At 33.4% G+C, this 57671-nt stretch carries 59 protein-coding genes (2 of these 59 running past the window's edge); 27 read left to right on the top strand and 32 right to left on the bottom strand.

Annotated features, from left to right (window positions below; translation table 11 throughout):
- Together CSUIS19073_RS01185 and CSUIS19073_RS01180 are read left to right on the top strand one after the other, a co-directional pair.
- Positions 1-1808, top strand: partial view of an ATP-dependent helicase gene (locus CSUIS19073_RS01185; RefSeq protein WP_086242127.1) — the 3' portion only. Its footprint begins 220 nt before the window's first position; 1808 of the gene's 2028 nt are visible here — the last part of the coding sequence; its start codon lies beyond the left edge, outside the window; it ends in the stop codon at positions 1806-1808.
- Positions 1809-1909: 101 nt separating this feature from the next.
- Positions 1910-3439 (top strand): succinate CoA transferase, encoded by a 1530-nt coding sequence (locus tag CSUIS19073_RS01180; RefSeq protein WP_180379356.1) that lies wholly within the window; start codon positions 1910-1912, stop codon positions 3437-3439.
- 107 nt (positions 3440-3546) lie between these two features.
- Here the strand turns inward: CSUIS19073_RS01180 and CSUIS19073_RS01175 are convergent, their stop codons facing one another.
- The 8 genes from CSUIS19073_RS01175 to CSUIS19073_RS01140 all read right to left on the bottom strand — a co-directional run bounded on the left by CSUIS19073_RS01175 (position 3547) and on the right by CSUIS19073_RS01140 (position 11735).
- Positions 3547-4563, bottom strand: coding sequence for a GGDEF domain-containing protein (locus CSUIS19073_RS01175; protein WP_086236745.1), 1017 nt, complete (start codon positions 4561-4563; stop codon positions 3547-3549).
- Positions 4544-5608, bottom strand: a complete 1065-nt coding sequence (locus tag CSUIS19073_RS01170) for a GGDEF domain-containing protein (protein ID WP_086242126.1) — start codon at positions 5606-5608, stop codon at positions 4544-4546. Before CSUIS19073_RS01170 ends, CSUIS19073_RS01175 begins: the two co-directional genes overlap by 20 nt.
- Positions 5605-6336, bottom strand: coding sequence for a 3-deoxy-manno-octulosonate cytidylyltransferase (gene kdsB, locus CSUIS19073_RS01165; RefSeq protein ID WP_086236743.1), 732 nt, complete (start codon positions 6334-6336; stop codon positions 5605-5607). Before kdsB ends, CSUIS19073_RS01170 begins: the two co-directional genes overlap by 4 nt.
- Positions 6333-7814, bottom strand: a complete 1482-nt coding sequence (gene thrC / locus CSUIS19073_RS01160) for a threonine synthase (RefSeq protein WP_236845256.1) — start codon at positions 7812-7814, stop codon at positions 6333-6335. The genes kdsB and thrC overlap by 4 nt, the downstream gene beginning before the upstream one ends.
- Positions 7815-8059: 245 nt before the next feature.
- Positions 8060-8902, bottom strand: coding sequence for an acetylglutamate kinase (argB, locus tag CSUIS19073_RS01155; protein ID WP_086242125.1), 843 nt, complete (start codon positions 8900-8902; stop codon positions 8060-8062).
- The gene (locus tag CSUIS19073_RS01150; protein WP_086242124.1) at positions 8896-9870 is read right to left on the bottom strand and encodes a tetraacyldisaccharide 4'-kinase; all 975 of its coding nucleotides are present in this window, start codon (positions 9868-9870) and stop codon (positions 8896-8898) included. Before CSUIS19073_RS01150 ends, argB begins: the two co-directional genes overlap by 7 nt.
- Positions 9863-10996: a DegT/DnrJ/EryC1/StrS family aminotransferase gene (locus tag CSUIS19073_RS01145; protein ID WP_086242123.1), complete on the bottom strand. Its 1134-nt coding sequence runs from the start codon at positions 10994-10996 to the stop codon at positions 9863-9865. The genes CSUIS19073_RS01150 and CSUIS19073_RS01145 overlap by 8 nt, the downstream gene beginning before the upstream one ends.
- A gap of 13 nt (positions 10997-11009) precedes the next feature.
- Positions 11010-11735, bottom strand: a complete 726-nt coding sequence (locus CSUIS19073_RS01140) for an NAD+ synthase (RefSeq protein WP_086236739.1) — start codon at positions 11733-11735, stop codon at positions 11010-11012.
- Positions 11736-11827: 92 nt separating this feature from the next.
- Here CSUIS19073_RS01140 and CSUIS19073_RS01135 point away from each other — a divergent pair, with 92 nt between their 5' ends.
- Positions 11828-12418, top strand: a complete 591-nt coding sequence (locus tag CSUIS19073_RS01135; protein ID WP_086242122.1) for an MBL fold metallo-hydrolase — start codon at positions 11828-11830, stop codon at positions 12416-12418.
- A 4-nt stretch (positions 12419-12422) separates the two neighbouring features.
- Here the strand turns inward: CSUIS19073_RS01135 and CSUIS19073_RS01130 are convergent, their stop codons facing one another.
- From CSUIS19073_RS01130 to CSUIS19073_RS01120, 3 genes are read right to left on the bottom strand one after another with little or no spacing between them, the layout of a single operon-like run.
- Positions 12423-12905: a thioesterase gene (locus tag CSUIS19073_RS01130; RefSeq protein ID WP_086242121.1), complete on the bottom strand. Its 483-nt coding sequence runs from the start codon at positions 12903-12905 to the stop codon at positions 12423-12425.
- A 9-nt stretch (positions 12906-12914) separates the two neighbouring features.
- Positions 12915-13754 (bottom strand): tRNA 5-methoxyuridine(34)/uridine 5-oxyacetic acid(34) synthase CmoB, encoded by an 840-nt coding sequence (cmoB, locus tag CSUIS19073_RS01125; protein ID WP_086236736.1) that lies wholly within the window; start codon positions 13752-13754, stop codon positions 12915-12917.
- On the bottom strand, positions 13751-13924 hold the full coding sequence (locus CSUIS19073_RS01120; protein WP_180379355.1) for a hypothetical protein: 174 nt from the start codon (positions 13922-13924) through the stop codon (positions 13751-13753). Before CSUIS19073_RS01120 ends, cmoB begins: the two co-directional genes overlap by 4 nt.
- Before the next feature lie 64 nt (positions 13925-13988).
- Here CSUIS19073_RS01120 and CSUIS19073_RS01115 point away from each other — a divergent pair, with 64 nt between their 5' ends.
- Positions 13989-15260, top strand: a complete 1272-nt coding sequence (locus CSUIS19073_RS01115) for a M20/M25/M40 family metallo-hydrolase (protein WP_086242120.1) — start codon at positions 13989-13991, stop codon at positions 15258-15260.
- On the opposite strand, the gene CSUIS19073_RS01110 is transcribed toward CSUIS19073_RS01115, so the two are convergent.
- The 6 genes from CSUIS19073_RS01110 to fliW form a co-directional block, all read right to left on the bottom strand.
- The gene (locus tag CSUIS19073_RS01110; protein WP_086242119.1) at positions 15257-16429 is read right to left on the bottom strand and encodes an N-acetyl sugar amidotransferase; all 1173 of its coding nucleotides are present in this window, start codon (positions 16427-16429) and stop codon (positions 15257-15259) included. The genes CSUIS19073_RS01115 and CSUIS19073_RS01110 overlap by 4 nt on opposite strands.
- An 82-nt stretch (positions 16430-16511) precedes the next feature.
- Positions 16512-17036 carry a ribosome hibernation-promoting factor, HPF/YfiA family gene (gene hpf / locus CSUIS19073_RS01105; protein WP_086236732.1) on the bottom strand — a complete coding sequence of 175 codons (525 nt, stop codon included), beginning with the start codon at positions 17034-17036 and terminating at the stop codon, positions 16512-16514.
- 49 nt (positions 17037-17085) lie between these two features.
- A complete protein-coding gene (locus CSUIS19073_RS01100) occupies positions 17086-17523 on the bottom strand; it encodes a hypothetical protein (RefSeq protein WP_086236731.1) in 438 nt (145 codons plus the stop codon).
- Complete coding sequence (locus CSUIS19073_RS01095) at positions 17520-18302, bottom strand: PilW family protein (protein WP_086242118.1); 783 nt, start codon at positions 18300-18302, stop codon at positions 17520-17522. Before CSUIS19073_RS01095 ends, CSUIS19073_RS01100 begins: the two co-directional genes overlap by 4 nt.
- The gene (locus CSUIS19073_RS01090) at positions 18299-18859 is read right to left on the bottom strand and encodes a hypothetical protein (protein ID WP_086236729.1); all 561 of its coding nucleotides are present in this window, start codon (positions 18857-18859) and stop codon (positions 18299-18301) included. Before CSUIS19073_RS01090 ends, CSUIS19073_RS01095 begins: the two co-directional genes overlap by 4 nt.
- 21 nt (positions 18860-18880) lie before the next feature.
- On the bottom strand, positions 18881-19270 hold the full coding sequence (fliW, locus tag CSUIS19073_RS01085; protein ID WP_086242117.1) for a flagellar assembly protein FliW: 390 nt from the start codon (positions 19268-19270) through the stop codon (positions 18881-18883).
- 161 nt (positions 19271-19431) lie between these two features.
- On the opposite strand from fliW, the gene CSUIS19073_RS01080 reads away from it, so the two are divergent.
- From CSUIS19073_RS01080 to CSUIS19073_RS01060, 5 genes are all read left to right on the top strand, one after another.
- A complete protein-coding gene (locus CSUIS19073_RS01080) occupies positions 19432-20079 on the top strand; it encodes an outer membrane protein assembly factor BamD (protein WP_086242116.1) in 648 nt (215 codons plus the stop codon).
- A gap of 5 nt (positions 20080-20084) precedes the next feature.
- Positions 20085-22457 (top strand): endopeptidase La, encoded by a 2373-nt coding sequence (gene lon, locus CSUIS19073_RS01075; protein ID WP_086242115.1) that lies wholly within the window; start codon positions 20085-20087, stop codon positions 22455-22457.
- Between the two features lie 125 nt (positions 22458-22582).
- Positions 22583-24016, top strand: a complete 1434-nt coding sequence (locus CSUIS19073_RS01070; RefSeq protein WP_086242114.1) for a catalase — start codon at positions 22583-22585, stop codon at positions 24014-24016.
- Positions 24017-24095: 79 nt separating this feature from the next.
- Entirely contained in the window at positions 24096-24578 is a 483-nt protein-coding gene (locus tag CSUIS19073_RS01065) for an ankyrin repeat domain-containing protein (RefSeq protein ID WP_086242113.1), read from the top strand.
- Positions 24579-24626: 48 nt separating this feature from the next.
- On the top strand, positions 24627-25034 hold the full coding sequence (locus tag CSUIS19073_RS01060; RefSeq protein WP_086236723.1) for a hypothetical protein: 408 nt from the start codon (positions 24627-24629) through the stop codon (positions 25032-25034).
- A gap of 39 nt (positions 25035-25073) precedes the next feature.
- Here the strand turns inward: CSUIS19073_RS01060 and cysK are convergent, their stop codons facing one another.
- The 3 genes from cysK to CSUIS19073_RS01045 are packed head-to-tail and all read right to left on the bottom strand — an operon-like array spanning position 25074 to position 27673.
- Positions 25074-25982 (bottom strand): cysteine synthase A, encoded by a 909-nt coding sequence (gene cysK, locus CSUIS19073_RS01055; protein ID WP_086242112.1) that lies wholly within the window; start codon positions 25980-25982, stop codon positions 25074-25076.
- A 9-nt stretch (positions 25983-25991) separates the two neighbouring features.
- The gene (locus tag CSUIS19073_RS01050; RefSeq protein ID WP_086236721.1) at positions 25992-26405 is read right to left on the bottom strand and encodes an RrF2 family transcriptional regulator; all 414 of its coding nucleotides are present in this window, start codon (positions 26403-26405) and stop codon (positions 25992-25994) included.
- Positions 26402-27673: an O-acetylhomoserine aminocarboxypropyltransferase/cysteine synthase family protein gene (locus CSUIS19073_RS01045; protein ID WP_086236720.1), complete on the bottom strand. Its 1272-nt coding sequence runs from the start codon at positions 27671-27673 to the stop codon at positions 26402-26404. Before CSUIS19073_RS01045 ends, CSUIS19073_RS01050 begins: the two co-directional genes overlap by 4 nt.
- Before the next feature lie 255 nt (positions 27674-27928).
- Here CSUIS19073_RS01045 and pseA point away from each other — a divergent pair, with 255 nt between their 5' ends.
- The 16 genes from pseA to CSUIS19073_RS00965 all read left to right on the top strand — a co-directional run bounded on the left by pseA (position 27929) and on the right by CSUIS19073_RS00965 (position 44664).
- The gene (gene pseA / locus CSUIS19073_RS01040; RefSeq protein WP_086242111.1) at positions 27929-29065 is read left to right on the top strand and encodes a pseudaminic acid biosynthesis protein PseA; all 1137 of its coding nucleotides are present in this window, start codon (positions 27929-27931) and stop codon (positions 29063-29065) included.
- 124 nt (positions 29066-29189) lie between these two features.
- Positions 29190-30416 carry an argininosuccinate synthase gene (locus CSUIS19073_RS01035; RefSeq protein ID WP_086242110.1) on the top strand — a complete coding sequence of 409 codons (1227 nt, stop codon included), beginning with the start codon at positions 29190-29192 and terminating at the stop codon, positions 30414-30416.
- Positions 30417-30433: 17 nt separating this feature from the next.
- Positions 30434-31495: a tyrosine-type recombinase/integrase gene (locus CSUIS19073_RS01030; protein WP_086242109.1), complete on the top strand. Its 1062-nt coding sequence runs from the start codon at positions 30434-30436 to the stop codon at positions 31493-31495.
- A gap of 12 nt (positions 31496-31507) precedes the next feature.
- Positions 31508-32695 (top strand): FtsW/RodA/SpoVE family cell cycle protein, encoded by a 1188-nt coding sequence (locus CSUIS19073_RS01025; RefSeq protein WP_086236716.1) that lies wholly within the window; start codon positions 31508-31510, stop codon positions 32693-32695.
- Positions 32692-33696, top strand: a complete 1005-nt coding sequence (gene murG / locus CSUIS19073_RS01020) for an undecaprenyldiphospho-muramoylpentapeptide beta-N-acetylglucosaminyltransferase (protein WP_086242108.1) — start codon at positions 32692-32694, stop codon at positions 33694-33696. The genes CSUIS19073_RS01025 and murG overlap by 4 nt, the downstream gene beginning before the upstream one ends.
- Before the next feature lie 163 nt (positions 33697-33859).
- Positions 33860-34156 (top strand): HU family DNA-binding protein, encoded by a 297-nt coding sequence (locus CSUIS19073_RS01015; RefSeq protein WP_086242107.1) that lies wholly within the window; start codon positions 33860-33862, stop codon positions 34154-34156.
- Between the two features lie 97 nt (positions 34157-34253).
- The gene (locus CSUIS19073_RS01010) at positions 34254-34499 is read left to right on the top strand and encodes an RNA-binding S4 domain-containing protein (protein WP_086242106.1); all 246 of its coding nucleotides are present in this window, start codon (positions 34254-34256) and stop codon (positions 34497-34499) included.
- Entirely contained in the window at positions 34483-34875 is a 393-nt protein-coding gene (gene tsaE / locus CSUIS19073_RS01005) for a tRNA (adenosine(37)-N6)-threonylcarbamoyltransferase complex ATPase subunit type 1 TsaE (RefSeq protein WP_086242105.1), read from the top strand. The genes CSUIS19073_RS01010 and tsaE overlap by 17 nt, the downstream gene beginning before the upstream one ends.
- Positions 34868-35596: an LPS export ABC transporter ATP-binding protein gene (gene lptB / locus CSUIS19073_RS01000; RefSeq protein ID WP_086236711.1), complete on the top strand. Its 729-nt coding sequence runs from the start codon at positions 34868-34870 to the stop codon at positions 35594-35596. The genes tsaE and lptB overlap by 8 nt, the downstream gene beginning before the upstream one ends.
- Positions 35596-36834, top strand: coding sequence for an RNA polymerase factor sigma-54 (locus CSUIS19073_RS00995; protein ID WP_086236710.1), 1239 nt, complete (start codon positions 35596-35598; stop codon positions 36832-36834). The genes lptB and CSUIS19073_RS00995 overlap by 1 nt, the downstream gene beginning before the upstream one ends.
- Positions 36835-36884: 50 nt before the next feature.
- Positions 36885-37919, top strand: a complete 1035-nt coding sequence (aroB, locus tag CSUIS19073_RS00990) for a 3-dehydroquinate synthase (protein ID WP_086236709.1) — start codon at positions 36885-36887, stop codon at positions 37917-37919.
- Positions 37916-39469: a mechanosensitive ion channel domain-containing protein gene (locus CSUIS19073_RS00985; protein WP_086236708.1), complete on the top strand. Its 1554-nt coding sequence runs from the start codon at positions 37916-37918 to the stop codon at positions 39467-39469. The genes aroB and CSUIS19073_RS00985 overlap by 4 nt, the downstream gene beginning before the upstream one ends.
- The gene (mtaB, locus tag CSUIS19073_RS00980; protein ID WP_086236707.1) at positions 39466-40710 is read left to right on the top strand and encodes a tRNA (N(6)-L-threonylcarbamoyladenosine(37)-C(2))-methylthiotransferase MtaB; all 1245 of its coding nucleotides are present in this window, start codon (positions 39466-39468) and stop codon (positions 40708-40710) included. The genes CSUIS19073_RS00985 and mtaB overlap by 4 nt, the downstream gene beginning before the upstream one ends.
- Positions 40697-42361 (top strand): AAA family ATPase, encoded by a 1665-nt coding sequence (locus CSUIS19073_RS00975; RefSeq protein WP_086242104.1) that lies wholly within the window; start codon positions 40697-40699, stop codon positions 42359-42361. Before mtaB ends, CSUIS19073_RS00975 begins: the two co-directional genes overlap by 14 nt.
- Positions 42351-42878, top strand: a complete 528-nt coding sequence (mog, locus tag CSUIS19073_RS00970) for a molybdopterin adenylyltransferase (RefSeq protein WP_086236705.1) — start codon at positions 42351-42353, stop codon at positions 42876-42878. Before CSUIS19073_RS00975 ends, mog begins: the two co-directional genes overlap by 11 nt.
- Positions 42879-42915: 37 nt before the next feature.
- Positions 42916-44664, top strand: coding sequence for a DUF262 domain-containing protein (locus CSUIS19073_RS00965; protein ID WP_086236704.1), 1749 nt, complete (start codon positions 42916-42918; stop codon positions 44662-44664).
- Between the two features lie 119 nt (positions 44665-44783).
- Here CSUIS19073_RS00965 and CSUIS19073_RS00960 read toward each other — a convergent pair whose 3' ends face one another.
- Genes CSUIS19073_RS00960 through CSUIS19073_RS00920 form a run of 9 tightly spaced genes read right to left on the bottom strand, consistent with a single transcriptional unit; the run spans position 44784 to position 52843 of the window.
- Positions 44784-45800 carry a bifunctional 3,4-dihydroxy-2-butanone 4-phosphate synthase/GTP cyclohydrolase II gene (locus CSUIS19073_RS00960; protein ID WP_086236703.1) on the bottom strand — a complete coding sequence of 339 codons (1017 nt, stop codon included), beginning with the start codon at positions 45798-45800 and terminating at the stop codon, positions 44784-44786.
- Positions 45801-46679 carry a GTPase Era gene (gene era, locus CSUIS19073_RS00955; RefSeq protein ID WP_086236702.1) on the bottom strand — a complete coding sequence of 293 codons (879 nt, stop codon included), beginning with the start codon at positions 46677-46679 and terminating at the stop codon, positions 45801-45803. It lies immediately after the preceding gene.
- Positions 46676-47992 (bottom strand): HslU--HslV peptidase ATPase subunit, encoded by a 1317-nt coding sequence (hslU, locus tag CSUIS19073_RS00950; RefSeq protein ID WP_086236701.1) that lies wholly within the window; start codon positions 47990-47992, stop codon positions 46676-46678. Before hslU ends, era begins: the two co-directional genes overlap by 4 nt.
- Before the next feature lie 2 nt (positions 47993-47994).
- Positions 47995-48531, bottom strand: a complete 537-nt coding sequence (gene hslV / locus CSUIS19073_RS00945; RefSeq protein ID WP_086236700.1) for an ATP-dependent protease subunit HslV — start codon at positions 48529-48531, stop codon at positions 47995-47997.
- Positions 48531-48974: a 50S ribosomal protein L9 gene (rplI, locus tag CSUIS19073_RS00940; protein ID WP_086236699.1), complete on the bottom strand. Its 444-nt coding sequence runs from the start codon at positions 48972-48974 to the stop codon at positions 48531-48533. The genes hslV and rplI overlap by 1 nt, the downstream gene beginning before the upstream one ends.
- A gap of 44 nt (positions 48975-49018) precedes the next feature.
- Positions 49019-49759, bottom strand: a complete 741-nt coding sequence (locus CSUIS19073_RS00935; protein ID WP_086236698.1) for a 4-(cytidine 5'-diphospho)-2-C-methyl-D-erythritol kinase — start codon at positions 49757-49759, stop codon at positions 49019-49021.
- Positions 49756-49983 carry a carbon storage regulator CsrA gene (gene csrA / locus CSUIS19073_RS00930; protein WP_086236697.1) on the bottom strand — a complete coding sequence of 76 codons (228 nt, stop codon included), beginning with the start codon at positions 49981-49983 and terminating at the stop codon, positions 49756-49758. Before csrA ends, CSUIS19073_RS00935 begins: the two co-directional genes overlap by 4 nt.
- Positions 49971-50798, bottom strand: a complete 828-nt coding sequence (truB, locus tag CSUIS19073_RS00925; protein ID WP_086236696.1) for a tRNA pseudouridine(55) synthase TruB — start codon at positions 50796-50798, stop codon at positions 49971-49973. The genes csrA and truB overlap by 13 nt, the downstream gene beginning before the upstream one ends.
- On the bottom strand, positions 50795-52843 hold the full coding sequence (locus tag CSUIS19073_RS00920) for an ATP-dependent helicase (protein WP_086236695.1): 2049 nt from the start codon (positions 52841-52843) through the stop codon (positions 50795-50797). The genes truB and CSUIS19073_RS00920 overlap by 4 nt, the downstream gene beginning before the upstream one ends.
- Before the next feature lie 186 nt (positions 52844-53029).
- On the opposite strand from CSUIS19073_RS00920, the gene CSUIS19073_RS00915 reads away from it, so the two are divergent.
- The gene (locus CSUIS19073_RS00915) at positions 53030-53896 is read left to right on the top strand and encodes a LysR family transcriptional regulator (RefSeq protein ID WP_337214372.1); all 867 of its coding nucleotides are present in this window, start codon (positions 53030-53032) and stop codon (positions 53894-53896) included.
- Here the strand turns inward: CSUIS19073_RS00915 and CSUIS19073_RS00910 are convergent.
- Genes CSUIS19073_RS00910 through sstT form a run of 3 tightly spaced genes read right to left on the bottom strand, consistent with a single transcriptional unit; the run spans position 53886 to position 57276 of the window.
- Positions 53886-54329: a hypothetical protein gene (locus tag CSUIS19073_RS00910; protein WP_086236693.1), complete on the bottom strand. Its 444-nt coding sequence runs from the start codon at positions 54327-54329 to the stop codon at positions 53886-53888. The two genes, CSUIS19073_RS00915 and CSUIS19073_RS00910, sit on opposite strands and share 11 nt — an antisense overlap.
- The gene (locus CSUIS19073_RS00905) at positions 54326-56047 is read right to left on the bottom strand and encodes a M3 family oligoendopeptidase (protein ID WP_086242103.1); all 1722 of its coding nucleotides are present in this window, start codon (positions 56045-56047) and stop codon (positions 54326-54328) included. The genes CSUIS19073_RS00910 and CSUIS19073_RS00905 overlap by 4 nt, the downstream gene beginning before the upstream one ends.
- A complete protein-coding gene (sstT, locus tag CSUIS19073_RS00900) occupies positions 56047-57276 on the bottom strand; it encodes a serine/threonine transporter SstT (protein WP_086236691.1) in 1230 nt (409 codons plus the stop codon). The genes CSUIS19073_RS00905 and sstT overlap by 1 nt, the downstream gene beginning before the upstream one ends.
- Before the next feature lie 219 nt (positions 57277-57495).
- On the opposite strand from sstT, the gene metK reads away from it, so the two are divergent.
- Positions 57496-57671 carry the 5' end (the start) of a methionine adenosyltransferase gene (metK, locus tag CSUIS19073_RS00895; protein WP_086236690.1) on the top strand. 1018 nt of this gene lie beyond the right edge of the window, so only the first 176 of its 1194 coding nucleotides appear in the window; its start codon is at positions 57496-57498; its stop codon lies off the right edge, out of view.

Here is a 57671-nt window from a genome sequence, read left to right as displayed (position 1 = left end):
ATAGCTCCACAATATCGCAAATCACAGCTGGGACATTTCATTCAGTTTCAAATTTACTCCTAAAAACTCTTGATAAAGGGGTGATTTTAAAGCAGCCTAGTGAGCTAAAGACGCTATTAAAGAGTATTACAGATAGGAGGCAATTCCACAGAATTAGCGATATTAAGGGCTATAGCGGGGCGTATTTGTATGATATATACTCTTTGTTTTGTAATAGCTGTGTTAATGATGAGAGCTTTGTAGATTGGTTTAGCTTAAACTATCCAGATCAGGCTGAATTTGCTGAAATTTACGATGATATTTTGCGTGAGTTTGAAGAGACTAAGGCAAATTTTAATTATGCTGATTTTAACGATCTATTAATCAAGATGAAAAATGAGCTAAAAAAAGGGGCTAGAATTTATTTTGATGAAATTTTAGTTGATGAGTATCAAGATACAAATTCCCTTCAAGGCTCATTAATAGACGCTTTTAATACTAAAAGTCTATTTTGTGTAGGGGATTTTGACCAAAGCATTTACGCTTTTAATGGGGCAAATATAGGGATTATTGGTAGCTTTAAAGATAGATATTTAGATTCTAATATGTTTTCTTTGAATATAAATTACCGCTCAAGTGCTAAAATCCTAGCCTTAGCAAATAGGGTAATTTCTAACAACCCACGCCTATATCCAAAATCCCTTGAAGTAGGGCGTCAAGGGGAGTTTAAATCCCCAATTTTACTTACTTATGATGAGCTTTTTATCCAGTATAGCTCTGTAGCACAGCTAATCTTAGATAGCAGATATAATAAAAATGATATCGCCATAATCTTTCGTAATAACTCAAGTGCAGATGGCTTAGAGATAGCATTAAAAGAGCTTGGCATAAGCTGCAAAAGAAAGGGCGGGATTAGCTTTTTTGAGTCTCGTGAGATAAAAGCACTCATTGATCTAGTGGCAATTTTAGTAAATCCTAGGGATATTATGGCATTTATCCATATATTAGAGTATGCTAAGGGTGTGGGTAATGCTCACGCTAAAGAGCTTTTTGACATTATAAGCTCAGCAGGTCATGGAAGCATAATAAAAGGTCTTATAAATCCAGATAAAAATAGTGTAAAACTCTCTACTAAAAAGCACAATTACCAGCTTGGATTGTTTGATGATTTTAGTGAATTTATACCTTCAAATAGATTTTGTGATCTTGGATTTGATGATGAATTTATGGCATCTCCTATTTTAAATTACTCAAATTTAAATCAAAATGGTGCAATATTTTTATATGAGCTTAGAAATTTAATCCTTAATCTAGATAAAAATAGTAGCTCAAATGAGATTATAAACACGATAATAAAATCTAAAATTTACAATATAATAGTTGATATTTTAGCTACTAAAAGAGCAACGCTAAAAAGTGGTAATATAGATAATGAGCTAAAACATAACGCAATGGAGCGTATAATATCAAAGGCTAATGTGCTTTTAGAGATTAGCAACCGCCATAATAATATTGATAATTTTTATAATTTTCTAACCTTAGGCAAGAGCGAAATGAGCCAAGGCGAAGGGGTAAATTTACTTACTATTCATGCTAGTAAGGGGCTTGAGTTTAATCTTGTTTTTGTGGTGGATTTAGCTCAAGGTAGATTTCCAAATTCAAAATTAATGAGTGATATAGAAGAGGAAAGAAGGCTATTTTATGTCGCTGTAACAAGGGCAAAAGATGAATTAGTGCTAAGCTATGCTAAGTATGATAAGATAAGAAAAGTTCAGTATCAACCAAGCTGTTTTTTAGCTGAAGCTGGTATGGTAAAGCCTTTAATTTAAATTTTAAATTTTTCTTAAAATAAATTTCTACTATTAATATTATAAGAGAAATTATAGAAATTTTGCTTATAATCAAGCTAAATTTTAATTAAAGGATAAAAATGATTGACAATACTATAAATGATACTAGTCGTATCAAAGACGCTAGATATCTATCTAAGGTTATCAAAGCAGATGAAGCAGCAGCTCTCATCCCGCATAAGGCTCAAATCGGATTTAGTGGATTTGTCGGCGCTGGAAGCCCTCTATATATCCCAATCGCAATTGCCAATAGAGCTCAAAAGCTACATGAAGCTGGCGAGGAATATAAGATTAGTATATATTCTGGTGCTAGTACTGATGTGGATCTAGATGGAGCGCTAGCTAAGGCTAATTGTGTTGAGTTTAGAACTCCATTTAATACAGACCCAAGTATGAGAGGCCGTATTAATGCTGGTGAAACTAGATATTTAGATGTCCATCTATCATCTCTTGCGTGGCAAGTAGAGTGCGGATATTTTGGTGATATGGATTTTGCTGTGATTGAAATTTCAGGTATCACAGAAGATGGCAAATTAATCCCTACCACCTCAGTAGGCAATAACCAAGCTTGGTTAAATGCTGCTAAAAAGGTGATTTTGGAGTTAAATACTCATCAACCAAAAGAGCTAGAGGGATTTCATGATATCTATGTCCAAGCCAAACCACCATTTCGTGAGCCAATTCCACTTAAAACTGCTAGAGATCGCATAGGAACTCCATATATGAGCGTGGATTTTGATAAGGTTGTAGGTGTGGTATTAAGCTCTACTGAAGATAGGCTAAATAGCTTTACTCCACTTGATGAGGTTTCAATAGCCATTGGTGATAATGTGGCTAAATTTTTCGCTGCCGAAGAGGCTGCTGGTAGGTTACCAAAGGGTAAATTGCTACCTCTTCAAAGTGGTATTGGTAATGTGGCTAACGCTGTTTTAGCCGCTCTTAGTAAGGCTGGATATAAAGGACTTGAGTGCTACTCAGAAGTTATCCAAGATGGTATGCTAGACCTTGTTAAAGATGGCACTGTTGATCTAGCCTCAGCTTCAGCTCTCTCACTTAGCCCAACTGCGGTAGAGGAATTTAGAAAAAATGTTGATTTCTATAAAGAGCATATAATTCTTCGCCCACAAGAGATATCAAATAGCCCAGAATTAGTAAGACGCCTTGGGGTTGTAGCTATGAATGGTATGCTAGAAGCCGATATCTATGGCAATATAAACTCAACTAATGTTATGGGTACGCAGATGATGAATGGAATTGGCGGTAGCGGGGATTTTGCTAGAAATGGCTATCTATCTCTGTTTTTAACCCCTTCAGTAGCAAAGGGTGGAGCGATATCAGCTATTGTGCCTTTTGTGAGCCATATAGATCACACTGAGCATGATACTATGGTGGTTGTAACTGAGTATGGATATGCTGATTTAAGAGGTTGTAGTCCAAGACAGAGAGCGCAAAAGATGATAGCTATAGCTCATCCAGATTATAGAGATATGCTACAAGACTACTTCGATAGAGCGTGCGCTCAGCCAAAGCCAGGTCATACTCCACATATTTTAAGCGAAGCTTTAAGCTGGCATGATAGATTTAATAAAACAGGTAGTATGAAAAAGTAGATTAATATTTTTAGAGTTACCATTTTTGGTAACTCAGATCGCCACGACTAAGCTCCTTATAATATTTCAAGTGTGGCGATCTTTGGTATTATTTTATAATTTAAGCTCTATTTGGCAATTATGCAGTTTTTGACACTTCTTTTACCTTTATATAGCCTTTTATCAGCTTGATCTGTAAGTTTGTTTGGATCTGTCCCGCTATCTGAAATTCCAAATGTTACTGTAAAGTGAATGGATTTATTATTAGAGATTTTAACTGGAGTTTGATTGATTATAAATCTAATATTTTGAATTTGGTTTATAAAATTTATTCTACTAGTATTGGTTGCTACGATGACAAACTCCTCTCCGCCCCAGCGACAGACTATATCAGACTTATTTGTATTTTCGGTAAATATCTTAGCTAGAGTTTTTAATACTTCATCGCCAACATTATGTCCAAATTTATCATTTATACTCTTAAAGTTATCTATATCGCACATAGCTATGGTGATTGTTTTATTGGATTTTTTAGCTAGTATTATATTTAGTGCTCGTTTATTTATAAGACCTGTTAGGTGATCTGTCTGAGAGGCAGTTTTTAGCTCATGTCTATATCTGTGAAGGTCTTTGATATTTATCTGATTTACGATACCATAAACCTTAAATATCACAACAAATAAAAATAATAAAAAGGCAAGATTGCTTATATAAAATATCTCTACAAATTCTCCTGGCTCTTTTGGAAAATATATATTTGAGATCATATAAACAAAGATAAAAATAGCAAAATCAAATCCAGCTAATAGATAAGTAATCACTCTATTTTTAAAGATATTTAGATATGTAGTTGATGCAATAGCTATAATAATAAGATAAAACCCATAATCCCACCCAAGTATAATAGTAGCCAACATCGCTGATATGACAATATGCAAATGCGATAGCAAAAATACCCTATCATACTCATTTTCATCTATGGATTTAATAGAAACAGCATAGACAAAAAGCCCCAAAAATGAGACAGCAGATAGAATATACATATCTATCATGTAAAATATAAAAGAGTATAGAAGTGTAACGCACAAAAATAGCGTTAATACAAATTTGAAATTAAATGAGAGATTATCGCTTATTAGTTTCATATTTTTCCGATACTACTTGATTTTTACCTTGATTTTTACCACGATAAAGTAGGTTATCAGCAAGGCTAATAGCTTGATTTATATCTATGGCATCTTCTATGTATAATAGACCAAATGTAGCGCTAATTGGGACTTTATTTGGATTGGCACTATGAATGGCTACTCTAGCAGATTCTGCGATTTGGATTGATCTTTTTATATTTTGAGCTGGAATTATAGCTAAAAATTCCTCTCCGCCCCAGCGACTAATCTTACCAAATTTAGATATTTTATTATCTAGTATCTCTGCTACTTTAGATAGAACTATATCACCAAATATATGACCATAGGCGTCATTTATGCTTTTAAAATTATCTATATCACAAAGGATAATAGCTAGTGATTTAATCTTTTTATTTGATAGCATTTTGAAATTTTGCTCTATTATCTCATTCATTGGAGCTCTATTGTATAAGCCAGTTAGATAGTCAATTTCAGCGATATTTTTATAGCTGATATTCTCATTTTGTGTAGTGATAATATCCATAGCATAGGTATTGCTGTGGCTATCTTGTAATACTATAAATTTAATAGCAATCATAAAAAAGCAAAATAGAAAGCTAATATGCTGAAGTGTTGGTGAGCCATATTTAATATCTTGATCTCCAAATGTAAAGTATAAGACTATAAATAGAATTAGCTGAAGAGATGGAAGCATAAATTTGATAAATAAATTTTTCATTGGCGATACATAGCAAACGCCTATTAACTCAAGCAAAAATAGCTCAAATCCATATCCCCAGCCTAGTGTAATTATGGATATAACCATAGCATAAGTGGCACTAATTTGAATCCAAAAATTTATAATTTTTTCAAATTTTGGCTCGTTAAAATCAATATAAAGAGCCGTAGATATGAAAAAGCATATTGCAAAATTTGTAAATAGAAAAAATAGCCCAGAGTAAGCATACATTGAGCCATATACAGCTAAAATAATGATGTATAATAGCATTAGCTTTTGATAAATTTTTGGGTGTGATTTTAACTCTTTTGTGGCTGTATTCATCGCAGTAAAGTAGATGTAAATCCAAATTTATTTGCAGCAGCTTGGAGATCTTCGATGGTATCAATACCAATGCTACTACTATTTATCTCAAGCATAGCTATATTTTTGCCACTTGATAAGGCTCTTAATTGCTCTAATTTCTCTATATTTTCAAGCTCTTTAGTAGTAAGAGAGCAAAACTGAGCCAAGGTATCTACGCTATATCCGTAAATCCCAATATGTGCTTTATATAGATCGCAACGACTCCTTGGATATGGGATTAGTGAGCGTGAGAAGTATATGGCGTAATCATCTTTATCGGTTATTACCTTGACTAAATTTGGGTTTTTAGCCTCTTCATGGCTAGTAAATTTCAAGCAACTAGTCATAAAAGCCCCATCTTTGATTCTTTGAGCGGTGAAGTCTTTAAATTTAATTAGATTTTTCTCTTCGAAAAATGGCTCATCGGCTTGTAGATTTATCACAATATCATCGCTATTTAAATTTAGCTTTTTAGCCGCTTCGTTGATTCTATCGGTGCCACTATTGTGATCTTTGCTTGTCATTATGGCTTTTATCCCAAATTTAGTTGCGATTTGAGCTATGGCCTCATCATCGCAAGCTATGGCTACATCATCGCATTTACTGGCTAATTTGGCAGTTTTTATAAACATAGGAATCCCACCTATATCGGCTAGGATTTTATTAGCAAATCTAGTTGAAGCTAGGCGGGCTGGTATGATTATCATCTTTTTATCCAATCTATTATATTTGATTTTATCTCATCTTTTTTTACGACTTGAGTGTGAATTTCATCTTCTTTAAATAGTTTTATTATGCTTTTTGGAAGTTTGATATGATACTTATTAGCTAGTAACTTCATATCGGCTAGTTCATCACTGCTATCTCTATTTTTTAGTGCTTTAATCATACTTGGAGTGAATTTAACCCATTGAGCAGTTGAGGTGATCACGCTTAGATGGTCATCTTGAGTTAATTTTAAGCATGTAGCAGTGTGCGGGTCTATTAATATACCGTTTTTAGCCACTTTACAAATATTCTCCATACACTCATCATCATCGCAATAATTTGCTTGGAATTCAGCCTTAAGCACCTCTAGCTCATCGTTTGTCAGCTCATATTTTTTACTATTTGCTAGGTTATCCATTAGCTCTTTAGTTCTTACTGGGCCAAATTTATCAAATAGCAATCTTTCAATGTTTGAGCTAATTAAAATATCCATCGCTGGGCTGATTGTATGGATTAGCTCTTTGTTGTTTAGATCGTAAATTCCGGTATTAAAAAACTCGGTTAAGATATTATTTTTATTAGAAGCTATCTTGATTTTATCGATATTTGCACCCATTTTTTTAGCGTAATACGCTCCAAGTGCGTTGCCGAAGTTGCCACTTGGAATGATTATATCAATTGGTTTTTTATTTTTGTTTATATGGACACAGACATAGATATGATATATTATTTGAAATAAAATTCTACCAAAATTTACTGAATTTGCCGCACTTAGATTGTAGCCTAAATCTTTTAGCGTGTTTTTAAATTCATCATCATTTAATAGCATTTTAAGTGCTTGTTGCGCATCATCAAAATTACCCTCAATACCAATAACTTTGAGATTTGGCGCCTTTTGATTTATCATTTGGAGTCTTTGGACTTGGCTTGTGCCATCTTTAGGGTATAGACAAACTACCTTAATATCCTTAGCATTCTCAAACGAGCTTAAAGTAGCTGGGCCAGTATCTCCGCTTGTAGCACACATTATTAGCTGTTTATTGCCATTAGAAAGCGAACTTAAAAGCTCCCCAAAAGGCTGAAGTGCCATATCTTTAAAGGCTCTTGTAGGTCCGTGCCAAAGCTCATTTATATATAGATTTTTGTTTATTTTTTTGATCTCTACAGCACTTTTATCAAATTTATTATATCTATCTATGGCTTTTTTAAATTTATTTAAGCTTATATTGAAGTTAAATTTTTTGATAATCTCTAGTGCAAATTTATTATAATCCATATTTGAGAGCTTTTTAAACTCTTTTTTGCTAATTAATGGTAGATTGATTGGAGAGTATAATCCGCCATATTTAGCTGCTGGATTAAGAAGTGCGTAATCCAAATTCACAGGCTCATTATCTTCATCTGTAAAATTAGCTCTAGTGCCTACTAATTTTGGTAGATTAATATCTTTTAGCGCCTTAATACTTTTAGGATTCATCTCATTTAGCTTTCTAGCTTCTAAATTTCTAATAAGCTCAGGGAAATCTCTTTCTAAAATAGATTTAATCTTCTTGTATTTGCCTATGATTGCTATAAGCTCTTTACTATCATCAATGTTAATATCTAATATTTTCTTAGCGTTGTGCTGGTTTAAGTGGTAAATTTCATATACTGATTTATGCTTTGAAAGCTCTTTTAACGCCTTTTTACTCATATCTTTTTCTAATTTTATAATTATAAATTTCATTGTATTATACTCCCTATGCCTTCATCTGTGAAAATCTCTAATAGCAATGAGTGTGGAATTCTACCATCAATTATATGTGCTGAGCCTACACCGCTTCTTATACACTCTAGACACGCATCTATTTTAGGTATCATTCCACCGCTTATTGTGCCATCTTTTTTAAGCTCATTAATGCTATTTTCATTAAGTTTGCCAATTAAATTTGAATTTTTATCCAAAACACCTTTTATATCGCTTAAAAATATTACCTTATTAGCTCTTAATTTACTAGCAATCGCACTAGCGCATAAATCGGCATTGATATTGTATGATTCGTAGTTTTCTCCAATGGCAATTGGTGCGATGACTGGTATCAATCCATCATCTAAAAGTGAGTTAATCAGCCTATCATCTACGCTGGTAATATCGCCTACAAAGCCGTATTTGCCATTATCCATAGCTTTAGCTCTTAGCATATTATCATCTTTACCGCTAACTCCTATGGCTCTTGCGCCGTGCTTATTTAGCATACTAGTAATCTCTTTATTTACTAAGCCACTTAGTGCCATCTCCACTATTTGCATAGTCTGGCTATCAGTAACTCTAAGTCCATTTATAAATTCGCTTTTAATCTCAAGCCTATCCAAAAATGAGTTAATTGTTTTACCGCCCCCATGGACTAATATAACCTTGATACCAACAATTTGTAAAAGCACAATATCCCTAGCAAAGCTATCTTTGAGCTTATCATCTATCTGTGCTGCGCCTCCATATTTAATCACAAAAATTTTATCCCTAAATTTCTGTATATATGGCAAAGCACTAAGAATTACTTCAGCTGTTCTACTGCTTTTTAACATAGATCTCCTTTTTGTGAATTTGAGTATATTCTATCTGAAATTTGGTAGCTTTTGATAAACATATCAATTTTATCTATTAAATTTGGCAAAATAGTAGTTTTAAGCTCTAAAATTGAGAGCTTTAAGCCAAAATCTTTAATCTTTACATAATCTTTTTGCGTTACTAAAAGCGAATCGGCGTTATATTTTTTTAATATACTCTCACACTCAAATTTACTAAATTTATGATGATCTTTAAAATGCTCATATCCAACGCAGCTATCATATATGAAGCTAAGTCTTGAAGGATTAGCAATACCGCTTACTAAAACCATTTTATCAGTGGGGTTTATAATGCTATTTTCTTTGATTATATCGCTACTTTTTAAGGTAATATCAGCTAAGTTATAAAAGCTTTTTGGATAGCGATAAACTCCGCTTGGTATGGTGAAATTTAATCTTGGCTCTTTGGCTGGATGGAGCAAAATATTTAGTTTATAAATATCAGCCTTGCCAAATCCATCATCTAAAATTACAAGATTAGCGCCAAGGCTAATGGCTTTATCTATAGCGATTTTGCGGTCATTTGAGACGATTACATTAGCATTTTTAAGGCTTATGGCATACTCCATAGCCTCATCGCCGCTAGTTGCTACATCGCACTTTATAACACCATTTAAGGCGACTATTTGCATACCTTTAGACTCTCTTTTATAGCCTCTTAGGATTATAAATATCTTATATTTGTGGCTAAATTCATTAAATATCGCCTTTGTAAGCGGGGTTTTGCCACTACCGCCTAAGATTAAGTTACCAACGCTGATGACTGGAATGCTAAATTTAACCGGCTTAGCAAGTTTAAATTTCACCCAAACCAAGCAGTAATATATCAGTGAAAATGGCAAGAGTAGGGTGCTAATAACTATCTCAAAATAGCCTGGCTGATAAAAGTATCTCTCCAACCAAGCGTGTAATTTAGGGTTAAACACGATTTTGAGCTACTGATTTGACTGCATTGCAGATATATAGCGCCTCTTCATCGCTTAAGGCGGCATATATAGGTAGTGAGAGAATTTGCTGATAAGATTTAAGTGCTTTTGGGAAGTCATTTACCCTTAAGTGGTATTTATTTTTATAGTAGCTTAGTAGATGCATTGGGCGGTAGTGAAGGCTAGTGTGAATGCCAATATCCTTTAGCTCTCTAGCAAAGCTATCTCGGTTTTTATCAATTTTGATTATATATTGATTATAGATGTGATCTCGCTTAATTACTGGAGTGGTGATATGCGGGCAATCTTTTAACTCTTCATTATATATAGCTGCTATAGCTTTTCTATGCTCAATAAACATATCAAGCTTTTCAAATTGAGCGATACTATATGCCGCACAGAGTGAATTTAAATCATATTTTTGTCCAATATCTATAACATCATACATATATCCTAAATTTCCATCTTTATCAAAGCTATCATTGATTATAGCGTGGTTGCGAATGAGCCTTGCACGACTAGCCATCTCATCATCATTTGTAACTATAATCCCAGTAGTTGCTACTGCGTGTTGGACTTGTGGATTGATCTGAAAGCAAGACATATATGAGCTCATATTGCCAATTAACTTACCCTTATATGTAGCTCCCATCGCTCTACTAGCATCATCAATAATCTTTATATCATACTCATTAGCAAGGGCGTATATGGCGTCCATATCGGCACTTTGACCGGCTACATGAGTGATAAATGCGGCTTTTAGTTTTTTATGTTTTTGGGTTTTTAGGATTTTTTCTAAATCATTTGGGTCTATATTAAAATCATCTTCATTAATATCTACAAATATCGGCTCAGCATCAAAATGTCTAATAACTTGAGCAATGCTAGGGAAGGCATTAACCGAGCAAATAATCTTATCTCCACGCTTTAAATCCATCGCACATAGGCTTAGATGGATAGCAGCGGTGCCGTTATTTGTCGTAATGGCGTGTTTAGCACCAAAGAAATTTTTTATGTTGTTTTCTAAATTCTCAACCATATAGTTCGCATTTTTCTCTAAGGTCTCTTTGATAAGCTCGTGTTCTCTATCTGTAATCAGTGGGCGAAAAAATGGTATATCTCTCATTAAATCTCCTAATTTATGGTATCGCTGGTGGTTTTAGTTTGAAGCTATTTTTAGCCATTCTATCTATGATTTGGCTTTTAAGCTCGCTATCAAATTTGGATAGATCATCACTATTTTCTATAGCTTTTAATAGCTCATCAATCTCTTTATAGCTATATCCTAGCTCACTCTCATCGCTTTGATTTGGCCATAAGTCAGCACTTGGGGCTTTATCTATTATATTTTGATTAATCTCAAGATATGAAGCAAATTTAAAAAGATCGCTTTTATAGATATTAGCAATTGGATTTAAAGCACACGCCATATCTCCATATATTGTCCCATATCCTAGTAGTCTCTCGCTTTTATTACTCGTGCCTGCGACTAAATATCCTAGCTTAGCAGATTGATCATATAGCATTATCATACGAATTCTAGCAGTGATATTACCAACTCTTAATCTATCATTTTCATCGCTAAAAGGTAAAAATGAGGCTAAAATTTCGCTGATATCTACTATTTGATGGTCTATTTTTAAGCTTTGACATAGGGTTAAAGCGTCATTTAAATTTACCTTATTTGAGCTAGAAGTAGGCATTATAAGGGCTTTTGTGGGTGCGACTTTAGAACAAAGAGTAGCCACAACCGCAGAGTCTAGACCGCCACTTAGCCCAAGGATAAAGCCATTTGCTTTAGAGCTATTTAGATAAGAACTAAGAAAATTTATAAGTTTATTTTCTAAGAATTTAAAATTTTCCACTAATATCACCTATAAAAATATTGGCAAAATTATATCTATTTTAAGGTAAAATATATCTTATAATATTTAAATTTATTATCAGAAAGGTAAAAATGCAGATTATTTCAAGGTCTTTTGGCATTTATGGGACGAATTGTTATGTGGTTGTTTTAGATGATGGAGAGGTCATAATAGATCCAGGCGATGGGGCTTATGAGTGGGTTAAAAGAGTGTGTAAAAATCCTTTAGCGATATTATGCACTCATGGGCATTTTGATCATGTTTATGATTGCTTAGCTATAAAAGATGAGTTTAAAATCAAAATTTATATCCCCAAAGATGATGCTTTTATGTGCCAAAATGATCCATTTGGGCTTTTAAAAGCGAAATTTGAGCCAGATATTATGGTAGATGATAAAGATGAGATTGAGCTTGGTGGGGTTAAATTTTGCTTTCATCACTTTGCTGGGCATACGCCAGGGTGCAGCGTGATAACAGCTGGTGAAGTTATGTTTAGTGGGGATTTTATATTTAAAGATTCAATTGGTAGATATGACTTTCCTTTTAGCGATGGAAAGCTAATGAAAAAAAGCCTATATAAGGTTCTTGAATTTAAAAATTATAAGATATATCCAGGGCATGGAGAGCCAACAACTCTAGATAGCCAAAGAAGCTCTTTAACCAGATGGGCTCAAGCTATATAGGCTACTATTCATCGTTGTCGTCAGATTTTTTCTTTTGTTGAAGTTTAAATATATGCTCTTCTAATACAACTATTTGGTATGTGCCTTCAAAGACCTTTACGCCTTTGATGGTGCCTACTACTTTTATCTCACGCTTTTTGGACTCTTCAAAGTAAGCGTGAGCTTCAAATTCAATCAAATCCCCAACCCTAGCTGGAGCGTATAAATTTGCTTTTGTGCTTATGGTAACTGAGTATTGAGTATTTACAGCTACATGTGCAGCCCACTCCCCAGCTCCAATGATAAATCCACCATGAACTAATCTCTCATCATCAAAAACCATCTCATTACTAGCCATCAAAGCGGTTTTAGCGTAGTTTGACTTCATATCTAATATTCCACCACATAGTGTTGAATTTATAGACATTGGAATATTTAAAATCCCTTGAAAACGCTCTGAGCTATCTATCAATCCAATATCTTGCAAACTCTCATCATATTCACTCATAATCTACCTTTAAGTTAATCTTATATAAACTCTCTTTGGTGCTGGATAGCCCTCAATTGTCTTTGAGCTATCATTTGGGTCTAAAAAATCCTCCAAGCTTTGGCTATCAATCCACTTAGTTTTGCGTTGCTCGAAGCTATCAGTATCTTTGGTGGCTAAAATTTCAAAGCTTTTAAATTTAGCTCTTTTGACCCAGTTTTGCAGTGCTTTTATACTTGGGATAAAGCTGATATTTGGGATTTTGGAGTAGCTGCCATTTGGACTTAGCACCATCTCATCATCACGCTCAATATACATAGTATCTATAAAGACCTCGCCACCTTGCTTCATAGCGGATTTTAGCTCCTTTAAGCACTTTATAGGATCGCTCCTATGGTATAAAACTCCAAGGCAAAAAATCGTATCAAATTTAATACCATAACTAGGCAAACTCTCCACTCCAGCTATCTCAAATTTTATATCACTTTTAGCAAAATGGTTAATAAAGCTAAATTGCAAAAATGCTAACTCACTAGGGTCAAATCCAACTATGCTTTTTGGCTTAAATTCGAGCATTTTAAACATATAATAGCCATTATTACAGCCTACATCGGCTACAACTTTATCTTTTAAATTTAAATGCGGTTTTAGGATATTAAACTTAACAAAACTTCTCCACTCGCTATCGATAAAAAGCTCATTTAGATGAAATGGCCCCTTTCTCCAAGGCTTTAGGGCTAGAGCCATATCCTTAATATCTTTAGTAAAATTTGGTATCTCTAGCCTTACGCTATCATCTAAGATAAGCTTGGAGTTGCTATTATCAAGCTTTGAAATTCTAGCTAAAAGCTCATTATAAGTGTTATTCATAAATCTTTCCAATCTATTAGATTTTCATCGCACTTTTTATGATAGACTCCAGAGGCGTCATAATACTCTTTACAACCATTGTAGTATTTATCTGAAATTCCGCGCTTATTTACCCATAAGCAACCTTGTAAAAGTAGCACCAAAATAGTAAAAATAATCAAATTTCTCATAGCGATAATGTTACCATTATTTTGTTTAATTAGATATAATTTTGCAAAAATTTGGGAGTAAAATATGCAAATATTAGATAAATTTAAGCAAATTTGTGCCATTCCTCATTGTAGTTTTAATGCTTTAAAGCTTAGGGATTATCTGGTTGAATTTGCTAAAAGTTGTGGATACAGCGTTGAAATTGATGAATTTGATAATATATACGCCTTTAAAGGCAAGCCAAAAATTTGCCTTCAATCGCATTATGATATGGTTTGCGTAGGTGATGCGCCAGATATTAAGCTGATATTTGATGGGGATATTTTGCGTGCGAAAAACTCTAGCTTAGGTGCTGATAATGGAATTGGCGTGGCGATGATGATGGAGATGATGAGTAAATTTGATAATCTTGAGATTTTATTTAGCGCTAATGAAGAGGTTGGATTAATCGGAGCTAATGGCTTTAAAAAGGAGTTTAAAAGTAGTCGGCTTTTAAATTTAGATAGCGAAGATGAAGATGGGGTATTTATAGGGTGTGCTGCTGGGGAGCTAATTAGAGCTAAAATATCTAAAGAGATGGTGGCTATAAAATCAAATTTATATGAGCTTAATGTAAGCGGCTTGCCTGGAGGGCATAGTGGGATAGAGATTATAAAAGATATACCAAATTCCATAAAAATAATGGCTGAGTTTATAGCCAAAAATGGCGGTAAAATAGTAAGCTTTAGCGGTGGTGAGAGGAGCAACTCCATTCCTGTGAATGCTAAGGCATTAATGGTGTGTGATAATATCTCTTATAATGATGATAGGGTGAGTGTAAAATATCTTAGAAATTGTGAGTGCGAAGTGATTAAGCAAAGCCAAAATATACTAGATTTTATAAATAGCTTCTCTCAAGGCGTTAGGAGCTATGATGAGAGCCTTAGAATTGTTAGAGATAGTATAAATTTATCTATAATTAATGATAGTAAAGATAGCTTAGAGATAGATTTTTTCGCTCGTTCAATGAGTGAAGATGGGCTAGAGAGAGTGAAATTTGAGACATCAAATTTAGCTAGACTTGCTGGGTTTGATGTAAGCTTTTTTGAGCGTAGTGGGGCTTGGACACCAGATATAGGCGAATTTGCTAATTTAGTGCTAAATTTTATGCAAAAGTATAATCCAAATGCGAGATTTCAAGCAGTTCATGCTGGACTTGAGTGTGGGGTATTTGTAGCTAAGCAAAGGGGCTTACAAGCTGCGTCAATCGGGCCAAATATCCACTCACCACACAGCATAAATGAGAATTTAGAGCTAAAATCCTTAGATAAAATATCAAAAGTAGTAAGCGATATAGTAGCTTACTATCAAGATTAATAATCTAGTTTTGACATAATATCTTTAACGCTATAATCGCCCTTTATAGGCTCTATCTCCCAGATAGGGTCTTTAAGCTTATAATCTCCATTCTCATCAAGCTCAAACATATCGCCCCTAAATTTATTAGCATGAGCTATAATCTCATCTTTACTAAGGTCTAGATATGAGCTCATCTTATCCATGTAAAATTCCCCATACTTGCCATCTAATTCACGAAGTAAAAATTTAGCCTCATCTTTACTTATATTCTCTTTTCTTAAATCATATCCGACATGATCAGCGCATTGCCCAAAGCCAAATTTAACATATTTAAAATATTGATTTACTATAGTTGTATAAGCATCAAGCTGAGAGCATCTGCGATATGTGCCTATATCATATGGATTTATATCTTTTGGATATATGCTAAGACCTCTTTGCATTGAGAATTTAGCATTATTGCCTGTGCTCCATTTATCTGTGTAGTAGTTTAGCCATACAGCGGTTATATCCTTTTGTATCAGCTCTTTTACTGGAACTTTATATAAAAATAGATCTTTTAGCTCTATCTCTTCATCTATATAGATAGAGAGTGGGTCATCTTTTAAAGTGTTTGATTGGACTATATTTAAGGCGTTTCCGCTCTTATCTTGAAGTCCTTTATTAGCCCCTAGAGTTAAGGCCGCATTTTCGCCTTGTAAAATCATAGGGATATTAAACATATCAGCAATTATATAAGCTGATGCGTATAGTGTGTATTCAATAGGTTTTGTAGGGTTTAGATACTCCCAAAACGCTTTTTTCATCAATTTTTTAGCTATGTGGCGATTTGGATTTATAGATATTGTCTCAAATCCATGATTTTTTAAATTCTCAAAATTTGCTCTACCAATAGGCGTTATCTCTAGTGGCTCGTGATTAACTAGCAAGACACGAAGTCCAAGCACATCTCTAGCATAAAAAGCTTGAAATGTAGAGTCCTTACCGCCACTTACGCCAACTACGCAGTCATAAGCACCTTTTGCTTTTGTTTTGGCATTTTGTGCTATATCCTTTAGCTCATTTTCTCTTTGCTTCCAATTAATCTTTTTAGACTCATATTCCCATCTACAAGCACCACAAATTCCATCTATAAAAACTACCCCCGGGCGAGTATCTGGCTGCAAACAATTTTTGCAATACTTCATAATTTGCCTTTATATTTAAATTTAAAATATTTTTTTTTTGGGGGGGGTATAACCCCCTTTTTAGAATATTTAATATGCTAGATTAATATAATCCAAATTTTCCATCATTTCTTTTGTATATGACACGCATTTTAGCATCCATATCATTAAATACATAAAATTGCGCACCGCTATCTTTGAGTTTATTTAAAGCCTCTTCAATCTCCATAGGTTTATATAGCTCAAGCTCAGTAGGGACTATCTCATCAGCACCATCAATAGCTATCTCATCAGCTATTTTACTCTCTTTAATCTCATCGCTATTTTTGTGAGTTACTAGCTTATCGTGGTGTCTGCGAAGAACCTTACTGGCCCTATCAAGCGCTAGATCGATTGCGGCATATAGATCTTTATCTTTTTGGCGAATTACTATTGTATCTTTTTTAGCTAGATTAATAGCAAATTCCACATCAAATCCCTTTTTGCCATTTCTTTCATCAGCTGAGATTATAGCCTTAGCAGATATAATATCTAAATTATATTTACCAAGGGCATCAAAAGCACTATCGCAATAGTTTTTGATAGATTCAGTTAGCTCAAATTGTTTGCCTACAATACTTGTATTCATTGCACTCTCCTTTGAAAAATTGGACCTATTTTATCATAAATAATCTTATTTAGGGCTTTTGAGTGGTTATTTTACTTATATTTACTGGGGTTATTAGTAGATTTGGATTGGAATTTACTAAAGTGTGGATTATGGCTGCTTTTATACCGCTACCATCTTTGCTCTCTTTCCAAATTTGAGCATTACAAGATTTAGGCATTTTACCGCCGATATATTTGATTGTAACTACGGATTTTAGCATATAATCCCCACTATTTGGATAATATAGCGTAAATTGGCTCGGACAGCTTTTATCAAAATCATTACGCTGGATATTAGCAATGGCATTTTGTGTAGATGAGATAGCTATTAATTTTGCTTGGGAGTGTAGATATAGCTGGTTTGTCATAGAGATTGTAGTTGAGTTTATGGTTATAATATTTAAGGCGATGCTTGAGATGGCAAGTATAAAAACTATAGCCAAAATCAGGCTAAATCCACCCCTCATATTCCGCTACTTTTACAAAGCTCTACATCGTTATCAAACATACATAGACTAAAGATTATATTGCCTCCATTTTGTTTGATATTAAATGAGCTTACATTGGTGGCTAAGATATTACTTCTAATGGGTGAATTTAGGTTTTTTGGGCTAAATTCATTTAAGATTAGAGTGTTATCTTGTAGTTTTAGCGATATTAGATTGTGGCTTAGATAGTAAATTTCACTTATAAAAATTGGTTGATTTTCTCTTTGGATTGTGATATTTTCGCCATTTGAGCTTAGAATTTTATATGCGTTTTGATAGATATTATCACTACCTTTAAATATCACTCTTATATCATCATTATCAAATTTAAGATTATTTATAACCCTATCTTTTAAACTAGAGTTAAGGCTACTTAGAGGTGAATTAATAGTAATTAAATTTTGCTTAATCTCTAAATTATCAATATCTACAAATCCGCTCCACTTAAATTGGCTACTACTATTTTGACGACTCTCTACACTTTGATTAAACCATATAAACTCATCTGAATTTATGCTAGTATGAAGTGGGAGAATTTGATTATTGCTTTTTATAGATATTGATTCTTTAATGCTTTGATTTAGATAATTTTCTATAATTAGCATAGTATTTATGGAGCTAGATTCTAGCTTGTTAAGCGATGATGTGTGAAGGTAATTGCTATATAAGAGATTATATATTTGTATTATTACCCCTATTAAAATTACCCCGACGACAATACAGATTATCATCTCTATTAGGCTAAATGCTCTTCTCACGGCTGCTCTTTTGCTGGGATTATGAGGCTTTTGATTAGTGGTTCGCCAATATTGTAGCTATATGAATTTAGTATAATTAATTGATCATTTGCTTTTGTTGATATGCTAATTTGCATAGCATCACTTGAGCTGATACCATTTGGCTTATCTACAAATTTAACCTTAATTAAATAGTCTAAATTTAGCAAACTTTTTGAGCTAGCTTTTAATACTCCGCTATCGCCATCAAATCCATTTATGCTATTTTTATTATTATTTATATTATTTGGCGAAATTTGAGATATCTGTCTGCTAGTAAGTGAATTTAGCGGTAGAGTATCGCTGTGGTAGATGGGCTGGGGTAGGGCTGGATCTATGCTATCACTCCATGGGTGTGAGATTATATTTAACATTTTAGTATAGCTTTGGCTAATTGCTTGGGATAAAATCATATCACTAGCACTTTTATGTGAGATTTGTATTATTGATGGTATCGAATAAACTCCAATCGATACAATGATAATTGAGATAACTAACTCAATCGATGAGAAGGCATAACGCATAAATTCGTGGCTCAAATAAGAGCCACTATAAGCAAATTATTGTTTTTGGACATAATTGCTAATTTTCTCTGATTGACCAAAATTTGGATAGTAGCGATTATCTAAAACGATCTGTGCTAATGTAGCAGATGTGGTATTACAAAGCACAGGTGCTAAGAAATTCACAGTAGATTCTTCAATTGGGCTACTAATAGCTACAATTGCATAAAGCTCTAATTGCGAATTTTCATCTATTTCAAGTAGATTTTTATATGGTGTTGGAATGTCAAATTCATAATCAGGACGAAGTGCATATGGATTAATCATAGTAAATGATGTTTTACTATCAACATCTTGCATTTTGACAAAAAAATCATCAATCTTAGTTATCTCAACTTCTTTTATACTTTCAAAGCCTGGAATGGGGTTTTTTACAGAATATTTCACTTTACTCTCCTTAAAAATTTTGGTTTGTGATATTGTAGCATTTTTTATTCCAAATTCATAGAGTTTAAAATGTAAAATATATAATTTTTTGCTAATAATACATAAATTTACCAAAATATTGTTATAATCACTAAATTCAATAATAAATCAAGGAAATTACAATGAATATGAAATTCAAATCTGCTATATTTGTCATATCTTTGACACTATTAGCAGGTTGCGGAGCTAAAAAGGATAATGAATTATATAATCTTACTCCAGATCAGTGGTATAAACAAATTTTAGATGATATAAAAGATGCTGATTTAGAAACTGCTAATAAACACTATATATCATTTGCTAGTGAGCATGTGGCTAGTCCATATTTAGAGCAAGTCTTAATAATCTTAGCTAATGCTCATGTAGATGAAGAAGAGTATAAAATGGCAAATTTTTATCTAGATGAGTATATCAAAAAATATGGCACAAAAGAGAGTATTGAGTATATTCAATATCTTAAAATTAAAGCAAATTTCGACTCATTTTCTAAGCCAAATCGTAATCAAAAATTGATCCAAGAGAGCATTTCTCAAATTAATGAATTTTTAAATAATTACCCAAATACTCAGTATAAAGCACTTATAGAGACTATGCTTGTTAAATTTAGATTAGCTGAATATTACTTAAATTCCGATATTTATAATCTTTATGATAAGCTTGATAGACCAGATTCAGCTGCGATATATCAAGATAAGGTTGATAACTCGCCTTTAAATGATATTAACTCCACTAAGGCAAAATTGCCTTGGTATATGACGCCATTTGAGTAGGAGAGATGATGAGTTTAGTAAATTTACCAATTATAGTTGAAGATGAGCTATTTTTATACCCATTTATGATTACGCCTATATTTTTAAGCGATGAGAAAAATATCAAAGCATTAGATCTAGCCATAAAAGACTCTACATCTGTAATGGTAGTCTGCTCCAAGCCATCAAAGGATGGAGAGAGGGATTTTGATAGTATATATGAATTTGGCGTAGTAGGCAATGTGATGAGACGGGTAGCTATGCCAGATGGTAGGGTAAAAATTCTATTTCAGGGATTAAATATCGGCAAGATAGTAATGCCTATAGATATAGACCCACTTACTGCTAAAGTACAAAGTGTAAATTTAGATGATTATGACATAAATAGAGTTAAGGCTAGTTTGGGTGTATTAAAAGAGAGTGTGAAAAACTTAAGCCTATTAAATCACTTTTTTCCACCAGATCTACTTCGTACTATTGATGATAGCAATGAGGCTAATAGGGTTTGTGATCTTGTATGTAGTGCCTTACATCTTAAAAAAGATATAGCGTATAAATTCTTTATAGAGATGAATTTAGAAAAGAAGATTTTAGATATTATAGAGTATGTAAATACTCAAATAGAGACAAACAAGCTCCAAAAAGAGATAAAAACCAAAGTTACTTCTAAAATCGATAGAGCCAATAAAGAGTATTTTTTAAAAGAGCAGTTAAAAGAGATTCAGCGTGAGCTAGGTATAGATTTAGACAAAGAAGCCCAAATAGCTCAATATAAAAATAGATTAAAAAGCAAACAAAAATTTATGAGCGAAGATGCTTATAAAGAGATTGATAAAAATATAACAAAACTAAGCAAACTCCACGCAGATAGCGCAGAATCCAGCATGACTACTAGCTATTTAGATTGGGTGCTTGATATTCCATTTGGCAATTTTAGCACTAAGAATTTAACAGTCAAAGATGTCCAAAAAGAGCTAGATAGCGATCACTTTGGATTAGAAAAGCCAAAAAGAAGAATTGTAGAGTATTTTGGGCTTAAAGAGCTTTTGCATAGTAGGGGGCTTGAGGATAATAATGGAGCTATTTTGTGCTTTGTAGGACCTCCAGGGATTGGCAAAACTAGCTTAGCAAATTCAATCTCTAATGCCTTAAAGCGTGAGCTTGTGCGTATCGCACTTGGTGGATTAGAGGATGTAAATGAGCTAAGAGGTCATCGCCGAACATATATAGGAGCTATGCCAGGGCGAATTGTCCAAGGATTGATTGAAGCTAAGAGTATGAATCCTGTTGTGGTTTTAGATGAGATTGATAAGATTGCTAGATCTTATAAGGGCGATCCGACTGCTGTGTTGCTAGAGATATTAGACCCAGAGCAAAATAGCAAATTTCGTGATTACTACCTAAATTTTCATATAGATTTAAGCAAGGTGATATTTATAGCTACCGCAAATGACGCTAGTGCCATACCAGCACCACTTCGTGATAGAATGGAATTTATCTGGCTAAATAGCTATACTCCACAAGAGAAATTTGAGATAGCAAAGCGATATTTGTGGCCAAATGAGCTTAAAAAACATGGACTAAAAAGTAGCGAAGTAACAATCAAAAAAGATGCTTTAAATCTTTTAATTAGTGATTACACTAGAGAGAGCGGAGTAAGAAATTTGCGACATAGAATAGCTGATATATTAAGAAAATCAGCCTTAGAAATTCTAAATAACACAACTCAAAAAGTATCAATAACTACAAAAAATTTAGAAAACTATCTAGATAAAAAGGTATTTGAGATAGAGATTGTAGGCAATAAAAATGAGATTGGTATCGCAAATGGCTTAGCTTGGACGGCTGTTGGTGGAGATGTATTAAAGATAGAAGCCATAAAGATCAAAGGCAAAGGAGCTATGCAAATAACAGGTCAATTAGGCGATGTGATGAAAGAGTCAGCAACAATCGCTTTTAGCTTGGTTAAGAGCTTGATAGATAGAGGCGAGATTAAAATTCCTAAAAATTTAATCCAAACCGATGATGATGGCAAAGAAAAAGCTATATATGATAGCTATGATTTACATATTCATGTCCCTGAAGGTGCTACGCCAAAAGATGGCCCAAGTGCTGGAATCACTATGACTACCGTGATTGCTTCTATTTTGAGCGATACGCCAATTTATAGCGATGTTGCTATGACTGGCGAGATCACGCTAAGTGGCAAGGTCTTGCCAATTGGAGGGTTAAAAGAGAAGTTGATAGCAGCTTATAAGGCTGGGGTTAAAAGAGCGATAATCCCTAGTAAAAATTATGATAGAGATCTAAAAGATATCCCACAGCAAGTGGTAGAAAATATGGATATTATGCCAGTTGATACTATCTTGGATGTGCTAAAAATAGCTTTAGTAAAGTAGTGAAAATTAAATTTATACCCAGCTTTGGGGTATAAATTTAAATAATAATTTTTCTTATTTAAAAAATATTATTTAAATTTATATATAATTTCAAAACAAACCAAATTTATTAAGAAGGAAAGAATATGGCAAAACAATTAAACACAGCTAGTGGAAATCCAATTAGCTCAAATCAATTTAGTATCACAGCTGGTGCTAGAGGGCCGGTGCTACTTCAAGATTATCAATTAATTGAGAAACTAGCATTTCAAAATAGAGAGAGAATCCCAGAAAGAACAGTCCATGCAAAGGGTAGTGGAGCTTATGGAGAATTAGAGATTACAGAAGATATATCTAAATATACAAAGGCTTCTGTTTTACAAAAAGGCGAAAAAACAAAATTATTTATCCGTTTTTCAACAGTTGCAGGAGAGGCTGGTGCAGCTGACGCTGAAAGAGATGTGCGTGGATTTGCTATCAAATTTTATACAAAAGAGGGCAACTGGGATCTAGTAGGAAATAACACTCCAACATTTTTTATAAAAGATGGTATGAAATTCCCAGACTTTATCCACTCACAAAAAAGAGATCCAAAAACTCATTTACGATCAAATAATGCCGCCTGGGATTTTTGGACTTTAAACCCTGAGACAATGCATCAAGTAATGATACTTATGAGCGATCGTGGAATTCCAGCTAGTTATCGCCATATGCATGGATTTGGCTCTCATACTTATAGTCTTATAAATGATAAAGGTGAGAGATTTTGGGTTAAATTCCACTTTAAAACTCGTCAAGGTATAAAAAATTTAACAAACGAAGAAGCAGCAAAAATAGTCGCTAATGATAGAGAGAGCCACCAAAGAGATCTATATAATAGTATAGATAAAGGCGATTTTCCAAAATGGGATTTTAAAATACAAATTATGACCGAAGAACAAGCAAATAATTGCAAATTTAACCCATTTGATCTAACTAAAATTTGGCCTCATGCTGAGTACCCGCTAATACCAGTTGGTGTGATGACTTTAAATAAAAATCCTGAAAACTACTTTAATGAAGTAGAACAAGCCGCATTTAGCCCAAGCAATATAGTCCCAGGTATTGGCTATAGTCCAGATAGAATGCTTCAAGCTAGAATTTTCAGCTATCCAGATGCTCAAAGATATAGAATAGGTGTGCATTATCAACAACTTAATGTAAATAAACCTATAGTAGATGTAAATAACTACTATGTTGGCGGATCTATGAATAATGGTAGCTATAAGCAAGAATCACACGCTTACTATGAGCCAAATAGTTTTGGTGGTCCAGTAGAGAGCGATAAATTCGCTGAGCCAGATCTAGCTATTGGTGATGTGGCACAAAGATTTAGTCATAGAGAGTATTATGCTGATTACTATACTGATGCAAGATCTCTATATAATATCCTTCCAGCTGATGAGAAAAATAGGCTTTATTCTAATATCGCAGCGAGTATGGAGGGGGTTAAAGATGAGATAATTCAAAGAGCTATTAATCACTTTAACCAAATTGACCCATCTTACGCTGATGGCGTAAAAGTAGCATTAGCTAAATAAAAAGCTCCCCATCTTGGGGAGATATTGTAAATTTAAGTATCACAAAGGTGCAATTTAAATTTGCAATAAGGATAGAAAGATGATAACTCCAGAAGAAGAAAAGCGATATGAAGAGCTATGTGGATATGCCTTTAACTTCGCTAGAAATAATGAAACAAATGAGCTTGAAAAGATGATAGATGCGGGACTTAGTCCAAATTTAAAAAATCATAAAGGCGATAGCTTGCTTATGCTAGCAGCATATAATGGATCATTAGAAACTACAAAAATGCTTATCCAAAAAGGTGCTAGAGTAGATGAGAGAAATGATAGAGGGCAAACTCCTCTTGCTGGTGTGTGTTTTAAGGGTAATCTTGAAATGACAAAGCTTTTAGTCGAAAATGGTGCCGATATAGATGCAAATAATGGAATGGGGCTTACTCCATATAGCTTTGCTGTGATGTTTAATAGGCAAGAGATAGCCAAATATCTACTAAGCAAGAGTAAAAAGCGTGGATTTCTAAAGATAATTAGCTTAAAATTTCTTAATTTAATAGCTAAATTTAAAAGAGAAAAAGCTTAAAATTTGGAATTAAATTTGCTTGATATATCTAAATTTTAAAGGATAGATATGCAAGTAAATAACAATCTAAATAGCTACACTCAATATATATCTAAATCTCAATCAAATAGCGATTTTAGCGATATTTTAGAGCAGATGAGTTCTAATCTTACAGATGGTAGCAACTCATCAGATATAACTCAAAATTTTAAAGATAATATAATGCAATATGGCATTATGGCAACCATCACAATGATGAATAATGACAAAATCAAAGAGCAAATTGAGCGTAAAAGAGCTGAGCTATTAAAGGCTCTTGATATGCAAAATATGTCGCCAAAAGATAAGGCCGCAGCCTTAGCTAGTATAGAAGATACGCTAAGTAGATATAAAAAAGAGCTACAAGAAAATAATTATGGTTTTAAAACCCAAAATTTAAAAGATAACACGCTTAAAAAGCTTTTTACGCTTTTATAATTTTATAAATACAAATTTGGAGTGAATCCACTCCAAATTTTAATCATAAAGCACGGTTGATAAATATCTTTCGCCAGTATCGCATAGGATTGTTACTATTGTTTTGCCTGGATTTGCTTTGGCTACTTGGCTAGCAGAGTATATATTTGCACCACTTGATATACCTACTAATAGACCCTCTTTTTGAGCTAGTGCTTTAGCTGTAGCGATGGCATCTTCATTTGATACTGTGATAAACTCATCTACAATATCTCTATTTAAATTTTTTGGTATGAAGTTTGCGCCTATACCTTGGATCATATGAGGGCCAGCTTCGCCTTTGCTTAAAAGTGGTGATTTAGCTGGTTCAACGGCGATTACTTTGATATTTGGATTTTTAGATTTTAGTATCTCGCCAACACCGCTTACCGTCCCGCCAGTACCAAATCCAGCGACTAATATATCGACTCTACCATCTGTATCATTCCAAATTTCAAGTGCTGTTGTCTTTTTATGCATCTCTGGGTTAGCTGGATTGTCAAATTGACTTGGAATAAAGCTATTTGAAATCTCTTTTGATAGCCTTAAAGCTTCATCTACTGCACCTTGCATGCCATATTTTGGATCTGTTAATACAAGCTCAGCACCAAATGCTTTAAGTAGCTTTTGACGCTCGATACTCATTGAGCTTGGCATTGTCAAAATGATTTTTAACCCTCTCTCAGCTGCTATCATAGCTAGTCCTACGCCTGTGTTGCCACTTGTTGGCTCAATGATTGTTGTGCTTTTATCAATTTTATTAGTAGCAATTGCATTCTCAATCATATTTAACGCAATTCTATCTTTAACAGAGTGGCTAGGATTTAAAAATTCGCATTTAGCTAAGATAGTTGCTTCATTTCCAAATTTATTTATTTTTATAAGAGGAGTATTACCGATTAACTCACTTACACTATTTGCAATTTTCATATTTATTCCTTAGATTATGTAGTTTAGATATTTACCAGCTTGTTTTGAGTCTATTTTAATACTGCTTAGAGGCTGCATAAATAGCTCTTTTAATTTATTATTATACTCTTTGAAAAATATATCGTATGGGCTAATATTTAGCTCTATGCTTATTAGATTAAATTCATTTTCTAAGCTGTTAAATATATCATAAAGGGTAATTTCATCTATAGTTTTACTAAGATAGTACCCACCCTTAATACCTTTTATACTTCCTACTATACCATCTTTTCGTAAGCTATTTAGGAGTTGTTCTAAATAGTTTTTTGAGACATCAATGGCTGTGGAGATCTCTTTTAAGGAGACGGGATTGCTCCTATCTCCTTTTGATATTTCTAAGATTGCCATTAAGCCATATACGCCTTTGGTGGTAAGTAGGCTCATTTTAAAGCTTCTTTTAGATCGTTTATTAAATCATTAGCGTTTTCTAGACCTATGCTTAGGCGGATTAGTCCTGGGCTAATACCAGTAGCTTCTAGCTCATCAACTGGAATTTGCTGATGAGTCGTGCTAGCTGGATGGGTTATTATAGATTTGCTATCGCCTATATTTACTACTACGCTAAATATTTTAACACTATCAAGCACTTTTTTAGCTGTATCATAATCAGCCACTTCAAAGCTTAAAAGCCCACTAGCTAAACCATCTGTGAAATTTGCTTTGACATAATCATTTAGTTTTGAGCTTTTTAATCCTGGGTAATTTACATATTTTACCTTTGGATGAGACTCTAAAAATTCAGCCACTTTAAGTGCATTTTTAGAGTGTTCTTTGACTCTTATGCTTAGAGTTTCTAAGCCTTGTATTAACTGCCAAGCATTAAACGCTGAAAGAGTAGCACCAATATCTCTTAACAAGCTTAGGCGAATTCTTAGCGTATATATATCAAAGGCTCCGACTAAATCAGCATATACTAATCCGTGATAGCTATCTTCAGCTACATTGAAGTGATTATATCTTTTATTTCCTATTAATTTTTTATTTAGTTGCTCACCAGCTACTATGGCACCAGCTACGCTAATACCTTGACCGCTTATATATTTACTAGCACTATGAACTACTACATCTACGCCTTTATTTATTGGATTAAATAAAATTGGAGTAGCAACAGTGTTATCGGCTACTGTTACAATGCCATATTTATTTGCTATTTCAACGATTTTTTCTACATTTGCAATGGCAATTTGTGGATTTGATAGAGTTTCAAAAAATATAGCCTTAGTATTATCATCTATCAATGCCTCTAAATCATCAGCACTATCAGAATCAAATATTTTAGCCTTTATACCAAATCTTTTTATAGTATGAGTTAGAAGTGTTGTAGCACCGCCATAAATTTTCTTAGCAACTATTATATTATCACCAGCTTCAGCTAAATTTGCAATCGCAAAGAATATCGCAGCTTGACCACTTGAGGTGCTGATGGCTGCTTTGCCATTTTCAAGTGCTGCTATACGAGATTCAAATATATCAAGTGTTGGATTAGTAAGACGAGAATAGATAGGCCCTAGCTCTTTTAATGCAAATCTATTTGCAGCAGTTTCAGCTGTGCCAAAGTCATAAGCCGTGCTTTGATATATAGGCACTGACATAGCTCCTGTGCCAACCTTTGTATCATAACCATAATGTGTTGCTAAAGTTTCCTTTTGCATTTTATCTCCTTCTAATCAAAATTAATAACCAAATTGTATCAAAAAATTTTAACAATGTCAAGTAAATCAATAATATATCTATATTTTATTAAATTTATCTAATTATTATTGGTAAAAACGGATATTTTAATTATATATTAGATTTATATTTATTTTAAATATATTATTTTATTTGGTTATTAATTTTTCAAATTTATTTTTTTTTTTTCAATTGTGGTATAATTTGGCGAAAATTTTAAAATTTTAGGAGAATTGATGAAATTTTGTAAAAGATGCGTTATGCCAAATACTAAGCCAAATTTGTATTTTGATGAAGAGGGAGTATGCGATGCGTGTAGATCTCAAGAGAGAAAGAATTTAGATATTGATTGGAATGGTAGAAAGGCTGAGTTTTTAGAGATTATCAAAAAGCATAAAAAACATCCAATATATGATTGTGTAATTGGTGTAAGTGGAGGTAAGGACTCTCACTTTCAGGTATTAACAATGCTAAATTTAGGGTTAAATCCGCTTTGTGTATGCTTTGAGCCTACTATCCCAACTAAAGTAGGTCGCAAAAATCTAAAAAATTTAAATAGACTTGGAATTGATATTATCCATATAAAAAGAGATCCAAATGTCTATAAAAAACTAGCCAAAGCAGCATTTAAAAGGACTGGGGATAATGAGTGGCAAAACCATCTTGGGATCTTTTCATGCGTGCCACGAATTGCTGTAAATTTTGGAATTCCTCTAATAATCTGGGGCGAAAGTCCGCAATTAGAGTATGGTGGCCCAGCCTCATCAAAGGATAATAATATCTTAGATAAATCTTGGCTACATAGATTTGGTGGGCTTTTGGGTTGTAGTATAGAGGATATGATAGGTGTAGATGGACTTACTAAAGAAGATTTGTATTTTTACACATATCCAAGCGATGAGGAGCTAAAAAGAGTAAATGTAACTGGGCTATTTTTAGGCTATTATGTGAAGTGGGATTATAAAGAGAATTTAAGAATTGCAAAAGAGAATGGCTTTAGCTGCTCTGATCGCCCTGTTGAGACTACATATGAGAATTTTGAGAATTTAGATTGCTACTCAAACCATCTGCATGATTATATAAAATATTGTAAATACGGCTTTGGAAGGGCTACTGATAATGCTTGTATGGATATTAGACTAGGATATATAGATAGAGAGCAGGGCGTAAGGCTAGTAAATAAATATGATGGTAAGCCGCCTAAAAAAGCTATTAAAAAGTATCTTGAATATAGTGGATTTAGTGCTGATGAATTTTGGGAAATTGTAGATTCATTTACTAATAAAGATATTTTTAAATGTGATGAAAATGGCAAATTTTTACGCGATATAGATGGCTCATTAATTCGCAAAGATGGCACAATCTTAAAATAAACCATATAAATTTGGAGCAATTCTAGCTCCAAATATTTTAAATTTCATATAAATCAAATATATAAAATATCAAATCTTAAGCATATTTTGGCTAAAATACTCCATTTTATTTAAGGGAGTAAAAATGAAGGCAAAAGATGTCAAAAAGGTAGTTTTGGCCTATAGTGGCGGACTTGATACTAGTATAATTTTAAAATGGCTACAAGATGAGTATAAGTGCGAGGTTGTCACATTCACAGCTGATATTGGTCAAGGTGAAGAGGTAGAACCAGCTCGCGCAAAGGCTATTAGCCTTGGTATAAAACCTGAAAATATTTTTATCGAAGATTTAAAAGAGGAGTTTGTAAGAGATTTCGTATTTCCTATGTTTAGAGCCAATGCTATATACGAAGGCGAGTATCTACTAGGCACATCGATTGCTAGACCATTAATAGCTAAAAGACTTGTTGAGATAGCGGCAAAGACTGGGGCTGATTGCATTAGTCATGGCGCTACAGGCAAGGGGAATGATCAAGTAAGATTTGAGATAGGGGCTTACGCTCTAAATCCAAATATCAAAGTTATAGCACCTTGGAGAGAGTGGGATCTAGATAGTCGTGAAAAGCTTTTAGCATATGCTTCAAAGCACGGAATAGATATAAGCAAGAAAAAAGGCAAATCCCCATACTCAATGGATGCAAATTTACTTCATATCTCATATGAAGGATTGATTTTAGAAGATCCAAATAACGCTCCAGAAGATGATATGTGGCGTTGGACAACAAGCCCAAAAGATGCTCCAAATGAAAGCGAAATCATAGAAATCACATATAAAAATGGCGACCCAGTAGCATTAAATGGCAAGGAGTTAAAAGCTAGTAAGATGCTTGAAGAGCTAAATAGACTTGGGGCAAAGCATGGAGTTGGCAGACTTGATATAGTTGAAAATCGCTATGTAGGTATGAAGAGTCGTGGATGCTATGAGACTCCAGGAGGCACAATAATGCTAAAAGCACATAGAGCCATTGAGAGTATAACTCTAGATAGAGAAGCAGCTCATTTAAAAGATGAATTAATGCCAAGATATGCAAAATTAATCTATAATGGATATTGGTTCTCTCCAGAAAGAAAGATGCTACAAGCCGCAATCGATGAGAGTCAAAAACATGTAAATGGCATAGTAAGAGTGGAATTATATAAAGGCAATGTGATAATAATTGGTAGAGATAGTAAGAGTGATAATCTATTTAACGAGGCTTATTGCACATTTGAAGAAGATAGCGTATATGACCAAAAAGACGCAAATGGCTTTATCAAATTAAATGCTCTTCGCTTTATCATCGCTGGTAAAAATGGTAGAAAAATTGATTAATAAAGTTTTACTAAGCCATGAAGTATAAGTTAGATTATAAAGATAATTTTCGAAGCTCTATGCTATTTTGGCTTAGTAGATATGTAAAATATAAGTTAAATTCCCTATCAAACAAAGAGCTAAAAGATCCAAAAGCCCTAGCTAGTGTAAATTTTGCTTTAACTAAAGGTGTGAAGGATATTGAAGAGCTAGATGGCTTAGCTAAGGTTGCTAGAAATGCTGGTTTGACTGGGATAAACACATATTTTAACCCCCTTAAAAAGATATATGAGACTCTAAATTATTATGATCTTGAGAGTCTCTCTCAGATAGATGAAGAGCTATTAAGCGAAGTATTAGCTAGTGCTACTGGCTCACTAAGCGATGCAAGTAAGAAAAATTATAGGATAGCAGCTATCAATTTTTTTAGTTATCTAAGTAAGCAAAATGAAGAGAATGGCAAATCTCATATCTTTGATATCGAGCTTAAAAATTGGGGTGGTATCAGCGGAAAGCAAGGGGCTAAACTACCTGAATTTATGGGCGAAGACGAGGTAAAAAAATTTATAGCCGCTATCGATACGGCTGAATTTAAGAGTAATACGCATAGAAATAGACTTATTATAAAGATTATTGTTTTTACTGGAATTAGAGTTAGTGAAGCAATAAATTTAAAACGAAAAGATATTAGCCAAGAAGGGGATTTATATATTATTAGGATACGAGGCAAAGGCAATAAATATAGAGTTGTGATGGTAAAAAAGCATTTGATTGATACGCATTTAGATGCTATAGCTATTAATTATATAAATCAAGATGGCTATATATTTGTCAATCGCAATGGCGGGAAGCTAACTCAAGCTTATGTAAGTAGGATTGTAGAGCAAATTTTATTTCAAGCTGGTATTAGAAAAGGCAAAAATGGTGCTCATATGCTTAGACATACATTTGCTACAATGCTATATAAAAAGCAAAAAGACCTAGTCTTAGTCCAAGAAGCTTTAGGTCATGCTAGTCTTGATACTTCTAGAATTTATACACATTTTGATAGCGATAAACTAAAGCTAGCCGCAAAGGTAGCTGAAGAGCTAAATGATTAGTGATGGAGAAATATGTACGAGGTTGATTTTAGGCTATTTTATACCTGTGTTGTGCTTATTACTATTGGTATGATATTTTCGCTATCGCTACCAGCTTTTACCGTGCTTTATTATGATTTTTCTAGTTATCACTTTTTTATTAGACAGTTTTTGGTAGGGGTTGTTGGAATTTTTATTATGTGGAAGCTTTCGCAAATTGACCCAGATAAGAGATGGATCGGCTCACTTACATCTTTTGAAGTGATAGGATTTACGCTATTTTTTGGCTCATTTTTAGCAATGATTATAATGCAGTTTTTGCCAGCTTCGCTTGTGCCTATTACTGGCGGGGCTAAGCGTTGGATAAGATTTGGCCCTATCTCTTTATCTCCTGTGGAGTTTTTTAAAATTGGATTTGTGTTTTTTTTAGCTTGGAGCTTTTCAAGAAAGCTAGATCACAATAAAAAGCGGCTAAAAGATGAATTTATGTTACTTTTTCCATATTTTATTATTTTTGCTATTGCTGTATTTTTGATTGCGATTTTACAAAAAGATTTAGGTCAAGTGGTGGTTTTAGCACTAACTTTGATAGTCTTAGCTACATTTGCTGGTACTAGTAAGAGATTTTTTGGTTTATTTGGTCTTGCTGGGGTAATTTTAGTCTTTTTTGCTATTATAACTCAGGAGCATAGGATTAGGAGATTTCAGTCTTGGTGGGTTACAAATCAAGATTTTGTATTGTCATTTTTACCAGCTAGTATGGCTGATATTTTACGGATAAGTGGAGCAGAGGAGCCATATCAGATAGGCCACTCGCTAAATGCTATATATCATGGTGGATTTTTTGGTGTGGGGCTTGGAAATGGGACATTTAAGCTTGGATTTTTAAGCGAAGTTCATACAGATTTTGTATTAGCTGGAATCGCTGAAGAGCTTGGATTTATCGGTATTTTTGGTATTACTTTGATAATGATATTTGCAATTTATAGGATACTTAAAATTTCATCAAGAAATAAAAATAGAGTTTATCATCTATTTAGTTTAGGGGTTGGGACGATTATTACGATGGCGTTTTTAATCAACTCATATGGTATTACATCAATTACGCCTATTAAAGGGATTGCGGTTCCTTTTTTGAGTTATGGGGGTAGCTCTATTTTAGCACTTTGTGTAGGAGTTGGAATGGTGCTTATGGTTAGTAAGAAAGCAGATCTATCATGATAGCAATTACAGGTGGCGGGACTGGTGGACATTTAGCTATTGCTAAAGCGTTTGCTAATGAGCTAAATTCGCGTGGCATTAAGACGATATTTATAGGCTCAAGTAGCGGACAAGATAGAATGTGGTTTGAAAATAGTGATATATTTGATGCTACATACTTTTTAAATAGCAGTGGTGTGGTAAATAAGCGAGGTTTGGGTAGATTAAAATCTTTAATTAATATACTAAGTTTATCTTTTAAATGTAAGCAAATTTTTAGTACTCATGGGGTTAGCTTAGTTATTAGCGTGGGTGGATATAGTGCAGCTCCAGCGGCATTTGGTGCGATTATGTGGGGTAAAAAGTTATATATTCACGAGCAAAATGCTGTGATTGGTAGGTTAAATTTAATCCTTAAGCCATTTGCTAAGGGGTTTTTTAGCTCATATTTTGAGCCAAAATTTAGCTATCCTGTTGATGAGAAATTTTTTAAAACAAGAAGAGTTCGAGAAAATTTAAAGACAATTTTATTTCTTGGTGGCTCACAAGGGGCGAATTTTATCAACTCATTAGCTGTAAATTTGGCTAAAGATTTAGATAAAAATGGGGTTAAAATTATCCATCAATGCGGTCAAAAAGAGTATGAGATAATTTGTAAAAAATATGAAGAAATTGGCGTAAAAGCTGAAGTTTTCCCTTTTAGTAAAGATATTGAGCTTTTTATGAATAGAGCTGATTTTTGCATTAGTAGGGCTGGAGCTAGCACTATTTGGGAGCTTTGTGCAAATGGCTTACCTACACTTTTTATACCATTTCCGCACGCTGCAAATAACCATCAATTCCATAATGCTAAATTTTTACAAGACCAAGACGCTGGAATGATAATAGAGCAAAATAAGATAGATAAAGATAGTTTAATAAATATAATTTATAGCATAAATTTAAAAAATATATCGCAAAAATTAATATCTTTAATAGATAAAGATGGTGCAAAAACCATTATTAACTCAATTTTAAAATAGTAAAAAGATAGTGAATTTATGGCTATTTATACTAAATTTAAAGTCAAAACTATATAAATTTAGTATAAAATGGCTTGTTTTTGCGTAAAAATAGGCTAAACTCTTGAATTTAGCGGTAAAATAGTGTAGAATTATATTGCAAATTTCCACATAAGGATTAATAATGACAAAATCAGAATTTGTAGGCCTAGTAGCTAATAAAGCTAGCTTGACAAAAAAAGACGCAGAAGCTGCACTTGATGGTGTGCTTGAAGCAATTAGCGAAGTGCTAACAAAAGGCGATAGTGTTACTTTTGTCGGTTTTGGTACTTTTAGCGTAACTGAAAGAGCAGCCAGAACGGCTAAAGTTCCAAGCACTGGTAAAGAAGTTAAAGTTCCAGCTAAAAAAGTTGTTAAATTTAAAGTTGGTAAAAACTTTAAAGATGCAGTTGCTAACTGCAAATCTTGCAAGAAAAAATAATCCCTTGCCCTCTTCAAATGAAGAGGGAGCTATCTCTACTATATAAAATATATAAATTAAAATCAAAATTCAGCCAAATTTAGCTAAAATAACTCCTATGAGAGTAGATAAATTTTTAAATACAGTAAATATCACTAAACGCCGTGCAATTAGCGAAGATATGTGTAAAAGTGGCGTAGTAAGCATAAATGGAGTTGTAGCTAAGCCTAGTAAAGAGGTGAAAATCGGCGATAAGATTACGATTAAATTCCTAGTTAAAGAGATTAGCTATGAAGTATTAGCTATCCCAACGACCAAATCAATCCCAAAAAGCGAGCAAAGTAGCTATGTCAAAGAGATTTAAACTCGGTTTAAATGAGCTTAATAGCCTTATAAAAGAGCTACCAAATAGCGGAATTATCGCTCTTAGGGGAAATTTAGCTAGTGGTAAAACTACACTTAGCAAGGCAATTATAAATAGTTCAAATTTAGTTACTTCGCCAACTTTTAGCATAATGCAAGAGTATGATGGAGTGTATCACTATGATATATATAGCGGTGGCTTTAAAGCATTAAAACAAAATGGATTATATGAGAATTTATATGAAGATGGACTTCATATAATTGAGTGGGCAGATGATGAGCTACTTGAGTTTGCTAAGACAAATGGGCTTGATGTGTGTATTGTGGATATTGAAATTTGCGGTGATGAGAGAATTTATGAGGTGAGTTATGCATAGCTTAGAGGTTAGAAATTTAAAGAAAAATATTAAAAAAACCAATATCATAAATGGGGTTTCGCTTGAGATTAAAAGCGGTGAAGTAGTGGGGCTCTTAGGGCCAAATGGAGCTGGTAAGACCACTACATTTTATATGATTTGTGGGCTTATTTTGCCTAGTAGTGGCGAGATTTTACTTGATGGAAATGATATTACGGCCAATCCTTTACATAAAAGAGCGATGCAAGGAATTGGATATTTACCTCAAGAAAGCAGTATTTTTAAAGATTTAACAGTAGAAGAAAATCTCATTTTAGCAGCACAAATTCTATATAAAGATGGTAAGATCATAGATCAAAAAGTAGATGAGATGCTAAATTTATTAAATATTGAACCTATTAGGACTAGAAAAGGGCTTAGTCTAAGTGGTGGAGAGAGGCGTAGATGTGAGATTGCTAGAAGCTTGATGATAATGCCAAAATTCTTACTACTTGATGAGCCATTTGCTGGGGTAGATCCGATTGCTGTGGCTGATATTCAAAGTATTATAAATGATCTTAAAAAATTAAATATTGGAATTTTAATCACAGATCACAATGTGCGAGAGACTTTGGCGATCTGCGATAGGGCTTATGTGATTAAAAGTGGAACTTTGCTAGCTAGTGGAAGCGCAAAAGATGTAGCCAATAATAATTTGGTTAGAACTCACTATCTTGGCGAAGAGTTTAAATTGCTAGACTAATGAAACTCTCTCAAAAGCTCACCGCTAAAACTAAATTAAATCAAACTCTTCGCAGCTGGTTGCCTATTTTACAAGCTTCTGGTGATGAGCTAAAGGAGACTTTAGAGCCATTTTTAGAAAAAAACCCATTTGCTCAGCTAGAGCCAAATCCAAAAAGTAGATCTATTAATTTTTATAACGATCTATATAAAACTAGCATAAGTGATGCGATAGAATCAAACATAATTTATAAAGAGAGCCTTTATGAAAAGCTATATAATCAAATCGATGATAGATTGTTTCCTTCTCAAAAGTCCAAAGAGATAGCAAATTTGATTATTGAGTCTATTAGCGATGAGGGTTATTTTGAGTGGAGTGATGAGAAATTTGCTAATTTTAGCAAGGAGGAAGTTGAGAGAGTTCGTGCTAGATTTGCCTATTTAGAGCCTATTGGAGTTGGGGCTGTGGATTATAAGGAGAGTTTTATATTTCAGCTTAATGATCTATGCGATGATGATGAGATATATAGGCTTTGTGTTGAGATTATAGAAGATTTTGAAAATATCAGTAAATTTACAAAACGCAAAAATTATGACGCCGCTATGAGTATAATAAAAAAATTCAAAAACCCCCCGGCAATAGAGTATATGGATAATGATATATTAGTTATTCCTGATATTTTTGTTTATGATAATGATGGTGCGATAGAGGTGGCTGTAAATGATGAATTTTATCCACATATTAATATTGATATAGATGGAGTTGATGAAAAAAGCGAGTTTGTATCTAGTAAAATCAAAGAGGCAAAGGATCTAATCGATGCATTAGAGATGCGTAAATCCACGCTTTATAAGATTGGCTTAATGATAATAGAATATCAATATGACTACTTCTTTGGCGGAGATATAAAGCCGATGAAGTTAAAAGATATTGCTGATGATTTAGGCAGAAATCCATCTACTATTAGCCGTGCGATACAAAATAAATTTCTAAGCTCCAAACGAGGAATTGTCCCACTGAAAAATTTCTTTACAGCAGCAGCAGCAAAAGAGGTATCAAATGCCGCTATTAAGGAGTTTTTGCTAAACTTAATTAAGAATGAAAATAGATTAAAGCCTTTAAGCGATGAGGCGATTTTGGCTATGATTGAGAGTGAATTTGATATAAAATTAGTCCGCAGAACTATAACCAAATATCGTAAAATGCTAAATATTGCTAGCTCAAGTGAGCGTAAAAAATTATACGCAATTCAAGGTTAATTAAAGAGTAATTAAAGGTGAGTTGGATAAAATCAAAAAAAGGATAAAATATGCAAATTGATATAAATTTAGATAAAAATAGTTATAAAGTCTATATAGATGAGCTTGATAAACTCAAATTTAAAGGCAAGGTATCTATAATTACCAATTCTAAGGTTGGCGGACTATATTTAGCTGAAATTTTAGATCTAATCGAAGCTGATGAGAAGTATGTTATCACCATTGCAGATGGGGAAGAGTATAAAAATATGGCCACCATACAAAGCATTTTAGAGCAGCTCTTTGTCAGCCGTTTAGATCGCTCTAGCACTATAATAGCCCTTGGTGGTGGAGTGGTTAGCGATATGAGCGGATTTGTGGCTAGTATTTATGAGCGTGGGATTGACTTTATCACTATTCCTACTACGCTTTTAGCTCAAGTAGATGCAAGTGTAGGTGGTAAAACCGGCATAAATAATAAATTTGGTAAAAATTTAATCGGTAGCTTTTATCAGCCCAAAGCAGTCTATTGCCAAAGTAAATTTTTAAAAAGCCTACCTAGTCGTGAATTCGTAGCTGGCATAGCTGAGGCGATTAAGATGGCAGTTATGTTTGATAAAAAGTTTTTTGAATTTTTTGAAAGTTGTGATATAACAAATCAAAGCGATTTAACTAAAATTATTAGGCGATGTGTAGAGCTAAAAGCGATGGTTGTCAGCCAAGATGAGCGTGAGAAGGGCTTAAGAGCGGTGTTAAATTATGGTCATACATTTGCTCATGTGATAGAAAATGAGCTAAATTATAAAGGTCTTTTACACGGCGAAGCAGTGGCTGTAGGAATGAATATGGCAAATAAATTAGCAGTAAATTTAGGGCTTTTGAGCGTTAAGGAGCTTGATAGAATAGAGAATTTACTAATCAAATTTAACCTTCCAACAAAGTATAAAATAAAAGATGAATACGCATTTTATGACGCATTTAACCTAGATAAAAAGAGTGAAAATAGCGTGATTAAATTTATTCTTCCAAATGGAATTGGAGCAAATACCATAAAAAGTGATATATCCAAAGAGCAAGTAATTGAAGTTTTAAGGCTATTTAAATGAGTAAAATCATAGCTTTTTTAATATTTTTTACCACCATTTTAATGGCTGGCGATCAAAATCAGCTAAATGAGAATATAAATAGATTAGATACAGCCTTAAAGAGCAATATTTGGCTGATAAAATATGCTAATTATAACACTTATCAAAATCTACTATTAGAGTTAGAACAGGCTCAAAATCAGCTAAAAAATAGTGATAAATCCACTCAAAACTATGAAGAAGCTAGTAGCAGAGTGGCTAGTTTAAAAGAGCAAATTGAGCTTTTAAAAGAGTATGAGCGATCTCCATTTCAAAATATGTTAGCCGTGCCTGATATTGAAGAGGAGTATAAGATCACAAATCCAATTGCTATAATCGGCGGTTTTTCATATATTAAGCGTCTTAAGGGGCAAAAGGCTGAGTATTATAGTCGCTTAGCACAACTTGAGGTGGCTGTGGATATTCTTAGTAAAAAGCAAAATTTACTCCAAGAGATTTATGACGCAAATAAAACTACAGCAAACTATACAAATTTAGTTGAGATCAATAGAACTTTAAGCGAATTTAATATAGCCAAAGAGATTGCTACAACTACATTTGGAGTATATCAAACTAGATTAGATGAGACTATTAACCGTGCTACTGATAGCCTAACATCGCAGATTAAAGAGACTTTAACTATATTTTTTACCATTCTTATTGTTATTTTGATTGGATTTTTGCTTAAATATACAGCTAAAAAGTATCTTACAGATAATCAAAAATTCTACACAATAAATAAATTTATAAATGTTGTTAATTTTACTATTATTATATTTATTTTGCTTTTTGCGTATATAGAAAATGTCAGCTATATGGTAACTATCCTTGGTTTTGCTTCAGCTGGTTTGGCTATTGCTATGAAGGATATGTTTATGAGTCTTCTTGGATGGAGCGTGATTATCTTTGGTGGGACATTTCATGTGGGTGATAGAATTCGTGTAAGATACCAAAATGGCGATTATGTAGGCGATATTATCGATATTAGTCTGCTTAGAATGACAATTTATGAGGATATTACGCTAACTACATATAAGGTAAATCGCCGAAGTGGTAGAATTATATTTATACCAAATAACTATATATTTACAGAGCTAATTGCTAACTACACTCACAGCGGTATGAAAACCGTGTGGGATGGAATCGATATAATGCTAAGCTTTGATAGTAATCATAAAAAGGCTATGCATATTATTAAAAATATAGCAAGAAAGTATTCAAAAGGCTACACTGATATTGCCAAGCAACAGATGAATAAGCTTAGAGATCAATATAATATTAAAAATACTAATGTAGAACCTAGGATATTTAGCTTTTTTGAGCCTTATGGGATTAATATTAGTGTTTGGTATATGAATAACTCATATGGCACACTAGCTCTTAGAAGCACTATTAGCGCCGAGATAATAGAGGCTTTAAATGCTGAAAATGATATCAAAATCGCATATCCTACTCAAACTCTATTTATGGGTAGGCACTTTGGTAAAATCGAAAACAAACAATTAGAATTTAATAAGGAAAATTTAGATTGAGAGTATATTTTAAAACATTTGGATGCCGCACAAATATCTACGATACCGAGCTTTTAAAAAGCTATATTAAAAATTATGAGATTATAAATGATGAGAGCTTAGCTGATATAATTGTGGTTAATTCATGTACAGTTACCAATGGCGCTGATAGCGGAGTAAGAAACTATATAAATAGTATGCGAAATAGTGGTAAAAAGGTTGTTTTGACAGGGTGTGGGGCAGTTAGCAAAGGCGATGAGCTATTTAAAAATTCAGCTATTTTTGGAGTTTTGGGTGCGAGTAATAAGAGTAAAATAGATGAAATGCTAAGCAGGAGTGAGCCATTTTATGAGCTGGGTGATCTAAATTTTATTGATAAAAATATAGTAAGCAACTATGAAAATCACACTAAGGCTTTTATCAAAATTCAAGAGGGCTGTGATTTCTCTTGTAGTTATTGTATTATCCCAAGTGTGCGTGGTCTTAGCAGAAGTATCGATGAGAGCGTGATATTAAATGAGGCTAGAATTTTAGCAAATAATGGATATAGCGAAATTGTCTTAACTGGGACAAATATCGGTAGCTATGGCAAAGGAGGCTCTACTACTCTTGGTAAGTTATTATCAAATCTTGGCAAAATCAATGGAATTAAGCGAATTCGCCTTGGTAGCATAGAGCCTAGTCAGATCGATGAGAGCTTTAAAGAGATATTGCGTGAGCCGTGGTTAGAGCGGCATTTGCATATCGCACTTCAGCATACTAGCCAAGATATGCTAACTATAATGAATCGGCGAAATAGGGCGCTTAGAGATCTGGATCTATTTTGTGAGCTTAGCTCGATGGGATTTGCACTTGGGACGGATTTTATCGTTGCTCATCCTGGAGAAACGCCAAAAATTTGGGATGAAGCCTTAGAAAATTTCATTAAATTCCCACTTACTCATATCCACGCTTTTATATTTAGTCCAAGAAATGGGACGAAATCAGCCACAATGGCTATAGATGTAGATCCTAAAACCGCTAAAGAGAGATTAAAAACCCTTCAAAATATAGTTGCTGATAATAACTATAAATTTAGGCAAAATAACTCTAATAAGCCTTTAAATATTTTAGTTGAGAAACGCTGCGATGATGATATTTATGAAGGTTGGGATCAATATTATAATAAAATAAAGATAAAAAGCCCTAAAAATATATCAAAAGAGTGGATAAATATCTCAGATTATGAAATAATGCAGGAATTTAACTATGCTAAAATTTAATCAAATAAAACTATCTAAATTTAACAAAAAATCCATCATTGTAGCTGCTAGTTTGGTTTTGGTTTTGCTATTTGCAATTGCTATATTTCGCTCAATGCCTAGCAAAATTACCCTATTAGAGTATGATAATTATCTCCAAGCTGGTGCCATACAAAATGCTATAATTGATAATAACGAAGTGATAATAAAAACAGAAAATAGAAGCTTCATAATCCCAAAAGAGATGATAAATTTAAATGAATTGGGTCAAAAAGTAGCTGTAGAGATAAGTGGCGATGGCTCATTTATATGGATTTTTCTTATTCTAATTATATTTGGTGTAATGGCATTTATGGCATTTAAATTTCTACCACAGATAGCAAGGCTAGAGCCTAAAAGTAAAAACGCAGAGCTAGCTCAAAATATCACAAATCAGATTACGCCAGTAGTATCAAATGTCTCATTTGATGATGTCGCTGGTATAAAAGAGGTTAAAAGTGAATTAATCGAGATAGTGGATTTTTTAAAAAATCCAGCTAAATATGCAAATTTAGGTATTAAAATGCCAAAGGGTGTCTTGATGGTTGGCTCTCCTGGAGTGGGTAAAACCTTAATAGCAAAGGCTGTAGCAGGGGAGGCGAATGTGCCGTTTTTCTACCAAAGTGGTGCTAATTTTGTTCAAATTTATGCTGGAATGGGGGCAAAGCGGGTGCGTGAGCTATTTAGCATGGCTAAAACTTATGCCCCAAGCATAATATTTATCGATGAGATTGACGCTGTTGGCAAAGCAAGGGGTGGCAATAGAAGCGATGAGAGAGAGGCTACTCTTAATCAGTTGCTTACAGAGATGGATGGATTTTTAAGTAGTAGTGGCGTGGTGGTGATCGCTGCTACAAATAAGATTGAGATGATGGATGAAGCGCTACTAAGAAGCGGGAGATTTGATAGGAGAATTTATGTAGGTCTGCCTGATATTTCAGATAGAAGCGATATACTTAAAATGTATTTACAAGATAAAAAGCATAGCGTAGATATAGATATTGTAGCTAGAAATACAACTGGATTTAGCGGTGCGTCGATTGCGACTTTAGTCAATGAAGCGGCTATAAATGCTTTAAGAAATGGTAAGGATATTATAACTAATGATGATTTTAAAGCTGTGGAAAATAGGGTAATTGATGGCAAAAAGCCACTTCATAGCTTAAATCAAAATGAGAAGCAAATCCAAGCCATATATCAATCAGCAAAAGCCCTTATGGCTGAATATTATGGTATTAATTTTAATCAAATTTCACTTTTAAATGATAAATTTACTCTAGGAGATACATATTTAAGCTCAAAAAGCGATCTTTTAGGACTTATAAAGGTGCATTTAGCTGGTATTTCAGCACTGAATTTAATAAAAGGCGAGTTATATACTAACTCCAAAGATGATTTAAAAATCGCTAAAAATATTGCTAAAAAAATAGTAGATGAGTATGCGATGGGAGAGAAAATCATATCTAGCGATGATGAAATTAGCAAACTTTTAGAAGATATACGAGCTCAAGTAGATGATTTGGTTGCTAAAATGAGAGCCGAGATAGAGCTATTATCGGCATTTTTAATAGAGAATGAATCAGCTAGCAAATCAGATGTAATAATGATAATACAAAGGATAAATAATGGCTAAAATAGGGGTTTTAACTCTAAGTGATAGGGCAAGTGCTGGAGTGTATGCTGATGAGAGTGGCGTGGCTATTAAAAATTTATTAAAAGAGTGGATAGTAGGGGATTTGGAGTTTATTTATAAGGTAATTCCTGATGAGTATGAGCTGATAAAATCTAGCTTAATAGAGCTATGCTCACAAGGGTGCGATATTGTATTTACCACTGGTGGGACTGGACCAGCCCCTAGAGATGTAACCCCTGAAGCGACCAAAGCAGTGTGCGATAAGATACTTCCTGGCTTTGGCGAGTTAATGCGTAGTGTGAGCTTAAAATATGTCCCAACAGCGATTTTATCAAGGCAAATTGCTGGTATCAAAGATAAAACTTTAATAGTAAATCTGCCTGGCCAACCAAAAGCGATAAGAGAGTGTTTAGAGCCGGTTTTTCCAGCTATTCCATACTGCCTAGACCTAATAGGTGCTGCGTATATAGAGTGCGATGAGAGTAAAATAAAGGTATTTAGACCAAAGAAAAGGTAGATTAAACTTTAAAATTTAAGTTATTTAGGAGGATCAGATGGCTGAAATGAGAGCGGAAAGAAAGAGTATTTTTGAGTATCTATCAAAAAATAAATTTTTAATCCCTATGTATCAAAGGAATTATGTTTGGAGCGAAGATGAGTGCGAACAGTTATGGGAAGATGTTTATAATTTCTTTGAAAATAAAGAAGAAGATGAGGAGTATTTTTTAGGCTCTGTGGTAATTTATAAGGAAGATGGCAAACAAAACATTATTGACGGACAGCAAAGAACGACAACTTTATGTTTATTTATTCGTGCATTATATGAAAAAGCAAGAGGGCAAAATGGTATCGATAAGCTAAAGGATAATTTAGCTTCTTGTCTTTGGGATATAAATCCCTTGACTGGAAATATTGATTTTGATAAAGTGCATTTTAAAAGTGAAGTGGCTACAGATTTAGACAATCAAAGCTTAGAAAATATTTTTAAAGATAACTTAATTATTGATAAAGAGAGTAAAAAATTATCTTTATATGAGAAAAATTTTATATTATTTCAAAATAAAATTGATGAATTAGCAAAAGACAAACCTACAGAGTGGTTTAATTTTTGTTTATGTTTATTGCAAAATTGTGTAATTTTGCCAATTGAATGTGATGGTCGAGATAAAGCTTTAAGAATTTTTAATACATTAAACAATAGAGGTGTCTCCTTAAGTCCAGCTGATATTTTTAAAGGCTTGATTTTTACTAATAAAAATGATAAGGATAGAATGGAATTTGCAAAAGAGTGGAAAGCTTTAGAAAATCAAATTCAAAACTCAAACTATCTTAAAAAAGAAGATGTTAGTTTCTTATTTACTCAATATGAGCACATTATTAGAGCGGAGCATGGTGAAGTTGATACAGTTATTCCTGGTGTGCTTGAGTTTTGGACTAAAAAAGATAAAGAGAACTCTAAAAATAAAAGAGTAAATTTTGCCGCGAATGAAGATTTATTAAATAAAGAAGAAACTTTTGAATTTATTAAACAATTGGGTGAGTTTTGGTGTAATCCTTATAATTATTTAAATCCAGAAGCTAAAAAATATTTTGCGATTTTAAATACCTATCAAAATAGATTATGGCAGATGGTTGTAAGTGTATGTTTTTATAAGGATAAAAATGATGAAAATAAGGGTATTTTCGATAAAATCTTACCACAACTTGTAGCGTATAATGCATTAGGGCTTATATATGGAAAGGGTGGAAGTTCTGGATTATTCTGGGGTCTTATGAAAGCAAATGTAAATATTATTAAAGAAAATAAGATAAAAAATATTTTTGAGTCGAGTATAAATTTACCAGATTTAAAAATGCCATCATTAGAAAATTTTATAGACTTTTCAAAAAAAGCTAGACCACAGCAAATTCGCTATATTTTATCTCTTTATGCTATTTTGTATAACGAAAATCAAGTAATGCAATGGAATAAAGATAATAAAAATTATAGTTTAGTAAAGGCAGAGATTGAGCATATTTTTCCTAGAAATTGGCAAAATACAAATTATAATGGTTGGGATGAAAAGGAGGCTCAAGAGTATTTAGAACAGGTTGGTAATAAAATGTTTTTGGAGAAAAAGTTAAATATTCAGGCTGGAAATGGGTATTTTAATAAAAAGAAAGAGATATATCAATCTTCTTATTTTATAGAAGCACAAGATTTAGCCGCAAGTCCGCAAGAGGATTGGTTAAAAGGCGATATCGAAAATAGAAATAAGCAAATTTATGATGCATTTAGTAAATTTTTTACCAGTGTGTTTTAAGAATTTTTATTATAATAAGATTTTATCTAGTTTTTAAATTTGCTAAAATCTAGTTTAAATTTATTAGAATATTTATAGTTTTATAAATATTCTAATATTATAACTTTCAAGTGATTTTATTATGATTTTTGTCCCAAAATATTAAGCCCAAAACCTTTGATAGCTACAAACTCCTTAGATTCGCTAGAGCTTAAAATTTTAATATCGCTTGCCCCAAAATATTTTAAGATTTGAGCACCTATACCATAGTTTTTAATCAAGCTACCATCATCTTCATTACCAGCTAAAAATATTAGTATCCCACCATCTTTATCAAGCAAATCTATATGGGAGATAAATTCGCTAAATTTATGCGAATTTAAAAGCTCAATATCATCTTTAATCTTATGAAATTTGACATTTGTTGTATCTTTTATATCGCCAAAAATAAAAGCGTAGTGGGTATTGCCTAAATGATCCATAATGCTATATTTATTTGCATTTTTACCAGCAATTTGAGATTTGCCAAGCTCACTAACACTAATTAATTTCTCATGGTGGAGCCTATACTCGATAATCTCAGCAATGCTAACCATATTTAATCCAAATTTATCGCAAAATTTCTCTAAATCATCACGCCTAGCCATCGTCCCATCGTCATTTACTATTTCGCAAATTACCGACACAGGTGCTAACCCAGCCAACCTACATAGATCTATACTTCCTTCAGTATGTCCAGTTCTTTCTAATACCCCGCCACTTTTAGCAATAAGAGGAAATATATGGCCAGGTCTTACAAAGTCTCCAGCCCTTGTAGCACCATCTACTAGCATTTTGATTGTCATATCTCTCTCATACGCACTAACTCCAGTTGAGGCTTTTTTGGCGTCAATACTAATGGTAAAAGCTGTATCATGAGAGCTAGTATTTGCCCCAACCATCGGATATAACTCAAATTTATCAGCTAACTCCTTGCTAAGTGGAGTGCATACAACGCCCTTAGCATGAGTAATCATAAAATTTACCTTTTGAACATCGCTAAATGCGGCCGAAAATACAATATCACCTTCATTTTCTCTATCTTCATCATCTACCATAACTATCATTTTACCATTTTTTATGTCTTCTATGGCCTTAAGAACCCTTTGAAATCCCATTTAATTTCCTTTTATATCTAAATATTTTTTAATACTATTTTCATTTGTATGCCAATTTTTATCCACTTCTACGCTTAATTTCATACAAACTTTTTGATTATTAAATTTACTTATAATTTTACGAGATACAATTCCAATCCGCTTAATTGTAGCCCCATTTTTGCCTATTAAAATAGCCTTATGATGGTTATTATCAGTAATAATCTTAGCTTGAATTTCTAAAATATCGCCATTTTGCTTAACCTTTGATACCATAGCATCAGAGCTATATGGAATTTCTTGGCTTACGCACTCAAATATCGCTTCTAAGATAAAATCTTTATATATATCTTTTTCATTTGTTGTAGTTATATATTCAGGATCATAGTAGTGTGGATGAGTAGGTAAAAGCGGCATAAGTGCGTCTAAAAATATCTTACGATAAGCTTGTTTTTTGATTGTTATTGGGATAATAGCTTGAAAATTATTAGAGTATTTTTGATACTCATTTAGCTTTTCAAATAGCTTATCTTGGGTAATTTCATCTATTTTTGTAAGTGCGATTATGTGGGGTAGGGGGCTATTTAAATTTAAGAATTTTTCATAATTTTCTACACCATCAAACACACTTGCTACAAAGACAGCCGTGTCCGCATCGCCTAAGGAGCTTATAGCACTTTGGATCATAAATTTATTTAACGCCTTGCTACTATCGTGTAATCCTGGTGTATCTATAAATATCGCTTGGTCATCTCCATGCATTACAATGCCTAAAATCTTACGCCTAGTAGCATTTTGCTTATGTGATACCATCGATATTTTTTGATTTAGCAAGTAGTTTAAAAGACTGCTTTTACCAGCGTTTGTCCTACCTATTAAGGTTACAAACCCACTTCTCATAATATATACTTTGCTCTATCTTCATCTTGGCAAATTTCGCCCAATTTCTCATCTACAAGCTCTTTAGTTACTATAAATTTTTGCCCCTTATAAATATCAGCATCAAAGCTAATATCCTCAAGTAGCTTCTCAATCACAGTATGTAATCTCCTAGCACCGATATCTTCGACTTTTTGATTGGTATTTTGTGTTAATTTAGCAATTTGTCTAAGAGCCTCATCATCAAATTCAAGCTCTACATCTTCTACGCTTAGTAGGGCTTTATATTGATTTAAAAGCGAATTTTTAGGTTTGGTTAAGATCTCGTATAGAGCGTTTTCATCTAAGCTATCAAGGCTTACACGAAGTGGAAATCTCCCTTGTAATTCAGGGATTAAATCGCTTGGCTTAGACATATGAAATGCACCAGCAGCGATAAATAGGATATGATCGGTCTTGATAGTCCCAAATTTAGTAGATACATCGCTACCTTCTACAATAGGCAAAAGATCTCTTTGAACTCCTTCTTTGCTAGGGTCTTGGCGAGTTGAGCTACTTACGGCTACTTTATCAATCTCATCAATAAATATAATCCCCTCATTTTGCGCTCTTTTTAAAGCTTCAGATTTGATACTTTCCATATCCAAAATCTTCTCACTAGCCTCATTTTTTAAGCTCTCTTTGGCGTCTTTGACCTTCATATCTTTTTTAACTTTTTTGTTTGTAATACCAATAACTTTGATAAAGCTCTCTTGCATAGCAGCCATATCAGGTGGCAAATTCGCTCCAGCTTCAAAGCTCGATTGATCCACCTCAATCTCAATAACCAAATCATCAAGCTTACCATCTCTTAGCTTTTGCTTCATCTTCTCATAGCTGATTTCATACTGCTCTTTTTTCTCATCAGTTGCTCCATTTGGTAGTGGCGGAAGGAGCTTTTCTAAAATTCGCTTTTCTATATACTCTTCTATTTTATCGCTATTTCTATCTCTGTGCTCTTGTTTTACTAAATTTAGCGCCGCCATAGCTAGGTCTCGTATCATAGACTCCACATCTCTACCTACAAAGCCAACTTCAGTATATTTACTAGCTTCTACTTTGATAAATGGCAGCCCAAATAGCTTTGAGAGGCGTCTTGCGATCTCGGTTTTACCAACGCCAGTAGAGCCTATCATCAAAATATTTTTAGGCACTATATCATCTTGAATACTACTTGGTAGTTGCATACGCCTATAGCGATTACGAAGTGCGATAGCGATAATCTTTTTAGCGTCATTTTGACCAATTACATAATCATCTAAAAATTTTACTATATCTTTTGGTGTTAAATTCATCTTTAATCCGTTAATGTATAAGTTTTTATATTTGTATTAGTATAAATACAGATCTCTCCGGCTATTTTAAGGCTCTGTTTTACTAGCTCTTCGCTACTAAGCGAGCCAAATTTATCCAAAGCTCTAGCGGCTGCTAAAGCGTAGTTACCACCACTTCCAATGGCTGCTATCTTGCCATCTTCTGGCTCAACTACATCGCCAGTACCACTAAGCAAAAATATATGCTCTCTATTTAGCACTAGCATCATAGCCTCTAATTTTCTTAAGACCTTATCTTTTCTCCACTCTTTGCTAAATTCCACAACGGCTTTTAGCAAATCCCCCTTAACCCCATCTAAAATTCGCTCAAACATATCAAAAAGATTAAAAGCATCAGCAGTAGAACCAGCAAATCCAGCTAAAATTTTGCCATCATATAGCTTTCTTATCTTTACAGCATTGCCCTTTAAAATAGTAGAACCAAAGCTAACTTGACCATCTCCGCCGATGACTGCAGCATCCTTGCCTCTATAAGCTAAAATTGTAGTAGCATGAAACATCACTCACCTACTACTTCAATCTTAAATTTAGCGTGAATTTGGTGGGTTAATTTAATTGAAATTTCATGCTCTCCAGGGGTTTTGATATTATCGCATTCTAGGGATTTTTTATCGATTTCATAGCCTTTTTGCTCTTTTAGGGCTTTAGCTATTTCATCTTTTGTGATACTGCCAAATAAAGAGCCATTAGCTCCTAATTTTGTTTTTATAGTGATTTTAACCCCAGCCAACTCATCTTTTAACTTCTCATTTTGATTTATCTCATACTCTTTTATTTGAGCTTCATTTCTCTTAGCGGCTTCCCACTGCCTTAAAACCGCATCCGTAGCAGCCTTAGCGTAACCTTTGCCTATTAAAAAATTATTGCCATAGCCATCCTTTACCTCTTTTACCTCTCCTGCTTTTCCTAAGCCTTTTACATCTTTTATTAGTAGTACCTTCATATTTTTCCTTCTTGATTTGGTTTTATATATTTTACTTTTTTATATTAAATTTTTAGTTTAAACTTACTACTTCCGCTTCCGCTTAAAAACTCATCGCTAGCCACGCTTAAATTGCTATATATCTCTTGACATGGTTTTAGTAGGTCGTTTAATCTGATATTTTCATAGCTATTTAAAATTTCTTTGCTTTTCATCTGGCAAAGTTTATTAGCTAAATCTATATCAAATCCCTTAAATTCAGCTCTATACCTTGCAAAAACCTTTGGAGTAGAGCAAAAAATAGGGCTTGTTACAATATCCAAATTTGGGATATCATCATCAAAAGCCTCCACAATCTCGCCAATCCCGCTTACATTTGCTGCGTCAAATCTACTTACAAAAAACGCCACATCAGCACCGATATTATGGGCTATTTGTATTAATTTCTCTTTAGAAATGTTTAAATTTAACCTATCATTTACTAAGTGTAAAAAAGCCGCCGCATTGCTACTTCCACCACCCAAGCCACCGCCAGATGGGATATTTTTAATTAATTTTACTTGATTATCTTTAAAATACTCATCAAGCTCACTAGCAAAACCCAAATTTGCTATTTTATTATAAGCTTTAAAAATTATATTATCACTAAAAGGATTATCGATAATAAGCCCATCACTAACCCTACTAACCAAATCTATCTCATCATAAAGCCCTTTATAAAGGATAAATCTAGATTTAATCTCGTGATAATTATTACGAAATCCAACAATCTTTAAAAATACATTTATCTTAGCAAAACTTCTCATTTAAAGATCTTTTTAGCTAAAAGATCAAGTAAATTTTGTTTAGGTGTGCTAGCTACTGCGTTATTATCAGCGACCTCTTTTACTAGCTCTTTTCGTAAAATTAAAATATCTTTTGGGGCATCAATTGCTATCTTTACCGTGCTATTAGAGGTGCTAAGAATTTTGATTTCTATATCATCTCCAATCTGTATTGACTCTGTGGCTTTTCTTGTTAATATAAGCATTTTTCCATCCTGTTTATTGCGTATTTTACCTCTTGATTTTCTATCTTAATTATGCTAAAAGCGTTATCATACTCTATAACATACTCCCCATCACTGCTAATATCAAAATCACACGCTCTAAGCTTTTTACCCAAAATTATATCCATAATATCGCCTTTATAGCTATTTTTGGTTAAATTTAGATATTTTAAAGGATTAAGCGGTGCTTCATTTTGAAATTTAAACTCACCTTCACTGATTCTCTCAAGTGCGCTTAAAGTGCCTATTTGAGATAAATTTTGTGATAAAATTTGAGCATAAGAGCGTATATATGAACCAGCTGAAACCTTAATCTCAAAGGTTAAAAATGGGTGAGAGTAGTGGATAAATTTCACATCAAATACCTCCATTTGGCACTCTTTTAGCTCAAATTCACTCCCCATTCTTGCTAATTCATAGGCTCTTTTGCCATTAATTTTTTTAGCGCTAAATTTCGGCGGAGTGTAGGTGATTTTGCCTTGTAATTTGCCTAATTCATCTTTGATTTTTCTCTCATCAAGAGATGGGATATCTTGAATTTGAGTGATATTTTGACTATCATAGCTAGGTGAGCTAGCCCCAAGCCAAAGTGTCGCTCGATATAGTTTAGGCTCGATATTTAGATAGTTAAATAGCTTTGTATATGACCCAAACGCTACAATCAAGCACCCACTAGCAAATGGGTCTAAAATCCCAGAAAATCCAGCTTTTTTAACCCCATATTTACGCTTAAGTCTGCTTAAAAAGTGATTTGATACCACTCCTTTTGGTTTATATGCGACAAATAGCCTATTCATATAACCTTCTTAACAAAAGATGACATAATATCCTTGATATTTCCACCAAAATTTATTTTTAGTTTAAATTCATTTTTGATTTTACTTACTTCTATAACACGCCCGATACCAAAAATCTTATGCTGGATTAGATCCCCTTTTTTAAACTCATTTTGGCTCTCTATCTTTAAAGAGCCTTCGCAAAGCCCAGCTTCGCTTAAGAATCTTGATCTATTTAGTCTTGTCCTTTGACCTTTGTAAAATCTCGAATTTGAGTATGATAGATTTAATCCCTTTTTGGCTCTAGTGATGGCTACATATGCTAGGCGTCTTTCTTCTTCTATATCGCTACCATCGCCAAGAAGTGGGAAAAATCCCTCTTCAAGTCCGATTACAAAAAGATGCTCAAACTCAAGCCCCTTACTAGCATGAACGCTCATAATAGATATAGCATCATCGCTAATTCTATCTTGTTCGCTCTCAAGTGCTAGCTCATTTAAAAACTCCTCTAAATCAAAATTTGGAGTATTTAATATATGATCTTTTAATAAAGCGTAGAATTCATCGATATTTATCACTCTCTCGGCCCCATCTGGCAAACTCTCATAATATGCCTTAATCCCAAATGTAGAGTCAAATTTGCTTATCAAATCATATGGGGCTAGGGTAGAGAGATCTTTAATATTATTAGCTAGCTCAATAAGCGTTTGACTTAATTTCTTGCTTAATACATTCTCACTAGCCATATATATCGCATTATATAAAGATGTTTTATTATCAAAGGCAAATTTTTCTAATTTTGCTAAGCTAACCTTGCCTAAACCACGCTTTGGTCTATTGATAATGCGAGTAAGAGAAAAATCATCATTTGGGTTTAAAATCAATCTTAAATAGCTTATAATATCTTTAATCTCAGCTCTTTCATAAAATTTTACTCCGCCTACCATCTTATATGGAATTCTTGCTTTATTTAGCCCATCTTCTAAGCTTCTTGATAGAGCATTTACTCTATATAAAATAGCAATTTGACTAGCTGATACACCGCTTGATAATAGATTATTAATCTTTGTAGCGATATTTTTAGCCTCAGCATTCTCATCGATATGATCTAGTATCTCTATAGGATTTTCATCTGGTAATTGACTAATCAAGCTTTTACCTAGTCTAGATCTATTATGATCTATAAGCTCATTAGCTGCTTTTAATATAGAAGGGGTAGAGCGGTAGTTTCTCTCTAATTTTATAAGCTTAACATCATTAAACTGATCTTTGAAATTTAAGATATTTTCTATTCTTGCGCCTCTCCAGCCATATATACTCTGGTCATCATCGCCTACAACGACCAAATTTTGGTGATTATGGCATACTTTGCGAAGTAGTTTATACTGAAGGTCATTAGTATCTTGATACTCATCTACCATTATATATTTATATCTATCTGAAATTTCGCTACTTAAAGCAGGATTATTATCCAAAATATTATATGTCAAGCACAAAAGATCATCAAAATCAACTAAATTATTACCCTTTAAATACTCTTCATATAATTTATAGGCTTTAGCAATTTTTTCATAATTTGTCTTTGAGTATTGAGTATCTAGCTTTGAGCTATCCATTACAGATTCTACGCTTAAAAGCATATTTTTATATTTTGAGATCTCATTTGATATTATAGCAGCTGGGACTTGGCTCTCTATATCTTTTATAATCTTTTTCTTATCATCAGTATCAATTATGATAAAATTATTACTTCTACCTAGCTCATTTATATGAAATTTCAAAAATAGCAAACCAAATTTATGAAATGTGCAAAGCAAAGGATTAGCATTATATCCCCCAAGCATAGCCATAGCTCGTTGCTTCATTGTAGTAGCAGCTTTATTGGTAAAAGTCAGCGTAAGCGTATTTAAAGGATCAATCCCAACTTCGCTTATTAAGTATGCTAGTCGTGAAGTGATAGTCTTTGTCTTGCCGCTACCAGCCCCAGCTAGAATAAGCATTGGTCCATCTATATGCGTGGCGGCGATTTTTTGATTTTCGTTAAGCGAATTTAATACATTATCCATAAACTACTCTTTTTTATTATTAAAGCTAAGATTATACCAAATTTAAACTTAATAATAATATGTGTTACAAAAAGTTACATATTTTATTAATAATTATCAATATAATTAAAATTTACATTATATTAAATTTTAATTTAAGCTATAAACTATAAAATCAAAAAATTATAAAATCCAAAAGGTTTTTTGATGATCGATTTTAATAAAATATACATTTTTATGACAATTGTCAAAGAAAGGAGTTTCTCAAAGGCTTCTACGACCTTAGGGCTATCGCAGCCAGCTGTTACCTTACAGATTAAAAAGCTAGAAGAGGCACTACAAACCACGCTTTTAGTAAGGCGTAAAAATGGTATAGTGCTGACAAAAGAGGGCGATAGATTTTATAAATTATGTATGAAATTTGAAGGGGCTATGTTTAGGTTTAAAGAAGAAGCCCATAGGATAAAAGATGAGAAATTTAAAATCTCAGTTGCTACTAATTTACTTATAGCACATGCGATTTTACCATTTATGCTAGATAAAATTTGCGATGTGATAAATAGCGATTTAGATGTTAAAATAGCTGATACAAATAATGATTTAGTCTCAAGTCTAATAGACAAAAGATGCGATATTATCATGACTCAAGAGAGATTATATAATGAGCAATTGATATTTAAAAAGCTATTTGAGTATGATATAATCTTAGTCTCAAATATGGTAGCAAATCAAAAAATCACCCCAGCAAAACTTGGCGAGTTTAACTTCATTACAGATAGGACAAAATCCTTTTTAAAGGGGTATTTTGAGCAGTTTGGGGTAAATTATGAAGAGCTTCGCACCATTTATAGGCTAGATGGTGCTGTAGCTACTAAGTATGCAATGCTAAATAATAAGGCTAAAGAGTATGTGGCATTTTTGCCTAGATTTTTAATAAGACAAGCTATTGCTGATGGACTACTCTTTCCTATCGATATAGAAGGAGTAAAGATCATTCGCCCAGTATTTATAGCTGGGCTTAGGGAGAATGAGCATATACTAGATAAGGTTAGTAAAATATCTATTAACCTTTGAAAATATCCCTATTTTTGGGGTTATTTAAAAATATCTGTTTTGAGTGTTCTTGTTTTGTTTTAATGCTATTTGGTGTATAGGTAGCGAAATTTATTAATAGCGGATTTTCATCTATACTAATTCTGATAATAGCACCAATTGGGACACTCACTACACTAGCAAAGTCATCTTCGCCAAATCCAGCTTCAAAGCTTATCTCATCACTACTGATTTTAACACTACTTAGCGTATATCCAGCTAAACTAAATAAAATAACAGATGGATTAAAGCTTGATTTGATACTATCTGGCAAATCTGGATTAAAGCTTACAAATTTAGTATTTACTAAAATATCAACTGTAGAGCCTTTATCTATCAAAAAATTTAGCAAATCATAGATATTTTTACGCATCATAGAGCCAAATTTATCATCTTTTAAAATCTCTTCAATCATAGACTACTCTCCTTTATAAACTCATCAACCAAATTTTCCACTTGAGAAATTCCAATATTCCAAAATTTCTCATCATCAATATCAAAGCCAAACATTCCTACAAGCTCTTTTGGGCTTTTGCTTCCACCTAGGCTTAAGAATTTAGTATAAATCTCTACAAAATTATCACACTCTTTGCTTTTATATAGTCCAAAAAGCGCTAACACTAAAAGCTGAGCATATGAATAGGCATAGCAGTAAAATGGGGAGTGTATAAAGTGCGGAATATAGCTCCACCAAATTTTATAATAATCATTTAAAATAAGAGAATTTCCAAACATCTTTTTACTCTCTTGTAGCCAAATTCTATTTAATTCATCGCTACTTATCTCGCCTTCGTATGAATGCACTAGGCGTTCAAAAGTAGTGAAATTTATCTGCCTATACAAAGTAGCAAATATATCTTCTATTTTACCAGCTAATAAAGCAACTTTTTGCTCTTTTGGAAGTCTATTTTTGACATATTCAAAAACCAGCATTTCGCAAAATACAGAGGCTGTTTCAGCTGTGGTTAGCGGTGTGTGCGAATTTAAATATCCCACGCTATAGCTAAGGTATTGATGGATACTATGGCCTAGCTCGTGAGCTAATGTGAAAAGATCTCGCCTTCTACCGGTAAAATTTAGCAGTACAAATGGATGGACATCGCTACTAGCAGAGTGTGAGAAGGCTCCGGCTTGTTTATTCTCATCTGGATATACATCGCACCAATTCTCATCAAAAGCCCTTTTAGCCAAATTACCAAATAGCGGACTAAACTGGCTAAATGCCTCAATTACTATTGATTTTGCCTCCTCATAATCCATCTTTTCATCGCCACCTAAAGGGGCATATCTATCATAATCATATAGCTTATCAAAGCCTAGAATTTCACGCTTTTTATCATAAAATTTAGATACCAAACCAAAGCTATTTTCACTAGCATTAATCAAAGCATCTACGCTTGATTTTTCTATTTGATTGCTTAGGTGCCTACTTGACTCTCCATACTCATATCCACGCAGTTCGCAGCTATTTTTTAGATCTGTTTTAATCATATTATAGATATAAGTGAGCAGATGTTGCATTGGCTCTAGCCCTTTACTTAGGGATTTGGCAGCCTCTTTTCTTATATTTCTATCACTACTACTAAGCTTAGATAAAATCTCTTCTTCTTTTAAAAGCTCCCCTTCAAACTCAAATCTAGCCCTAGCCATACTCTCATCAAATAGCCTACTAAACGCACTTGCTCCAGTATTTGCTGTCCTTAATAGAATTCTCTCTTCTAAAAAGCTTAGTTGGTGAGATCTACTCTTAGCCAAATTCTCTAAGTAGTAGCCAAATTTAGGCGTGTTTATTATAAAATTTTTTTGAGTTTTTGTATCAAGCTCATTAAATTCAATCTCGAAAAATAACACACTCTCTTCTATCTTGGTGCAGATCTCCTCATATTTGGCTAAAAATGCCCCCTTGCTTGTATCTTTAGCAAAATTTAAATAAGCATAGCTCATAACCTTGCCAATACCAGCTAAAATTTCCTCATAACCTTCCATAGCATTTTTAAATTCATCACTATTTAGATTACTCAAATTTTTACTAAATTTGCCATTAAATTCATCAGCATTTTTTCGTAAATTTAGACAAAATTTATCCAACTCATCAATACTATTAAAAAATTTAGATAGATCCCATATCATAATTATTCCTTTATATTATTTGAAATTATAGCGGTAAATAAAACATCTGTAGAGCTATTTAGAGCTGTCTCTACTGAGTCTTGAATAACGCTAATTATAAATCCGATAGCCACCACTTGCATAGCTATATCATTGCTAATTCCAAATAGCGAACAAGCAAGCGGTATAAGCATCAAAGAGCCTCCAGCTACCCCGCTAGCTCCACACGCACCAATTGCTGCTATTATACTAAGTAGTAAAGCATCCCAAAATCCAACTTCAATCCCCAAGGTATAAACCGCACTCAAAGATAGAACCGCTATAGTTACAGCAGCCCCAGCCATATTTATAGTAGCACCTAATGGAATAGAGATTGAGTAGAGATTTTCATTTAAATTTAATTTTTTGCATAAATTCATATTTACAGGTATGTTTGCAGCACTACTTCTGGTGAAAAATGCCATAACCGCACTCTCTTTTAGGCATATCATTATAAGCGGATATGGATTTTTCTTTGTTACTATAAATACTATAATTGCATTAATCACAAATGCCACAAATAGCATAGTCCCCACAAGAACAAGCAGTAGCTTTAAATACCCGCCAAGTGCAGCAAATCCAGTTTGAGCTACACTAATACTAACAAGACCAAATATACCAAATGGAGCTAGGCGAATTATAAATTTAACTATCTTTGTAATTGCGCCGCTCATATCTTTAAATACCTTTTTTGTCTCATTACTACACTGCCTAAGAGCTATACCAACCCCGATAGCCCACGCTAAGATGCCGATATAATTACCATTTGCGATTGCGTTTAAGGGGTTATCTACTATCTTATATGCTAGATCTTTTAGCACCACTGATATATCGCTTGGTGCAGCACTCATAGCTACAGATGTATTTTGTAATACAAGTGTAGTAGGAGAGATAAAGCTAATACAAACAGCAGCTAAAGAGGCTAAAAATGTGCCAATTATATAGAGTATAACTATATTTTTCATTCCATGCGTATGACCAAATTCTTTAAGCACTATAGAAGCACTCACAAGCACAAAGACCAAAATAGGAGCCACAGCCTTTAGAGCGCCCACAAAAATAGAGCCTAAAATCGCAGCAAAATTGGCTAAATTTATCGCAATATCATTACCACCATAAGCTACAAACCCCAAAATCCCACCAAGGATAATACCAACTAAAATTTGGACTATTAAATTGCCATCATTATATCGCTGTGCAATATGTCTAATCATAAAAATCCTTTAATAAAATCAATTATTATATTTTAAATTTAATTAAATTTGGCTAAGAGTAGGGGGTTATAAAATTTTTATCTAAATTACTATATAAATATTAATAAGATTTAGTAATATTTATAGCGAGATAATATCAAATTCAAGTTACAAATTTAATATATATTTTACAAAATTATGCTAAAATCCACGCCAAAAATTGTCAAAATAAGGAAAAATATGTATCTATTTACAAGTGAAGTTGTAAGTCCAGGACACCCAGATAAATGTGCTGATATAATAGCTGATAGCATAGTAGATGCGATACTTTCGCAAGATTCAAAAGCAAGGGTGGCTAGTGAAGTTTTCGTTGCTGGTAAGCATATTGTAATTGGCGGCGAGATCAACTCAAGTGT

The organism is Campylobacter sp. RM19073, from assembly GCF_024723495.1.
GTDB classification, from domain to species: Bacteria; Campylobacterota; Campylobacteria; order Campylobacterales; family Campylobacteraceae; genus Campylobacter; species Campylobacter porcelli.
Note: the sequence above shows the minus strand (reverse complement) of the source record. Positions and strands in the feature narration are given on the sequence as shown.

Excerpts from the sequence above, each read along its gene's own strand:
- CSUIS19073_RS01180 (WP_180379356.1), top strand. The coding sequence starts at position 1,910 with ATGATTGACAATACTATAAATGATACTAGTCGTATCAAAGACGCTAGA.
- CSUIS19073_RS01175 (WP_086236745.1), bottom strand. The coding sequence starts at position 4,563 with ATGAAACTAATAAGCGATAATCTCTCATTTAATTTCAAATTTGTATTA.
- CSUIS19073_RS01170 (WP_086242126.1), bottom strand. The coding sequence starts at position 5,608 with ATGAATACAGCCACAAAAGAGTTAAAATCACACCCAAAAATTTATCAA.
- kdsB (WP_086236743.1), bottom strand. The coding sequence starts at position 6,336 with ATGATAATCATACCAGCCCGCCTAGCTTCAACTAGATTTGCTAATAAA.
- thrC (WP_236845256.1), bottom strand. The coding sequence starts at position 7,814 with ATGAATCCTAAAAGTATTAAGGCGCTAAAAGATATTAATCTACCAAAA.
- argB (WP_086242125.1), bottom strand. The coding sequence starts at position 8,902 with ATGTTAAAAAGCAGTAGAACAGCTGAAGTAATTCTTAGTGCTTTGCCA.
- CSUIS19073_RS01145 (WP_086242123.1), bottom strand. The coding sequence starts at position 10,996 with ATGAGAGATATACCATTTTTTCGCCCACTGATTACAGATAGAGAACAC.
- CSUIS19073_RS01135 (WP_086242122.1), top strand. The coding sequence starts at position 11,828 with ATGCAGATTATTTCAAGGTCTTTTGGCATTTATGGGACGAATTGTTAT.
- CSUIS19073_RS01130 (WP_086242121.1), bottom strand. The coding sequence starts at position 12,905 with ATGAGTGAATATGATGAGAGTTTGCAAGATATTGGATTGATAGATAGC.
- cmoB (WP_086236736.1), bottom strand. The coding sequence starts at position 13,754 with ATGAATAACACTTATAATGAGCTTTTAGCTAGAATTTCAAAGCTTGAT.
- CSUIS19073_RS01120 (WP_180379355.1), bottom strand. The coding sequence starts at position 13,924 with ATGAGAAATTTGATTATTTTTACTATTTTGGTGCTACTTTTACAAGGT.
- CSUIS19073_RS01115 (WP_086242120.1), top strand. The coding sequence starts at position 13,989 with ATGCAAATATTAGATAAATTTAAGCAAATTTGTGCCATTCCTCATTGT.
- CSUIS19073_RS01110 (WP_086242119.1), bottom strand. The coding sequence starts at position 16,429 with ATGAAGTATTGCAAAAATTGTTTGCAGCCAGATACTCGCCCGGGGGTA.
- hpf (WP_086236732.1), bottom strand. The coding sequence starts at position 17,036 with ATGAATACAAGTATTGTAGGCAAACAATTTGAGCTAACTGAATCTATC.
- CSUIS19073_RS01100 (WP_086236731.1), bottom strand. The coding sequence starts at position 17,523 with ATGAGGGGTGGATTTAGCCTGATTTTGGCTATAGTTTTTATACTTGCC.
- CSUIS19073_RS01080 (WP_086242116.1), top strand. The coding sequence starts at position 19,432 with ATGAATATGAAATTCAAATCTGCTATATTTGTCATATCTTTGACACTA.
- lon (WP_086242115.1), top strand. The coding sequence starts at position 20,085 with ATGATGAGTTTAGTAAATTTACCAATTATAGTTGAAGATGAGCTATTT.
- CSUIS19073_RS01070 (WP_086242114.1), top strand. The coding sequence starts at position 22,583 with ATGGCAAAACAATTAAACACAGCTAGTGGAAATCCAATTAGCTCAAAT.
- CSUIS19073_RS01065 (WP_086242113.1), top strand. The coding sequence starts at position 24,096 with ATGATAACTCCAGAAGAAGAAAAGCGATATGAAGAGCTATGTGGATAT.
- CSUIS19073_RS01060 (WP_086236723.1), top strand. The coding sequence starts at position 24,627 with ATGCAAGTAAATAACAATCTAAATAGCTACACTCAATATATATCTAAA.
- cysK (WP_086242112.1), bottom strand. The coding sequence starts at position 25,982 with ATGAAAATTGCAAATAGTGTAAGTGAGTTAATCGGTAATACTCCTCTT.
- CSUIS19073_RS01050 (WP_086236721.1), bottom strand. The coding sequence starts at position 26,405 with ATGAGCCTACTTACCACCAAAGGCGTATATGGCTTAATGGCAATCTTA.
- CSUIS19073_RS01045 (WP_086236720.1), bottom strand. The coding sequence starts at position 27,673 with ATGCAAAAGGAAACTTTAGCAACACATTATGGTTATGATACAAAGGTT.
- pseA (WP_086242111.1), top strand. The coding sequence starts at position 27,929 with ATGAAATTTTGTAAAAGATGCGTTATGCCAAATACTAAGCCAAATTTG.
- CSUIS19073_RS01035 (WP_086242110.1), top strand. The coding sequence starts at position 29,190 with ATGAAGGCAAAAGATGTCAAAAAGGTAGTTTTGGCCTATAGTGGCGGA.
- CSUIS19073_RS01030 (WP_086242109.1), top strand. The coding sequence starts at position 30,434 with ATGAAGTATAAGTTAGATTATAAAGATAATTTTCGAAGCTCTATGCTA.
- CSUIS19073_RS01025 (WP_086236716.1), top strand. The coding sequence starts at position 31,508 with ATGTACGAGGTTGATTTTAGGCTATTTTATACCTGTGTTGTGCTTATT.
- murG (WP_086242108.1), top strand. The coding sequence starts at position 32,692 with ATGATAGCAATTACAGGTGGCGGGACTGGTGGACATTTAGCTATTGCT.
- CSUIS19073_RS01015 (WP_086242107.1), top strand. The coding sequence starts at position 33,860 with ATGACAAAATCAGAATTTGTAGGCCTAGTAGCTAATAAAGCTAGCTTG.
- CSUIS19073_RS01010 (WP_086242106.1), top strand. The coding sequence starts at position 34,254 with ATGAGAGTAGATAAATTTTTAAATACAGTAAATATCACTAAACGCCGT.
- tsaE (WP_086242105.1), top strand. The coding sequence starts at position 34,483 with ATGTCAAAGAGATTTAAACTCGGTTTAAATGAGCTTAATAGCCTTATA.
- lptB (WP_086236711.1), top strand. The coding sequence starts at position 34,868 with ATGCATAGCTTAGAGGTTAGAAATTTAAAGAAAAATATTAAAAAAACC.
- CSUIS19073_RS00995 (WP_086236710.1), top strand. The coding sequence starts at position 35,596 with ATGAAACTCTCTCAAAAGCTCACCGCTAAAACTAAATTAAATCAAACT.
- aroB (WP_086236709.1), top strand. The coding sequence starts at position 36,885 with ATGCAAATTGATATAAATTTAGATAAAAATAGTTATAAAGTCTATATA.
- CSUIS19073_RS00985 (WP_086236708.1), top strand. The coding sequence starts at position 37,916 with ATGAGTAAAATCATAGCTTTTTTAATATTTTTTACCACCATTTTAATG.
- CSUIS19073_RS00975 (WP_086242104.1), top strand. The coding sequence starts at position 40,697 with ATGCTAAAATTTAATCAAATAAAACTATCTAAATTTAACAAAAAATCC.
- CSUIS19073_RS00965 (WP_086236704.1), top strand. The coding sequence starts at position 42,916 with ATGGCTGAAATGAGAGCGGAAAGAAAGAGTATTTTTGAGTATCTATCA.
- CSUIS19073_RS00960 (WP_086236703.1), bottom strand. The coding sequence starts at position 45,800 with ATGGGATTTCAAAGGGTTCTTAAGGCCATAGAAGACATAAAAAATGGT.
- era (WP_086236702.1), bottom strand. The coding sequence starts at position 46,679 with ATGAGAAGTGGGTTTGTAACCTTAATAGGTAGGACAAACGCTGGTAAA.
- hslU (WP_086236701.1), bottom strand. The coding sequence starts at position 47,992 with ATGAATTTAACACCAAAAGATATAGTAAAATTTTTAGATGATTATGTA.
- hslV (WP_086236700.1), bottom strand. The coding sequence starts at position 48,531 with ATGTTTCATGCTACTACAATTTTAGCTTATAGAGGCAAGGATGCTGCA.
- rplI (WP_086236699.1), bottom strand. The coding sequence starts at position 48,974 with ATGAAGGTACTACTAATAAAAGATGTAAAAGGCTTAGGAAAAGCAGGA.
- CSUIS19073_RS00935 (WP_086236698.1), bottom strand. The coding sequence starts at position 49,759 with ATGAGAAGTTTTGCTAAGATAAATGTATTTTTAAAGATTGTTGGATTT.
- csrA (WP_086236697.1), bottom strand. The coding sequence starts at position 49,983 with ATGCTTATATTAACAAGAAAAGCCACAGAGTCAATACAGATTGGAGAT.
- truB (WP_086236696.1), bottom strand. The coding sequence starts at position 50,798 with ATGAATAGGCTATTTGTCGCATATAAACCAAAAGGAGTGGTATCAAAT.
- CSUIS19073_RS00920 (WP_086236695.1), bottom strand. The coding sequence starts at position 52,843 with ATGGATAATGTATTAAATTCGCTTAACGAAAATCAAAAAATCGCCGCC.
- CSUIS19073_RS00915 (WP_337214372.1), top strand. The coding sequence starts at position 53,030 with ATGATCGATTTTAATAAAATATACATTTTTATGACAATTGTCAAAGAA.
- CSUIS19073_RS00910 (WP_086236693.1), bottom strand. The coding sequence starts at position 54,329 with ATGATTGAAGAGATTTTAAAAGATGATAAATTTGGCTCTATGATGCGT.
- sstT (WP_086236691.1), bottom strand. The coding sequence starts at position 57,276 with ATGATTAGACATATTGCACAGCGATATAATGATGGCAATTTAATAGTC.